Below are 57671 nucleotides of genomic sequence, written 5' to 3' on the forward strand. Positions count from 1 at the left end.
ACTCTATGTAAGGGGCCGAGGCTTATCCGATGATTCCCGGTCCGCGAAGGGATTGCGGGCCCGACTGATGAAGGTTCGATATGAGAAATCCAGTTGATACGGCCATGGCGCTGGTGCCGATGGTTGTCGAGCAGACCAACCGCGGCGAACGGTCGTATGACATCTATTCGCGGCTGCTCAAGGAGCGCATCATTTTCCTGACGGGCCCGGTCGAAGATCACATGGCGACGCTTGTCTGCGCGCAGTTACTTTTCCTCGAGGCGGAAAACCCGAAGAAGGAGATCGCGCTCTACATCAATTCACCCGGGGGCGTCGTGACGGCCGGCATGGCCATTTATGACACTATGCAGTTCATCAAGCCGGCGGTTTCTACACTCTGCATCGGTCAGGCGGCGTCGATGGGTTCGCTGCTCTTGGCCGCTGGCCACAAGGACATGCGCTTCGCGACGCCGAACTCGCGCATCATGGTTCACCAGCCGTCGGGCGGCTTTCAGGGGCAGGCCTCCGACATCGAGCGGCATGCGCGCGACATCCTCAAGATGAAGCGCAGACTGAACGAAGTTTATGTCAGGCATTGCGGTCGTACCTATGAAGAGGTGGAACAGACTCTTGACCGCGATCATTTCATGAGTGCCGACGAGGCTTTAGACTGGGGTTTGATCGACAAGGTGATCACGTCTCGAGAAGCCGCCGAAGGCGGCGAAACGGCTTGAAGTCGAAATTTTGGTCCGCACAGATGCGATTGTGACGCATTTGTAACGGCGAAGGGCTTTATCGGTAGGGTAAAGCCGCTAATATGAGCCGAAATGCTGTGCTGCTTCATGTCCCTCGACCCGATTAAAGGGCGAAAGACATGCGGCAATCGAAGGTGCTACATCGGCCTTTGCGTGTTTGATAAGACGCGCGAGCGCTGCAGGTTTCTAGGTGCAGCGTTATGAGTGGGGAGACTCGTTGCAGCCGAAGGTCGGGCAGTTTGCCTGAACGGTGTGTACTCCCCGGGGACGTCGTGCGGGCGATGAGGGCTCGCGCAAGGCGATTTGAGTAGTCCGTGATATCTTTCCGAAGGTGTCCGGCGTGCTGGAAGGAAGTGAAAATGAGCAAGGTCAGCGGTAGCAACGGCGGTGACTCGAAAAATACCCTCTATTGTTCGTTTTGCGGCAAGAGCCAGCATGAAGTTCGCAAACTGATTGCCGGACCCACCGTATTCATCTGCGATGAATGCGTGGAACTCTGCATGGACATCATCCGCGAAGAGAACAAGACCTCGATGGTCAAGTCTCGCGATGGCGTGCCGACCCCCCAGGAGATCATCAAGGTCCTCGACGAGTATGTCATCGGCCAGCAGCAGGCCAAGCGGATCCTGTCGGTTGCCGTGCACAACCATTACAAGCGCCTTGCGCATGCTGCCAAGAGCAGCGACGTCGAGTTGGCAAAGTCGAACATCATGCTCGTCGGGCCGACCGGTTGCGGCAAGACCTATCTGGCGCAGACGCTGGCCCGGATCATCGACGTTCCCTTCACCATGGCCGACGCCACGACCCTGACCGAAGCCGGCTATGTCGGCGAGGACGTCGAGAACATCATCCTGAAGCTGCTCCAGGCTGCCGACTACAATGTCGAGCGCGCGCAGCGCGGCATCGTCTACATCGACGAGGTCGACAAGATCTCTCGCAAGTCTGACAACCCGTCGATCACCCGCGACGTCTCGGGCGAGGGCGTGCAGCAGGCGTTGCTCAAGATCATGGAAGGCACCGTTGCCTCGGTGCCGCCGCAGGGCGGCCGCAAGCACCCGCAGCAGGAATTCCTGCAGGTGGATACGACCAACATCCTCTTCATCTGCGGCGGTGCCTTTGCTGGTCTCGACAAGATCATTTCCGCCCGCGGTGAAAAGACCTCGATCGGCTTCGGGGCCACCGTTCGTGCGCCGGAAGACCGCCGCGTGGGCGAGGTCCTGCGTGACCTGGAGCCGGAAGATCTGGTCAAGTTCGGCCTCATTCCGGAATTCATCGGCCGTCTGCCGGTGCTGGCGACGCTTGAGGACCTCGACGAGGACGCTCTGATCCAGATCCTGTCGGAGCCGAAGAACGCGCTCGTGAAGCAGTACCAGCGGCTGTTCGAGATGGAAGACGTCGAACTGACCTTCCACGAGGACGCGCTCAGGGAAATCGCCCGGCGGGCGATCGTCCGCAAGACCGGCGCCCGCGGCCTGCGTTCAATCATGGAGAAGATCCTGCTCGACACCATGTTCGAGTTGCCGACGCTCGAGGGCGTTCGCGAGGTCGTCATTTCGGACGAGGTCGTCAAGGGCACGGCGCGGCCGCTCTACATCTATTCGGACCGCTCCGAGGAAAAGACCAACGTCTCGGCTTGACGGCGTTGCTCCTGTCACTGAATAGCCCGCATGTGCGGGCTTCTTCACGAGATTCATGACCGAGCGCCAGGTTGGCCGAACCACGGGCCGAGGTCACCCCGCGGCGAGGCCCATTTCTGATTTTTGGCGTGTTTTCTCCCCATTTTTGAACAATTTCGGGCGCAAAATCATTGTCGTCAAGCAAAACGATTATTGCTAAACCTCCACGACGACGCGATGATGTGACGATTCAATGAAGCCGGTTGCAGTGCACCGGTCCCCGTGTCGTAAGGTCCGCAACAGCATTTCAGCGTAGGGCGGAATTCTCATGGAAGCGAGATTGCACCTGGGCTTGAAAAGGCATCTTCCGCACTCCACTTTCACGTGGACAATGTGATGGCCGGGAGTGCTGCCAAGGCTCCCGGGAACGGGCCCGAAATCGGGACGGAAAGGAAATGACATGACGAACAAAACGTCTCCGGCGACTGAAAGCGCGACCTATCCGGTTCTGCCGCTGCGTGACATCGTGGTATTCCCGCACATGATCGTGCCGCTCTTCGTCGGTCGCGAAAAATCGATCCGCGCGCTCGAAGAAGTCATGGGTACCGACAAGCAGATCATGCTGGCGACCCAGATCAACGCGACGGACGACGACCCGGAACCTTCCGCGATCTACAAGGTGGGAACGGTCGCCAATGTCCTGCAACTGTTGAAACTACCCGACGGTACCGTGAAGGTCCTCGTCGAAGGGCGCGCGCGCGCTGAGATCGATCGCTATACGGAGCGCGACGATTTCTACGAAGCGGTGGCGCATGTGCTCCACGAACCGGAAGAAGATCCGGTCGAGATCGAGGCGCTGAGCCGCTCGGTCGTGTCGGAATTCGAAAGCTACGTGAAGCTGAACAAGAAGATTTCTCCGGAAGTCGTCGGCGTCGCAAGCCAGATCGACGACTACTCGAAGCTCGCCGACACGGTGGCCTCGCACCTCTCGATCAAGATTGTCGAGAAGCAGGAGATGCTGGAGACGACCAGCGTCAAGATGCGGCTCGAAAAGGCACTCGGCTTCATGGAAGGCGAGATCTCCGTGCTGCAGGTCGAGAAGCGCATCCGCTCGCGCGTCAAGCGCCAGATGGAGAAAACGCAGCGCGAATACTATCTCAACGAGCAGATGAAGGCGATCCAGAAGGAACTGGGCGACAGTGAGGACGGCCGCGACGAAATGGCCGAAATCGAAGAGCGCATCTCCAAGACCAAGCTTTCCAAGGAAGCGCGCGAGAAGGCTGACGCGGAGTTGAAGAAACTGCGCCAGATGAGCCCGATGTCCGCGGAAGCGACGGTCGTGCGAAACTATCTGGACTGGCTCTTGGGCCTGCCCTGGGGCAAGAAGTCCAAGATCAAGACCGACCTCAATCACGCCGAGAAGGTGCTAGACACCGATCATTTCGGTCTCGACAAGGTCAAGGAGCGCATCGTCGAATATCTGGCTGTGCAGGCCCGTTCCGCGAAGATCAAGGGCCCTATCCTGTGCCTTGTCGGCCCTCCGGGCGTCGGTAAGACCTCGCTTGCCAAGTCGATCGCCAAGGCCACCGGCCGCGAATATATCCGCATGGCCCTCGGCGGGGTGCGCGACGAAGCCGAAATTCGCGGTCACCGTCGGACTTATATTGGCTCCATGCCCGGCAAGGTCGTGCAGTCGATGAAGAAGGCCAAGAAGTCGAACCCGCTGTTCCTGCTCGACGAGATCGACAAGATGGGCCAGGACTTCCGCGGTGATCCGTCTTCGGCGCTGCTGGAAGTGCTCGATCCGGAACAGAACTCGACCTTCATGGATCACTATCTCGAGGTCGAATACGACCTGTCGAACGTGATGTTCATCACCACGGCGAACACGCTGAACATTCCGCCGCCGTTGATGGACCGCATGGAAGTCATCCGCATCGCCGGCTACACCGAAGAGGAAAAGCTGGAGATCGCCAAGCGGCACCTGCTGCCGAAGGCGATCCGCGATCACGCGCTGCAGCCTAACGAGTTCTCCGTCACGGATGGCGCACTGATGGCGGTTATCCAGACCTATACGCGGGAGGCGGGTGTCCGCAACTTTGAGCGCGAGCTGATGAAGCTTGCGCGCAAGGCGGTGACCGAGATCCTCAAGGGCAGGACCAATAAGGTCGAGGTGACGGCGGCAAACGTCCACGACTATCTTGGCGTGCCGCGCTATCGCCACGGCGAGGCCGAGCGCGACGATCAGGTCGGCGTGGTCACCGGTCTCGCCTGGACCGAGGTCGGCGGCGAGCTTTTGACGATCGAAGGCGTGATGATGCCGGGCAAGGGCCGCATGACGGTCACCGGCAACTTGCGTGAGGTCATGAAGGAATCGATTTCGGCGGCGGCATCCTATGTCCGCTCGCGCGCGATCGATTTCGGCATCGAGCCGCCGCTCTTCGACAAACGCGACATCCACGTCCATGTGCCGGAAGGCGCGACGCCGAAGGATGGTCCGTCGGCAGGTGTCGCTATGGCGACGGCAATCGTCTCGGTCATGACCGGCATCCCGATCTCCAAGGATGTGGCGATGACCGGCGAGATCACGCTGCGTGGTCGCGTCCTGCCAATCGGGGGCCTCAAGGAGAAGCTGTTGGCGGCTCTGCGCGGCGGCATCAAGAAGGTGTTGATCCCTGAAGAGAACGCCAAGGACCTCGCCGAGATCCCGGACAACGTGAAGAACAGCCTTGAAATCATCCCGGTGTCGCGGATGGGAGAGGTGCTTGAACACGCTCTGACCGGGCGCCCTGAGCCGATCGAATGGGATGCGTCGAACGAGGCAGCTTCGATTACTCCGGTCGATTCGCAAGACGAGGCGGGGGCGTCGATCGCCCACTGAAGACGTCGAAGCGGCACGGGAGTGTGTCCCGGGTGGCGCAGTTTGACCAAAAAATCAAAAAAGACCGGCATTTCGCCGGTCTTTTTTGTTGTAAAGCAGCCTGCAAGCCTTGCAATCCAAGGGATTAGGCGCAATTGGGAATGGCAAGACGTGGGTGATGCACATGCCGCCCCGGCTTAAGAACACAGTCGTTTCGAACCAGTATGAAAGGGGTGGAAACATGAACAAAAATGAGCTCGTGTCTGCTGTCGCCGAGAAGGCCGGTCTTTCCAAGGCCGATGCGTCTTCTGCAGTTGATGCAGTTTTTGAGACCATCCAGCGCGAACTGAAGAACGGCGGCGACATCCGCCTCGTCGGCTTCGGCAACTTCTCCGTGACTCGCCGCGAAGCCTCCAAGGGCCGCAACCCGTCCACAGGTGCGGAAGTTGACATCCCGGCTCGCAACGTGCCGAAGTTCACGGCCGGCAAGGGCCTCAAGGACGCTGTCAACTAATCGGGCGGTTCGGGTTCCGACGGAACCCGGCGACCGCCGGTGGGCATTCACGCTTGGTGGCTGCCGATTGCGGGCCCAGACAGGTTCATGTTCCCTTGCCGTTTGCGCCGCTTTGCGAAGCGCGTGCAGGCAGATCGATTTGAGGCCCGGCCCAGCCGGGCCTCTTTTCAACTTCCTCCGCTGTCATCGGACTGTAACAGCGCGGTTGCAATAACCTCCCATCCGGGGCGTCAGGCAACCGGCCGATTCCGGATGCCACAGCGGCGCGAATGCTCGAGCGCCGCGATAAGGAGGGACACATGAAAGCATTTTCCATCACCGCAGCATTGGCCGCAGCCCTTGCCGCATCCACGACATCCGCCGTTCAGGCCGAACAGGTCTTCAATCGCATCGCATCCTTTCCCGTTGCCGACAATCTCCCCGAGGGTGCCGAGCGGAAGGCGCCCACCTCGGCGGAAATCATCACGGCGAGCGAGGACGGCAACACCCTCATCTATTCCGACAGCCCCGGCAAGCGCATCGGCTTCATCGACATTGCCGATGCCAAGGCGCCGAAGGCCGGCGGCATCGTCGCCTTCGATGGTGAGCCGACATCCGTCGCGACAGCCGGCGCAAAAGTGCTCGTCGCCGTCAACACGCGCGAAAGCTTCACCAATCCCTCCGGCCTGCTTGCCGTGGTCGATGTCGCCACGAAGAAGGTGGATGCCACCTGCGATCTCGGCGGCCAGCCGGACTCGGTGGCGGTCAACAAGGACGGGACGCTCGCCGCGGTCGCGATCGAGAATGAGCGCGACGAGGAATTCAATGATGGCCAGATGCCGCAGATGCCGGCGGGCGATCTCGTGATCCTGTCGCTGAAGGACGGGGTTGCGGACTGCGCGACGATCAAACACGTGGCGCTGATCGGCCTCGCGGAGATTGCCGGTGATGATCCGGAACCGGAATTCGTCGCCTTCAACAGCAAGGACGAGATTGCGCTGACGCTGCAGGAGAACAATCATATCGTCATCCTCGACGGCAAGTCCGGCACGGTGAAGACGCATTTCTCCGCCGGAGCCGTCGATCTCAAGAACATCGACACCAAGCGTGACGGCGCAATCTCATTCACGGGTGAGCAGGCCGGCCGCAAGCGCGAGCCGGATGCGGTGAAGTGGCTCGACGACGAGCGGATCGTGGTGGCCAATGAGGGTGACTACGAGGGCGGCGCCCGCGGCTTCACGATCTTCGACACAACGGGCAAGGTGCTCTTTGAATCTGGCCCGAGCTTCGAATATGCGATCGCCTCGATCGGCCACTATCCGGAGAAGCGCTCGTCGGCCAAGGGTGTCGAACCGGAAGGCCTCGAAGCGGCGCATTTCGGCGACGACGACCTCTTCTTCGTGCTTTCGGAACGCGCTTCGATCGCCGGTGTCTACAAGGATACCGGGGCTGAGCCTGAACTTCTCCAACTTCTGCCGTCCGGCATCTCGCCCGAGGGCGTCATTGCCATACCGGGCCGCAATCTGCTGGCGACCGCCAACGAGCTCGACCTCATCGAGGATGGCGGCGCCCGGGCGCATGTCATGATTTACGAGCGCGGGGAAGGCGAAGCCGCCTATCCGCAGATACGCTCCGCGGAAAGGGACGGCCTGCCGATCGGCTTCAGTGCGCTCTCGGGCCTTGCCCCCGCCGCGGACAAGCCGGGCTTCCTGTACGCGGTCAATGATTCCTTCTACTCGTCGCAGCCGACGATCTTCACGATCGACGCCACGCAGAAGCCGGCGGTGATCACCGAAGCACGACCGATCACCCGGGACGGCGCACCCGCCCAGAAGCTCGATATCGAAGCCATCGCCAACGATGGAGAGGGCGGCTTCTGGCTTGCCTCCGAAGGCAATTCAGACAAGCATTACAGCCATGCGATTCTCCATGTGAACAAGAAGGGCGAGATCAAGCAGGAGATCGCGCTTCCGGAGGAACTGCGTGCCAATGAGATTCGCTTCGGCTTCGAAGGGATTGCGGCCCTCGGCAAAAGTGACGACCAGACGCTCTGGATGGCGGTCCAGCGCGAGTGGAAGGATGACGAAGAAGGCTTCGTCAAGCTCGTCTCCTATAAGCCGGCAACCAAGGAGTGGGGTGCCGTGCGCTACCCGCTCAACAAGTCCGAGGAAGGCTGGGTCGGTCTCTCGGAAATCGCCCTCCATGGCGAATACGCCTATGTCATCGAGCGCGACAATCTGATCGGCGAAGCGGCGAAGATCAAGAAGCTCTACCGTGTTCCCCTCGCCGACTTGAAGCCTGCGGCACTCGGCGGCGAATTGCCGGTGGTGAGGAAGGAAGAGGTGCGCGATCTCATTCCGGACTTGAAGGCGCTGAATGGCTATGTGGTCGACAAGGTCGAGGGTTTCGCGATCGATGCGGCCGGCAACGGCTATGTCGTGACGGACAATGATGGCGTCGACGACTCCTCGGGCGAAACCCTGTTCTTCTCCATCGGTGCCATCGACGCGATGTAAGCGTCAGCTCGGGAGAAACGAAAGAGGCCGGGACATGACGTCCCGGCCTCTTCCGATTCGTGAACGCACCTATGGCGCCATGCTCGGATTAAGCGAACATGCCGCGTTCACCGCGCGGCGGCGATCTCCTGATCCTCCGCCGCTTCCTTGCGCTTGCGGATCTCGTCGGTCTTCACGACGAGCTTGCTGACGATCTCGAAGAGTTGGTCGAGTTGATCGTCGTCGAGTGCTGAGAAGATTTCCTCAAGCAACTGCTTGCGCGGATGCTCCGCCGCCTCGAGCACGGCCCGGCCCGTATCGGTGATGGAAACGATCTTGGCGCGGCGGTCTTCCGGGTCGGGCTTGCGCATCACCAGCCGGTCGCGCTCCAGGCCGTCGATCGCCTCGGTGACGGTGCGCGGCGCGAAATTCAGGGCGCAGGCGATGTCGGTCGATCGGCAGGGCCCGAGTTTGCTCAGGAAGAACAGGAACTTGCTTCGGGCAAGCGAGACGCCTTCCTCCGTCATCGACTCGTTCACCAGACGATGAATGCGATGATAGAGCTCGAACAGCTTGTCGGAAACTTCGAATGTGTTCTTCATGACCATCATGGTTGTATGTTGAGGGGCCATGTCAAATGGCAGCAACCCTATTGATAGTGACAATCGCCATGCTTGTCGACAAAAACCCGGTAATTCTTAAGGAGAACACCGGCAGTTGCAAAAGCAACGGCCCCGCCTGCGGGGCCGTTGCCGATATGGGAGGTAAGCCGCTGCGGTCTGCTATGCGGCGTGACGCGACCCGTAGCCATGACCTGCGATTTCGGCCAGTGTGAAGCGGCCGATCAGGTCGTGCAGGCGGCTGGCCTCCTGCGCCAACGTTGCGCTCGCGGCATTGGCCTCTTCGACCATTGCGGCGTTCTGTTGCGTAACCTGGTCCATCTGATTGACGGCGGTGTTTACCTCCGAAAGCCCGGCGGACTGCTCCCGGGCCGAAACGGCGATGGCATCCATATGTTCGTTGATGGTTACGATGAAGCCTTCTATGGTGCGCAAGGCCTCGCCCGTTTCGCGCACGAGCCGGACGCCGCTTTCGACTTCGCTCGCCGAATTGCGGATCAGTTCCTTGATCTCCTTGGCGGCATTGGCCGAACGCTGTGCGAGCTCGCGCACCTCCTGCGCGACCACCGCGAAACCCTTGCCGGCTTCGCCGGCACGCGCGGCTTCGACGCCGGCATTGAGCGCCAGGAGGTTCGTCTGGAAGGCGATCTCGTCGATGACGCCGATGATATTCGAGATCTGGCTGGAGGAATGCTCAATGCGGCCCATGGCATCGATTGCTCCGGAAACGATCGCGCCGGACTTGTGAGCGCTCTCGTTCGCCTGGGCGGCGATCGTCCGGGCTTCGTTGGTGCGCTTGGAGGAGTTCGCGACGTTGACGGTGATCTCGTCGAGTGCGGCGGCCGTTTCTTCGAGCGACGCCGCCTGCTGTTCCGTGCGCCGCGAGAGGTCATCGGCGCTGTGGCTGACTTCACGCGCGCCGCCGTCGATGCTGCTTGAGCTGACTGAAACGGCCGCGAGCGTCTCGGCGAGCTGGGCGACCGCCTGGTTCAGGTCGTGCCTGAGCTGCTCGAAATCGGGCGCAAAGGGCTCGGTGAGCTGGAAGGCCAGATCGCCGGAGGCAAGCCGCTGCAAGCCGTTCGCAAGGCCGGCCGTGGCTTCTCGGAGGCGCTGCTGTGCCGCTGCCTCGGCGTCGCGGGTCGTCCTTTCGCGTTCGGCCTCGGCCTCGGCGCGCTGGATGCGGGCCTCTTCCTCGAGCTTCCGATTGGTGATCGCCGCCTGGCGGAAGACCTCGACAGCGCGCGCCATCTCGCCGATCTCGTCCTTGCGGGTGCCGTAGGGAATGCTGCTTGCCGCATCCCCCTCGGCAAGCTTCGCCATAGAGCGGGTGATGATCTGGATCGGGCGGGCGACGCCACGAACGGCATAGGCGATCGACCCGAGAACGATCGCTGCTGCAAGGCTGATAACGATGGAGTCGATCGTCATGATCAGCTTGTGGGTTGCGACGCTGGCGGCGACGGCAGCTTCGGCCCCGGCAAGGTTCTGATCGAGCAACTCGCTGATTGCCACATCCACCTTCTCGCCTTCCACCCGCATGTCGACCTTGAAGATATGCTGGGCCTTCATGTTCTGGAGGTCGTTCGACTGTTTCACCATTCCGTCGGCGACTACGAGATAGGCCTTGTAGGCCGCGTGCACCTTGTCGAGCGCGGCCCTGTCGGCATCCGACGTCACCAAGGCGGCATAGTCGCCGGCGAGCTTCTCGAAGCCGCTGACGGCCTCACCGATCGCTTTTTCTGCGCCCTTCTTTTCGAAGGGCGTGAGCGAGATCAGGTGCCGGGCAAAGACGGTTCGCGTGTCTGAGAGCTGTGTCTTGAGCGCACGCGCCAGCGAAACGCGCGGTAGCCAGCTTTTGGCGATTTCGCCGTTTCGCTCGTTCATCATGCGAACGCCGTTGATGGAGGCGGCGGCGAGTGTGGCGACGATCACCGCTACAAGGACAAACAGGGCGATCAGCGTATGCGATATCTTCAGTCGGGACATGTCTCACTCCGGAACGATCCGCGGACGGTGCAATGTGTCTTCCGCCGCTTGATCGTCATGACGGAGCGGAAGCCGAAGCAGGAATCATTCCGGTGCTGCCGATGCGGGCTGCGCATCCCGACGAAAGTACCGAGCAACGCGTTACGAAACCGCTAATTGGTCGCAACACGGGCATATGTTGTGCGTTTGGTGGCGGTCGCGTCCGGCTGCCATTGACGAGCGATGGGCGCCGAAGCCATGGTCCGGCCATGCCCTTCCGATTTGTTCACACCGCCGACCTCCATCTTGATTCGCCCTTGCGCAGTCTGGCTCTCCGCAATGCCGAGCTCGCCAATCTCGTGCGAAACGCAACGCGCAATGCGCTGACCCGGATCGTCGATCTCTGCCTCGCGGAGGCCGTGGACGCGCTGTTGATCGCGGGGGATCTTTACGATGGCACCCAGACCTCGATGAACACGGCGCTTTTTCTTGCCGGGGAACTTCGCCGTCTCGATGAGGCGGGCATCCGCACCTTCGTCATCAGGGGCAATCACGACGCGCAATCGCAAGTGACGCGCGAGCTCACCCTGCCGGCCTCGGCCCACATCTTTTCCGGACGCAGCAAGCCGGTGCTCGCCAAGACCCTCGAAGACGGCAGACCCGTGCACATCCACGGCATGAGCTTTGCCGATCCGCACGCAGCGGAGAGCCTGCTGCCGTACTTCCAGGCTCCGGTGGCCGGTGCCATCAACATAGGCATGCTGCACACCAGTCTTGCCGGCTCTGCGGGACATGATCCCTACGCCCCCTGCAGCCTCGCCGATCTTGAGCGGCATGGTTTCGATTACTGGGCCCTCGGCCATATCCACCAGCGGCAGGTGCACGGCCGGAACCCTTGCATCGTCATGCCCGGAATGCCGCAGGGCCGCGACATCAACGAGGCGGGCGTGAAGGGTGTCACGCTCGTCACGATTGATGAGGATGGCGACCCGTTCCTCGACGAACGGCCGATAGGCACGGCTGTTTTCGAGCGTCTCCGCGTCGACCTGACGGGCGTTGCCGACTGGCGCGCTATGCTGGCCGAAGCAGGGCGACAACTGTCGCTGCTGCGAAACGAAGTGCCGGCGGACAACCTTATCGTTCGGGTAGGCCTCAGCGGAACGACGCCGCTCGCCTGGCGCCTGCGGCGCGATGCCGATCTCGTGGAGGCGGAGATCGCCAATCTCGCCGCGGCGCTCGGCGGCTGCTGGATCGAGAAAATCGAAATCCTGTGCCGCGAAGGCCGAAACGATGAAGGCCGCGTCGGAGCGGATCCGGTGGGCGAGCTTGCGGCACTGGTCGAGGGCGACGTTCTGCCCGCCTTCAGCTTTCGTTCCGAAATGAAGTCCGTTGCCGAGGAGCTTCTGCAGCACCTGCCGGCCGAGTTGCGCTCCCTCCTGGCGGCGGACGAACAGAGACTCGAGGAACTGGTGCGCGATGCCGCGTTTGCGGGAAGTGCCGATGTTCTCTCGCACCTTCACGGACGTAGTGCAGGTGCGGGCGAGGGCATCGACTGATGCGGCTTAATCAGCTGCACCTCGTCCGGTACGGCAAGTTTACCGAGCGGAGCCTGGACCTCGGCGGCGCAAAGCCCGGCGAACCGGATTTTCACCTCGTATACGGACCGAACGAGGCGGGCAAATCCACGCTCTTTTCCGGCTTCCTCGATCTTCTCTTCGGCATCGACCGCAAGAGCCCCTACGGTTTCCTGCACCCGTACCAGACGATGCGGATCGGCGGTCTCGTCGAGGCCGGCGGCCGCAGCCACCATGCCTATCGGGTCAAGCGCAACGCCAACAGTCTTGTCGGCCCGGACGAACAGCCTCTGCCGGACAACATCTTTTCCGCCGCGCTCGGTGCGGTCGACCGCGAGACCTATCGCATGATGTTCTCGCTCGACGACGAGAGCATCGAAGAGGGCGGCGAAGCCATCCTGAAGAGCGAGGGCGAACTGGGGGCGCTTCTGTTTTCCGCAAGCTCCGGCCTGCCGGACAGCACCGCGGCGCTCTCGAATCTCAAAGGAGAGGCCGATGCTTTCTTCCGCCCCCAGGGGCGCAAGCATGGTCTGGCTGAGCTGAAGGCGGAGCTCGATGCGCTCAAGGCGGAGCGCAAAGCGATCGATGTGAATGCCCGCGACTATACCGCGCTACGCAAGGCGCTCGCAAAAGCGCGAGACCGGCACGAGGCAGCGGCGGAGACGCGCGCCGAACTGCGCGTCATCCGGGACCAGCTCCGTGCCAAACGCGACGCCCTGCCGCTTCTTGCGCGGCTTCGCACGGCTCGCGACGAGCTCGCATGCCGGGAGCCGTTGCCGGTGCCGCCGGCGGATTGGTGGCACGAGGTGCCGAAGCTGCGCAAACGCGAGGCCGAACTCGCCGCCAGGCTGCAGCAGTTGAACGAGGACCTGGAACGCCGTCGGCAGGAGCTCGAGGCGGTGCCGCGCGACGACCAGGCGCTTGCACTCTCGGAGCGGTTCGAGGCCCTTCGCGAGGCGGCGCTCGAGGCACGCTACCTGACAGCGGCCCGCGACATGCCCTCCCGTCGCGATGAACTGGCACGGACCGTTGCGGAAATCGACGCATGCCTGATCCGTCTTGGAGAGGCGGGCAATAGCGAGCCCGCATCGCTCCTGCTGCCGGCCGCGCACGCGGCGCGGCTCCAGGAACTGGTCCACCGCCACGCCAGCCTTTCGGAAAGGCTGACGGCAACGGGTAAAGAGGCTGAGAGTGCGAGGGTCGATCGGCAGGAAGCGGAGCGCGAGCTCGCCGACGTGAAGGGTAGTGCCGCGGATCCGGCCCCGCTTGCCGATCGCTTGCATGTCCTACGCCAGACCGACTGCCATCTGCGCCGGCAGACGGCGGCACTGGAAGCGGCACGGCTGGAGACGGCACTTGAAGACGTGTTGGACGCCCTGCGGCCTTTCGCCGGCAGCGCCGACGATTTGTCGGCCCTGACGATTCCGGCGCCCGGCGTGATCGAAGCATGGCGGGCGCAAGACGCGGCCCTGTCCGAGCGCCGGCTCCGGCTCGATGACAGGATCGCGGACGAGACCGAGCGGCAGGCCGGAGATGAGGCGCGCCTCGCCGCGCTCGGCGCCGATGGCGCCGTCGTCGACGATGCGGCGGCGGGCGAGCTGCGGAGACGGCGCGATCTTGCCTGGCAGGCCCACCGCAACGGTCTCGACGCTGCGACCGCCTTGGCTTTCGAGACCGCGTTGAAGGCAGACGACGCGGCCTGCGCGCTCCGCCTGGCGCAGGCGGAGCGGGTGGCCGCAATGCGTGGACTGACGCTTGCGATCGCTGAACGGCGTGCCCGCCTGCAAGCGTTGGAAACACAGAAAGAAGCGGTGACCGCGGAGCGGCAATGCCTGAGCGCAGCCGTGGCGTCTGCCGCAGAGGGGTGCGGCTTACCTAACGGCACCATGCTGCCGCAACTGGAGGCCTGGCTCTCGGCGCGCGCGACGGCCCTGGAGCTGCGCGCGGATTTGCGGTCCGCCCGGCAGGCGCATGACGGCGCCACCGAACAGGAGAATGCGGCGCTGTGTGGTTTGGGAACCGAACTGAAACGCTTCGGCGTGGCCGAAAACCTGCCCGAGCGGTTCGACGAGCTGCTTGCCTTCGCGGAACGGCTCCTCTCCGAGGCCCAGGCGGCCTCGGCCGCGCGCGGCGCTGCCATTGCCCGCTTCCGGCGGGCGTCCGAAGCCCTGGAAAGCCGGGAGGCCGCTTTCGCCGCGGCCCAAGCGGCGATCGGCGACTGGCAGCAAGAGTGGGCCGATGCACTGGCGGAGACCTGGCTAGCCCGGAGGCGCAAACGTCCGCTGCCGCACGAGATCGGTCCGGTGCTCGCCGCGCTCCAGGACTTCGACAAGCTTATGCAGAAGAAGGGTGAGCTCGATCATCGCATAGCCAGCATGCGCCGGGACCAAACCGCATTCGCCGAGGCGGTCGCGGATATCGCCGATGCCTTGGGGCATGTCGCCGACGGCGATGTGCTGGCACGTTTTGCCGGCGTCCGCGATCGGATCTCCGCGGCAAAGCGGGGGGAGGACCGGCGCCTTACGGCCTGCGGCGACATTGCCCGCCTGGAGGAGAGCCTCAGCGCGTTGCGCGACGAGGAGCGGCTCGATTACGCGACCAGAAAGGTGGTTCTCGACTTCTTCGGCTGTCCGTCGCTCGACGTGGCCGCCTTTTGCCTGGAGGCTGTGCGCGAGCAGGAGCGGCTCCGGCAAAGATGCGCCGAGCTGGAGGACGACCTGATGACGCGTCTCGCCGCACCCGCGGTTGGCGAAGCCGAGGCTCTGCTTGCGGCGCTCGACCGGGCCGAACTCGGTGTCGAACTGGCACGTCTGGACGAGGCGATCGATGCGGCTGACCGTGACGTCAGCGAGTTACATGCGGAGGTGCGCAGCAAGGAGCGGGCGCTGGCCGAGGTGGAGGGTGGCGACAGGGCTGCCGAATTGGAGCAGCGGCAGCGGACCCTTCTTCTGGAAATCGAGAGCAAGGCGATCGGCTATCTGCGGCTGCGGGCAGGCGTGGCGGCCGCCGAGCACGCCCTCCGGCTGTTCCGCGAGCGCCACCGCAGCGCCATGATGCAGCGCGCCTCGCGCACTTTCGCGCATATTAGCGGCGGCGAGTATTCCGGCCTCTCGACGCAAGCCGACAGGGGGCAGGAGTTTCTCATTGCCAATCCGTCTGACGGCGGATCGAAGCTCGCAGCCGACCTCTCGAAAGGCACCCGTTTCCAGCTCTACCTGGCGCTCCGCATCGCCGGCTACCACGAGGTCGCGGCGGCCCGCGAGACGCTGCCCTTCATCGCCGACGATATCATGGAGACCTTCGATGACAACCGCGCCGGCCGCGCCTTCGAATTGATGGCGGAGATGGCGCGGGTCGGCCAGGTGATCTACCTGACGCACCACGAACATCTTTGCGACATTGCCCGCAAAGCCTGCCCGACGGTCGAGATTCATCGGCTGTGAGGGCAGGGCGGAGGCCGCAGCTTGGATGTGCCCGACCACCCCGCCCAAAAAGGGAGTTCCAAGTGCGGACGATTGGTCATAGCGTGCGGGAACGCAGGACGAAAATGCGCCATTGCACCCAGGAGGGAATTCCGGATGGAGATCTATGAATGTGGATCAAGGCCCTCGCTGCACGGCCCGGCCGAGTATTTTCGAGGAGCCGTGCGTCAGGACCCGGGGATCGAGGCGCCGGCACCCGCACGGGTCCGCATGGTAACGGTGACCTTCGAGCCCGGCGCGCGCACAGCATGGCACACGCATCCGCTCGGACAGACCCTGGTCGTCACCGCCGGCCGTGGCCTCGCACAAAGCTGGGGCGGGCCTCTGCGCGAGATCCGCGCCGGCGACGTCGTCTGGTTTCCGCCGGGCGAGAAACACTGGCACGGCGCCGCCGCCGAGACCGCGATGACCCACATCGCCATCCAGGAAGTGCTCGACGGCAAGGCGGTGGACTGGCTCGAGCATGTGACGGACGAGCAATATCGCGGAGGGTGAGCGGAGCGGCCACCCCATGTGTGCACTGGCAAATGGAGCATCTCGCTTCCACCACTTGCCAAGAAACTAGAGGACGACGACTTTGGCCCCGATCCTCACCCTTTCATAGAGGTCAATGACGTCCTCATTCGACATGCGAAAGCAGCCTGACGATGAGGCGCGGCCGACGCTTTCTGGCTCGTTCGAACCATGGATGCGATAGAGAGTGTTGCCGAGGTAGAGAGCCCGCGCACCGAGCGGATTGTCGGGCCCGCCTACCATATGAGCGGGCAGGTCTGGTCTTCGGGCGCGCATGCCTGCGGGTGGGCGCCAATCCGGCCAGGAACGCTTGGCGGTCACCATCTCAGTTCCATGCCAGCCATAGCCTTCACGGCCGACGCCCACGCTGTAGCGAATGGCCGTTCCGCCCGGCTCAATGTAATAGAGAGCATATGCGGTCGTGTCGATGACCACCGTGCCGGGAGCTTCCGCTGTGCCATAAGCCACCCTATGCCTCGGCACGAAGGCGGTTGTCTCGCGGTAAAGATATTTTTCGCGGTACTGTCGCGGCGGGTGGGCGGGCAGCGACATCAGAAACTCGATGTAGCCCCCTTCGATCCAGACCCGCTTGTTTTTCTTGTCCAACAACGGCGGCGAAGGCTGCTCGGCATACACGTGGCCGGCCACCGCCAATGAAAGTGCGGTCAAGATCAGCGGACCCAAGACACGCCTCGCCAGTGTTCGCAAATCGGGCATGTGAAGCTCTCCATCGACATTGAGGCGCTCAAATCAAACCGTTGGCTACCAGGGCATTCGCTACCTGCTGGAAAAGACGGTCTGGAACCGGTGCCCCGATGGGCGTGTTTTCGAGATCGGCGGCCAGAGCCGCATCGACTGTCAACGGAATGCCCTTTTCCCTGGCCTGATCTCGCATCGATGACCCGGCCGCGCCGGCAGCACGGCAGACGATCAGCGGAACGGGTGTTTCGCCGCGGACATACCGGATCCCGACCACTCCCGACCGCGCGTCGCCGATCAACAGTACGGCATTGGCAAGACCGGTTTTGCTCATGCCGAGCAGGCGCGCGAGTTTGCGGCGCTCCTGCCTCATGAGCGGATCGCCTTCCGTATCCTTGTGCTCACGTTTACTCTCGGACTTCGTCATGCGCATTTCGCGCAGGAATAACCAGCGTTGCAGAAAGACATCGAAAGTGCCCATGACGATGAAGGCGGCGATTGCGATAAAGGCCGTGGTCTTGAGCATGGTGAGGGCGAGTGCGTGCAGGCACAGGAAGCCGCATGTCGGCGCTTGGAACAAGGCCTTGAGACCCGCATAGAAGACCACGGAAAAGGCAACCGAAAGCGCCAGGATCTTGAACAGAGCCTTGCCGAACTCGACGACGCTTTTCAGCGAGGTCAGGCGCTTCAAACCCGTCGCCGGATTGATGCGGCTGAAATCCGGTTCGACGGGTTTTCCGGAGAATACGAATCCTCTGGTGATCGCGACATTGGTGGCCAGAGCCGCGACGATCGTTATTCCGAGGATGGGCAGCACCGTGGTCCAGAGGGCGTCGACAGCGACAGTGCTCAGTCGGTACCAGACACTCGTGAACGGACGCTCGTAGATATGCGACGCCTCGTCGAGCAAGATGTCGATCTTCACCCGCAGACGCGGAGCGACATAGAAGAGATAAAGGGTGCAGAAGAGAATGACGATGCCCGAGACCATGTCCGGGCTGTGAAGGACCTGGCCTTTCTTGCGGGCATCCCGGATCTTCTTCTCAGAAGCCGGAAGGGATTTCTCTTCGCTTGTCTCGCTCATGTCACGTCATCTTTGGACGATGCCAAGAGGCCTATCTCCTGAGCGCGCTTGGCAGGATCCGAAATTGACCGCAATTTCGCAGCTTTCGCCAGAATTTGGTTCTTCTGCTTGGCCGACATGTCGGGCACGTCGAAGGCGCGTGCCTTCTCCGTCTCGCCGGCCATCGCGAGCACGATCAAATAATTGAGGAAGTGCCGTTTTTGCGCGAGCGGTGACCCGACCACGCTGCTCATATGGGTCACGGCCCGTGGTAGATCGTTCGAAAGTGCCTCGGCTAATGCCAGATTGGTTGTTGTGTCCAGATTGGCGGGTTGGAGCGACAGGGCTTTGGAAAAGGCCTCTTCTGCCCCCGCGCCATTGCCGCTGAAGACGAGGGCGGTTCCCAGTCGATTGTAGGCGACGACGGAGTTCAGCGCCTGCGCCGCCGGGGCCAGCGTCCGCGCGGCTGACTGGGCTTCGCCTTTGCGCAATTGCGCGGTACCCAGCCCGAGCAGCGCCTGCGCGTCGTTGGGGTTTATCTGCAGGGCCGTGCGGAAAGCCTCTTCCGCACCCTCCACATCGCCAGCCTTAAGGCGCGCATTGCCGACGCGCACGCGCAGCGACACGTCGCTCGGCGCATTGTCGGCGGCGCGCTCGAAAAGCGCGAGGGCCGTCGCACTTTCCCCTTTGGCCTCGATGCTCTCAGCAATGCTGAGCAACTTCGTCTGCTCGCTCGACGATTTCTCCATTTCTTTTTCGGCAGCCGTCGTCGTGCATGAGGAAAGTGCAAGCAATGCAATGAGAGCGGCAATGCTCCTCTTTTTGCCGACCCCATGCAAGCGGAATTGTAGGAAGGAACGTGGCGTCATTCTTCACCTGTAGTGTTTGTCACCGCGCGGCGCCTGCGGCCCTCCTCGCTGTATCCGTCGAGATAGTTCTTGGCGGCGCGCGCTACCGGAGCAGCCATTGCCGGACCCATCTGGCGGCCCTGGATGAGATCTCCCTGGTTCTGTGCCATGAACTGCAGATTGAGGTTGTTGGCGCAGCCGGACGGCAGGTAGAGCGGCTGATCGGCAGTGTCGGGGGTGATGCAGGCGTCGGGTACCAGAACCTGACTCTCCGCCTCGTCATAGCCCTTGCGTACGATGCCGGCTTTCGCCGGTGCCCCGCGCATCAAAACATAGCTGTAGTTCGGAGAATAGGGCTGTGGATGTGAACCACTGCAGGCGACCGCGGTGAGCGATAGGGCCACTGCCAGCACGAGACGGGCCTCCACCGCACCACTCCTTTCTGGACGATCATTCCACATAAAAGCCGTATCCTTTGTTGACGACGGGCTTGTTCTTGTTTCGCGGCGAGGTAATGGCACCGGAGGGACTGTCCAGCGGCGTTTTCATCTTTCGTTCGGAGGTTGGCGAGACCAGATACGGCGTGATCAGGATGACAAGTTCGGTCTCGTTGCGCTGGAACCGCTTGGACTTGAACAGTTCTCCGAGAATCGGGACGTCGCCGACGACAGGGGTCTTGTTCAGCGTCTGCGATTCCTGCCGCTGGAATAGACCTGCAATTGCAAAGGTCTGGCCGCTGCCGACCTCGACCGTCGTGTCAGCCCGGCGAATTCGCAAGGACGGCACCACAAGTCCGCCGATTGAAACCACACTGTCCTGGGAAACGCTGCTGACTTCCGGGCGCACCTGCAGCGCGATGCGGTTGTTTGGCAGGAGTGTCGGCGTGAACTGGAGCGAGACGCCGAACTGCTTGTATTCTATACCGATCTGGTCGTTACCGACTGGCACCGGCACCGGAATTTCACCTCCGGCGAGGAAGCTGGCGGTTTGGCCGGTGACGGCGGTTATGTTCGGCTCCGCCAAAATCGTCAATATTCCGTTCGCCTGGAGCGCGTCCAACAGCACGTTGACGTTCACATGATCGCCCTTGGCGCCAATAGAGATGCCGGTATCGTCCTCATTGCTGGCGCCTCCAGTCCGGACGATGCCGAAGGAGAATGAGCCGCTGTTGACGAAGACACTCCAATCGATGCCGAAGCGCGTCAGCTCGTTGCGGGCGACTTCGGCAAAGCGTACGCGAATATTGACCTGGTTGGTCCCGGCAATCGTCGTGTTGTTGAGCGCCGGCTTGTCCGGGGTGGAGTAGCTCTCGAGGACATTTTCCATGTCCATCGCTTCGCCAACATTGCGGGTCTGCCCGGTGCCGACATATTGACCGCCGAAAAGGCTTATGTCGACTTTAGTGGTTGGCTGTAGCGCTAGAGCCGATTGCTCCGCGGCGCGCGGGTTTCCGCTGACGCGGACCTGCACGGTGCCGCGTGTGCTTTGATCGGCGCTCAAGGCAATCAGATTCGTGTCGCCTATTTTCGTTGCGTAGATATAGACCACGCCCGGTGAGACGACGCGCACGTCGGCGATTGCCGTATCCGCGAGAAAAACCGACTCGACCGGTTCGTCGAAACGCAGGATCTGACCCTGTCCAACGGTGAGTTCGAGCACCTGGCCGTTGATGGCGTCGACCTTTACCTGCGCATTCACCGGCGGCGCGAGAACGCCGGACGAAAGCATCAACATCAGGATGAATGTAATCAGTTCCCCTGCGGCAATCGCGCGAAAACTTCGCAAGCTCAGCATTCCATTTCCTATTCGTTCCCCTCACCAGCGCCCCCGCGCAGGCAATACCCAACTATGTCTCCTGGCGGCCACCGTGAAGTCATGCGCGCACGCCTCCGAGCTCCGCCGCTCCGGTCACCGGGAGCGCGATATAGCCAAGGCACTGTACGCTGAATTCCGAGGAGATTTCCTGGTAGGACAGAACCGCCACGTTGACATCGTGGCGGGCCAGAAGGTTTCGGACGTGCCGCCGGATGTCGATCGATGTCAGGATCGCGGTGCGAAGCTGAGTATCAGCCAATTCCTGCCGCTTTTTCATTTCGTCCAGGATCGGCGCTGCCCACTGCTCCGGAACGCCACCGGCCGGCCCGGTACCCTTCTCCACCGCGGTTCTCACTTCGTCCTCCAGAGGCCGCGTCAAGAGATAGGCGGAAACGATCCTGTTGCTGTCGGCGAAACGGAAGCAGATTTGCCGGGCGAGGCTCACTCGCACGCTGTCGGTCAGGGCCTGGACCCCCTGTATTTGCGCACCGCGCTCGGCAATAGCCTGGAAAATGATCCGCATGTTGGTGATCGGTACGTCCTCCTCGACCAGCCTTCGCAGCACTTCGGCAAGCTTCTGTGCTGAAACCGCCTCGAGAACTTCGCGGATTAGATCGCCATAGGCTTCTTCCAATCTGCCGAGCATGGCACGCACCTCCTGTGCGTCGATGAACTCCGGTGCATAGCGGCGCAACACGCGTTCGACGAGCGTGACGATGACGTCGGCCGCTTCGCAGTACCCGACGCCCGCCGCGTCCAATGCCGCCGCACGGGTTTTCTCGACCCAGACGAGCCTCAGTCCCAAGAGGTCCGGTTGCGTAACGTAGGGGACCGCCATGATGTCGAGATCGACCGTTTCGTCCCAAACCATGACATGGCCGAGCGGCAACCCGGTCTCGAGGACCGGAACCCCTTCGAAAGCTATGCGAAGCCCGGTCCGTTCCTGCCGTGGATCCGTGTGGAGGCCGATCGCCGGAACGCGAATGCCGAGGTCGTCAAGGATCGCTGCCGCGGATGCTTCGGCCCGTTCGGCGAACAAGGCGGGCGGAAGCGCCTGGGCAAGCTCCTCTCCAAGCGACACCGTGATCCTGTGTGCCGCTCCGCCGAGCTTGCCGGAATTGGCGGGCAGGGTGCCTGCGATATGGTCGACGACGGGACCGCCGGAGGACACCAGCGACGGCGCCTCGCGCAGCACCGATGCCGGTCCTGCTGCAGTCTCCTCAGCGCCTCGCCGGCGTGCGGCGTAGGCGAGGAGGCCGGCCGCGGCGGCGAGAAACCAGAAGACGAGCAACGGAAAACCCGGAACCAGGCCAAATCCGAAGAGGATGGCCGCCGCAAGTGCAAGTGCGCGATCGCTCGCGCCGAGTTGACCGAGGATTTCCGAGCTCAAGTCCTGCGGACGGCTGCCGGACGGGACGCGTGTGACCACGGCACCGGCGGCCACCGCCATCATCAACGCCGGCATCTGTGCTATCAGGCCGTCGCCAACGGTTAGCAGTGAATAGGTATGTGCCGCTTCGCCGATGGTCAGCCCCCGTTGAAAAGATCCGATGGTTAGGCCACCGATGAGGTTGATAGCGATGATGATCAGGCCTGCGACCGCATCTCCTTTGACGAACTTCATGGCACCGTCCATGGCGCCGTAGAATTGACTCTCGCGCTCGAGTTCATCGCGCTTCCGGCGGGCTTCCTGCTGATCGATCTCGCCGCTACGGGCTTCATTGTCGATGCTCATCTGCTTGCCGGGCATGGCGTCGAGGGCAAAGCGCGCTCCGACCTCGGCCACGCGCTCGGCGCCCTTGGTGATCACCACGAACTGGGCGACCGTGATAATCAGGAAGACGACGAGACCTACGAGCACGTCACCCCCGACTACGAAATCTCCAAAGGCCGAGACTATCTGGCCCGCGTCGGCCTGAGTCAGGATAAGACGCGTTGTCGTGATCGAAAGGGCAAGGCGAAACAGCGTGCCGAGCAGAATGATTGATGGCAGAGACGAGAACTGCACCGGGCGCGACACATAGAACGTGCCGATGAGGATAAGCAGGCTGTAGAAGAAGTTGAAGCCGATCAGCGCGTCTACAAGATAGGTCGGCAGCGGGATGATCATCATCGTGATCGCGAGCATCACCAATGCCGCAACCACGACGTCCGACCGTCGAGCGGCGGCTCTGGCGAATTGGTTTACGGTGGCGATCGCGCTCATGTCGCCACCCTTGCCTGAAGATAGTCCCTGAACGCAGCACGCGCTTCATCTTCCCGGCCACGCAACCAATGTGCCTTGCTTCTCAAACGTGAAAGATCAGGATCGGCATCGCCGGAAATTTCATCGATGCGAGTGATGGCGGCGATTGCGCGCGTCGCCGCATCCGTAGCGATGAATGCTTCGGCCAAGGAATGCAGTATCGAGATATCTTCCGGGGCCATTCTTGCCGCAAGCAGCAGGAAGACAAGGCCGCGCTCATGGTGTCCGGCGCGACAGTAGAGCGAACCGAGCGCATGAAGAAATTCGACACTGTCGGCGCGTTGCTGCGTCAAGTGGCTTGCGCCTGCATGAGGCGGCGCTGAAGATCGCGCCTGCTTTCGATTTCTTCGTTCAGCATCGATGCAGTGAGCTTCGCGATATCCTCGTCGAGGTCCAGGCCGGGCAAGACTTCCCGGACGACATAGTTCAGTATCTCCTGGGAGCGGGATAGATCGAAAAGGCCGGCACTCGAAAGCCTTGCCCCTTCCGCTGCCGCGCCCGCACGGGAGCCACTTGCCTGCCTCTTGTTCCTCGCCTGGCGGACTGATTGCAGGAGCGTGGCGTCGAAGGCCTGCGACTGTGCCTCGACAGCCGCATGCGGCCGCATGGAAACCGCGCTTGACTGAGCGCGGCTCCGATGGTCGTGTCGGCGGACCTCCAAGCTCATACCGTCGTCCTCTTCCTCAGTTGTCAGAAGCGAAGCGTGAATTCTTCTCCCTGCCGCGCTGCTGTCAGGCCGCCGTCGCGAATATCCTTGATGTACCAGCCGTCCTCGAGCGCGGCGCCCTTGTAGAGACGCGTTCCGTCGGCGCTGATCGCGTAGGGCGTTTCGCCGAACCAAATGGCTTGCAGATTGAATTTCGGCGAGGTATTCGCAACGGCCTCGCCCACGTTGCTCGTCAAAACGTAGCTGGTGCCGTAAGTCCGATCGAACCAGGTCTGGACATCGTTCCACGACTTGCGGCCCTCTTCATCGACCGCACCGGAGACGGAAAACCGCGTTCCGTCCGCCTGCAGTCGAAGGTCCGGCAATCCTGACTCCAACAGCTTTGCCGCAACGGCTAAGGACACATCCTCGGCCGAGGGCGGGGAGGGAGGTACGGCTCCGGTCGTTACACTTTCCTGATTGAAGCTCGCGACAGACAGCGGTCTTTCGGCGTCAGCCACTCCGGCCTGGACGGCCGCGATGGTGAGAAGCGAGAAAGCCACGACGCCGCCCAGCATCCAGGTCGTGCGCGCGGAGCCGTGGACCTTGTTGCCCGACGAAGCCCGCGCCGGTTCGGAAAGGCTAAGGCGCGCGCTCCCCAGCGAAACCGTCACGGGTGTCTTGACCTGGAGGCCATGGCCGACGGGAACCGCCGTATCGTCGACGACGACATCGGCTCCGATTGCCTCGATCATCACCTCGGAACCGGCGAGCTGCAGACGCACATGGTGCTCACTGACGTCGCGGTCGCTCAGCATGAGATCACAGTCCGCAGCGGAACCGACCAGATAGGATCCCCTGGCCAAGGGCAAAGAGACGCCGCTGTGAACGCCCTTGAGAACGTCGAGCGACAGATCCGTTACAGCATTCCTCAAGACCAAATTGGATTTCATCGAACTCTCACCTCGCTTGCCCTATAGCCAAGACAATAACGCCACGTGCAAGGCGTGACCCGGTCCATTTCAAGTCTTTGCAACGGAGATGAGAGGGGCGGCGCCAAGCCGCCCCTCGGCCTGATGCTAGCCGTTCGGACGCTGCTTCGCTGCGTCGAGGGCGACCTTCTTTTCAGTCGTGACCTTCGTGATTTCAGCAGACTTTTCGATAGCCTTATCAAAGGCTTCCGTCATCGTCTTAATGGAATTGTCCGAAGTTTGCGTACCGCTTACACCGGAAACAGCCATTGTCTTCTCCTTGATAATTCGGCCGGGCCCGGAGTAGCGCCCCGGAGCCGGCATAGAGTTCTTATCGAGTCGACCACCCCTGCATCGGGGCCAGCAATGGTTAAAGTTCAAGTCGTGAAATGACAATTTACAAGGGCATCACATAATATTACAATATGTAATACTTTGTGAGTTTAATCGATTTGAGTGTGGCAGACAATGTCATGATATTGTCATGCAATCAAGATTTACAGTATAAATTCATGGTTTTTCAGGCGGCGCTTGTTTAGTGGTTCGCATTCCTAGTTTTTACTCCACCTGTGAGTTGCACGGACGGACATACTGTTATAGCTTTCGGCCGGACTGAGGCGGGCAGTCGGAACGTATTACATGAAGAGTGTCATGCTTGCGCGGAGATTCTGTATGTTTGCTGTTGCTATATTAGCGGCACCGATTCCGGCCATCGCCGGCGCGCCGCGCTGGTACGACAGCAGCTACAACTATGTCCTGATCAATCAGGATGTTCGGGACGCACTAAACGAGTTCGGTCGCAATCTCTCCATTCCAGTCGTTGTTTCTGACAGGATCCGGGGACAGGTCCGAGGTGACGTCCGCGCTGAGACCGCCAAGGGCTTCCTTGACGAGCTGACCCAGGCCAACGGGCTGATCTGGTACTTCGACGGCTCGATCCTGCACATCAATACCAGTGACGAGTTCTCGACGCAGATCATCAATATCGGCAGGGCAGACGGCCGGTCGGTCATAGACGAGATCGAGCGATTGGACCTTATGGACGAGCGCTTCTCGATTCGCACGACCGACAATGCTCCGGCACTTCGCGTTTCCGGACCGCCTCCATTCATTGCAATGGTCAAGCAGGTCGTCTCATCGGTACAGCCGCCTCCGAGAGCTCAGATGGACGATCCGCGCGTGCGGATCTTCCGCGGTGGCCAGCACAAGGAGGTGGCGGACGATCTGGTCGAGGGTGAGCGCAAGGGGACCAATTCCGAAACGAATGATGTTCAGCAGGAGGGCAACAGATGACTGGATCGGTAGCCGCGACAACGCAGACACCCGCTCAGATGCAGAATGTAGATGCGTCACAGGCACAATTCGAAGAGGCGCTGCAGCAAGCCGTCGCAAGCGGCGGCAGTCAGCTATCACGCGTACATCGGACAGCGAGGCGGGTCGGCTGGTGGAGGCGTTGGGAAAGATTTTCGATCACGCCATCGAAACCCAGATGATCGTCCGCGGCCCCACGCAATTCACCAGCGCGACAATGACGCTTACCAAAGGTCAATGAAGATCTCGTGGCGTTTCTCACCTGTCTGGCGTGTACTGCTGCTCGGGCTCATGGTTCTGATGCTTGAGGCCTGCAGCGTCGATCTTTACACCAATCTTGAGGAGCGCGAGGCGAACGAGATGGTCGCGACGCTGCTGTCGAATGGCATAGCCGCAAGTCGCGTCGTGCAGAAGGACGGCAAGCTCACCGTAACGGTTGACGAGGATCAGTTCTCGCAGGCCGTCGCCGTGCTCAACACTGCCGGATTGCCGAAAGAGAAATTCGCCACCCTCGGCACCGTGTTCAAGCAGGAAGGCCTCGTTGCCTCGCCGGTGCAGGAGCGCGCGCAGATGATCTACGCGCTGAGTGAGGAGCTCTCCCGGACGGTTTCCGAGATCGACGGCGTCCTCTCTGCGCGCGTCCACGTCGTCCTTCCGGACAATGACCCGCTGCAGCGTAATGCGATACCGGCTTCAGCCTCGGTTTTCATTCGCCATGAAGCTGATCTCGACGTCAACCCTCTGATTCCGCGGATAAAGACGCTGGTCGCCAACAGCATATCCGGCCTAACCTACGAAAAAGTCTCGGTGGTGCCGGTAGCGAGCCAGCGGACGAGCGAGCCGGCCCCAGGCGCAGAACTCACCTCCTTCCTTGGTATTTGGATGCTGCCAGCGAGCGTCGCCAAGGCCAAACTCATCTTTGGCTGTCTGGCAGGTGCTCTGCTGGCCGCGATGGTAAGCCTCGGCTATCTTGCGTGGCGCAAGCAGAGCAAGCGGCGAAAGATCTATCCTCTGCAGCCATATGGTCCGGCAAAGTGACGGAGCGCTCAGCGGCAAACGGCGCGACGGGCGCCGAAGCGGAGAGCATCTGGGAAACCTTCCGCAGTTCCCCGGCTCGCCTCATCCACCCGCGCCATATTGTCATCGCCTATGATGAGGCGATCACAATCGAGGCAGCCGTCAGGCTGCAGCAGTCCGATCGGGTGCAAAGACCACTGTTGCGGCTGCTAATGGAGAAATTCGAGCTTCCGGATGTCGGCTCCTGTCCCTCCCCGGAAGAAGACGACCTCAAGCTCCTGGCACTGGCACCGTCGGCTGTAGTGCAGCACAGCTATCTGGCGGGGGCGGTATTTTGGGGTCATGTGCTTGCCGGCGAAATACGAAGTCGCGAAGTCGCCGTGATGAAAGAGCGCATCGGCGAGCGCGCTTTCCGGATCGCGGTCGAAAATCGCGATCTTGCCGCCGGGCATGAGCCTCCTGGCGACCTCGACTCCTTGATCAAGGCAATCGAGGACGACGGCCGCAAATGCTGGGCTGGGTGGCAGGCCTCACTACCGGGTGCCTTGGCGGCGTGGCTTCGTCTGATGGGCGAGGCGGACGAGGCCGAAATTCGTTTCTCGGTGGCAGCCGATATTGCAACGGGCGTGGCGATCGTTCGGCGCCTCTTGTGCGACGAAAACACCGAGTTGTCGGCATCACGGGCGGGGAGGGCTGATGAACGAACTCCCCACTAGGCCGACGACGAAGATTCTCCGAAAGACAGAAGGCGATCACTGGCTCGAAGGGTTCGCATTTCTCGAGGCGGCAAAAACTGAAGCGGATAAGCAGCTCGCGCAGGTGCGCCAGGTTGTCGAAGCGAGCAGGAAGCAGGGCTACGAGGCCGGCAGACTGGAGGGAGAGCGTCAGGCGGCCGCCCTACTCATGAAAACGACTGCCGATGTCAACACCTATGTCGCCGGGCTCGACCGGCAGATCGCCGAACTCAGCCTCGCGATCGTCGAGAAACTGCTTGGCCGTTTCGATCAGGCGGAGCTGGTCGCCAAGCTTGCGCTGCAGGCGCTGCAATCGTTCCAGCATGAGCGCGAGGTGACGATAACCGTATCCCCCGCCCTGCTTGAGCGCGTAGCTGAACTCATCGAGCGGCACAACAAGAATGCAGCGCTCAAGATCTCGGTTCTCCCTGACCCCCGCATCGACGGCAGCAAGTGCGTTCTCGCCAATGCCGTGGCTGTTGTCGATGCTGGACTCGACACGCAACTTTCCGTCATTCGCGACGCCTTGGTCGGTGTTCAGACTGATGCTTCGGGCTCTGCCGCATGATCGAGCAAGCGCTTTCGGATCCTGGCGAGCTCATTCAGCGCCTACGCAGGCGGGCGCTAGCGCCAGACACGCGACCGGTGCACGGACGCGTCCGCAGGATCACGGGAATCATCGTTCATGCGACCGCCCCGATGGTCCGCATCGGTGAGCTTTGCCATCTCCGGGATCCGGTCTCCGGCGCAACGGTCCCAGCGGAGGTCGTCGGTTTCGAAGGCGAGGAGGCGGTGCTGACGCCCATCGGTGAACTTGAAGGCATGTCCACGCGAGCAGAAGTCATCGCCACCGGCAAGACGTTGCAGATTCCTGTTGGCGAGGGCCTCCTTGGTCGAGTCCTCAATCCCTTGGGAGAAGTCCTCGACGACGTTGACGATCGTACCGCTCCGCTTGTTACGGGCAAGTATTACCCGACACATCGGCCGCCGCCCAATGCGCTGCGGCGCGATCTGATCACCGAGCCTCTGCAACTCGGTGTCCGTGCGATCGACGGATTGCTCACCATAGCTCGCGGCCAGCGCGTGGGCATTTTCGGAGAGCCTGGCGTCGGCAAGTCGTCGCTCTTGTCTACCATTGTTCGCGGCACGAAAGCGGATGTCGTCGTAATTGGACTTGTCGGCGAACGCGGCCGCGAGGTGCGGGAGTTCATCGAGGGGCAGCTCGGCGAAGAGGGTCGCAAGCGCTCGGTCGTGGTCGTTGCGACTTCCGATCGCCCGGCGATCGAGCGTGTGAAGGCAGCCTACGGCGCGACCGCCATAGCCGAATACTTTCGCGATCAAGGTCAAGACGTGCTGCTTCTGATGGACAGCGTAACCCGTTTTGCCCGGGCGCAACGCGAGATTGGACTTGCGGCGGGCGAGCCGCCAACCCGCCGCGGCTATCCGCCCTCTCTTTTTGCCGCGCTGCCCCGCTTGTTGGAAAGGGCAGGGCCTGGACGAGGTGGTACGATCACGGCGCTCTACACGGTGCTGACCGAGGGTGACGGGACGCTTGACCCTGTCGCCGAGGAAACCAAAGCCATTCTCGACGGCCATATCATGCTGAGTTCCAGTTTGGCCGAGCGCAACTTCTTTCCCGCGATCGACGTGCTGAAGAGCCGCAGCCGCCTGATGGAAAGCGTCGCAGGCAAGGCACATCGGGAGAACGCCGCTCACATTCGTGCACTGCTTGCACGATACGAGGAAATCGAACTGCTGCTGCGGGTAGGGGAGTACGAGCGCGGCGTTGATGCTGTGTCGGACGAAGCGATCGAAAAACGCGAGGCAATCGAAGCCTTCCTGAGGCAGGACAACAACGAGTTCGCGTCTTTGGAGACCACCGAGGAGCAGCTGAAGAGGATCGCATCGTGACCGGGAAATTCGATTTGCGCCGACTCGTCGAATTGCGGGCATTGAGAATGCGGCGCGCGGAAGTTGAGGCAGAGCGCCAGCATAGCCGCCACCGACAGGCTGCCCGTGCCGTCGAGGCAGCGAAACACGAGAGCCTTGCGCATGAGGCGGGGCGCAGACTGCAGGAGGAGGCTCTCTATTCGCAGTTCGTGCACGGCCCGCTCGATCAGCGCGATCTCGAGAGTTACCGCGGTGCCCTGGACGCCTTGGATCACCGTGCCCGCCGGCTGGAGGAGGAAATTCACGCGGCTCGACAGAGTGAATTGCGGGAGGCAAGGCGGAAGCGAGAGCTTGCGGCCGAGTATCGGGTCAAACAGAAGCTGCATGAGCGCGTCTCGCTGTTAGCCGAGGAAAAGCGCCGCCTGGATGCCAAGCGAGCAAACGTCCTTAGCGAGATCGACGAGGAGGATGCCGTTCGCGCAAACAACCGAAAGCGCTCCAGGTGACCGGATGAGGATGTCTGCAGAGGACCGCGCCCGGGCCGCGGATGTTCGCTCTGTTGCGGAGGACTCTTCCTGGCTGCCGGACATTGCCGCCGCGCATGTCGACGCGTTCAACGCGCTGGCAAGGATCCGCATTGCTTTTCGACTCCCGCTGGCGGCCGTGAACGTTTCCGTCCAACCTACGCAGGACAGCCGAGCTCTAACGGAGCCGGTCGAGCTGCCCTTTCTCATCGGCGCGTCGGCCGGGCGCCTCATGATTCCCTCGGGTGCCCTCGACGAGCTCGCACCAGCGCTCGGGGTTCGTGCGAAAATGGCGACGTTGACGCCCCTGCAGCGCAATATCCTCTTGGAGGAAGCCCTCTCCTTTTATCTTGACGCGTTGGAGAATCTTGTCGGTGAACCGCTGCGCCTCGGTTCGCACGACAGGGCAACGGGCTGCCCGATCGAGCTTTCATGGATGATCGAGCTCGGCGGCTTGCCCCACTATGCCCAACTTCACCTGAGCACCGGCGCGGCGTTCAAGATCGGCAGGGCCTTTGCTCGCCCCACAAGCCCTCTGAACAGGATTACAGCGGAACTGGTTCAACCCATCCGGCTCTGCGCCGGAACACAGCAATTAAGCGCCGGCGAGTTGGAAAGTCTGCAGGTCGGCGACATCGTTATGTGTCAGCAGTCTCAAACGAACGAACCCTTTGCCCTTATCTCAAATCACATGATCGCCTCCCTGCGCCGGAGCGATGCAGGCTACGTGCTGATCTCCGGCTGGCGAAACCTGAAAACAAGTTGGGAACATTCCTTCATGGCAAAACAGGAAACGTCGTCCGACGAGCTCGGACCGCTCGCGGACCTGCCGGTACAACTCGTATTCGAGATCGGACGGGCGGAGTTTCCGCTCAAGGAAGTGGCCAAAATGGGGGAGGGAACGGTGCTTCATGCAAGCCCGAACCTTTCCAGCCCTGTCAACATCATGGCGAATGGTCGCCTGGTCGGGAAGGGCGAGCTGATCAGGATCGGCGAAGGTCTCGGCGTACGCATTGTACGGCTTTCGACCGATGGGTGAGACGACCAATCTCATACCGATCATCATCATTGTATCGACGATCGGCCTCATTCCGCTCGCCGTGGTGACGATGACAGGATTCTTGAAAATCTCCATCGTCCTGTTCCTGATCCGAAACGCGCTTGGCATCCAGCAATCGCCGCCAAATCTCGTGCTTTACGGCGTCGCGCTGATCCTCACAGTGTACGTGACGACGCCTCTGGTCGGCGAGATGTACCGCACGCTCTCCAGCGAGCAGATCGACGTCCAATCAATGGATAGCATGATGCGGGCAGCCGATTCGCTGCGCGTACCGCTGCAGGCGCACCTCACCCGCTACACGGACGAGAACGAGCGCCAGTTCTTCATGCAGGCAACCGAACGCATCTGGTCAGAAAAGGCCAGGGCGCAGGTGAAGACCGATAGCCTTCTCATCCTCGTGCCGGCCTTTGTCAGTTCGGAGCTGACCCGCGCCTTCGAGATCGGCTTCCTGCTCTATCTTCCGTTTCTGGTCATCGATCTCATCGTCTCGACCGTGCTGATGGCGATGGGCATGATGATGGTTTCTCCGACGCTGATCTCGATTCCGCTGAAGATCTTCCTCTTCGTCGCCGTCAACGGCTGGTCACGACTGATGCACGGTCTGATCCTGAGCTACGGATAAGGCCGATGGATCAAACTGCCTTCCTCGCTCAAATGCAGAAAGCGCTACTGACCGTCCTGTTCGCGTCGGCCCCGGCACTCGCGATCGCCATCGTCATCGGGGTCAGTGTCGGCCTGATACAGGCTTTGACGCAGATCCAGGACCAAACCCTCCCACAGGCCGTCAAGCTCGTCGCCGTCATGTTGGCCTTGATCGTTCTCGGGCCGGTGCTCGCGGTGCAGGTCGCCAATTTCGCCAGCAACACGCTCGATATCTTTCCGGCTTTGACGCGGTAGGTGGCGTGTGGATCCTATTGCCACCACATCTGCGATGCTCGATGCCATCTATCCGGTGCTCGCGGGCGCAGCCATCGCCATGGCGCGGGCGCTGGGGATGATCGTCGTCACGCCGGCCTTCGTCCGGCTCGGGCTCACCGGACTAATCCGCTCGGGGGTGGCGATCGCCATCGCTCTGCCGCTGATACCGAGCTTCACGGCGACGCTCGCGGAGGGGCAAAGCCTCTCGACCCTGACGATGACCGGCCTGATCCTGAAGGAAATCATTCTCGGCCTCATCATCGGCGTGGTGCTCGGCATACCCTTCTGGGCGGCCGAAGTCGCCGGCGATCTCGTCGACCTGCAGCGAGGCTCGACGTCGGCGCAGCTCGTCGATCCGCTGCAGGTGACGGAAACCAGCATCGCTGGAACCTTCTTCGTCCTGACGCTGGTCGCCCTGTTCTTCCAGTCGGGCGGCTTTTCCCTGCTCGCCGATACCTATTACAGAAGCTATGAGATCTGGCCGGTCACCAGCTTCTCGCCGAACCTCGGTTCCGGCGCAGCCGAGGCCGTGCTCGCCATTCTGGACCGGGTCATGCAAATCGGCGTTCTGCTGATCGCGCCGATCGTGCTCGCTCTGCTCATTGCCGATCTGATGCTTGCCTACCTCTCACGCATGTCGCCGCAGCTTCACGTCTTCGATCTGTCGCTGGCGATCAAGAACCTGCTCTTTGCGATCCTGATCGTGCTCTACATTAACTATCTCATGCAATACATGGTTGCGGAGTTCGCCATCCTGAAGGAAGCGCCGGCGATGCTGCGCGGCCTCGCTGGCACTGCGCCTCGATAACTGCCCTCACGCGGGGCGCAAGAAATCCAATCCCTGTCATCAAAACGTTAAGCAGGCCCGCCATAGTGGCCCGCGCGCGCTCGCGAGCAACTCACTAGTGTCTTGATTTCCGAGACAATTCTTCGTTTGCCGCGCCTTTTCGCCGAATGTGCATCCTCGCATGCCGCATAGAGCCAAGGAGATCCCGCCCATGTCCTATCGCATCGATATCGAGGGCAAGAACCGCTATGACGCAAATGGCGGTCGCGCCACCGCCGTTTCCGAAGAGCTGCGGCGGTTCTTCGTCGAGCAGATCAACCAAGCCGTGCGCGAGCGAGCCGAGGCAGGAGGGCCGAAGACGATCGATCCTCTTACGGAGAAGGCGATCGTCGTCGAGAAGGGAGACAGTCTATGGGAGATCGCCCAGGAGAATCATGTCAGCCTCGACGATCTCATGGCCGCCAACCGGATCAAGATGACGGCGAAGTCGGCGGCGGTCGACCCCAATGACGTGGTGATCGTGCCGTTCGCCTCGCCGGAACTCGTTGCGCAAGGCCCCGTCGACGACAAGGGCGTGCCCAAGGGAGAGGCCGCCTTCATCGAGGATCTTTATGGCCGCGGCAACAAGCTCGCCTATGCCGACGAGCCTTCGAAAATCGACTTTGCCGCCGAAGGCGAGGACATGCAGCGCGACGTCGGGGCCTATCTGGACAACCTGCCGAAGGCGGAGCGACGGGCCGCAGCCTTGAGGATGATGAGCAGCGACTGGCTGGATGCAGGCCCCGCCGGCAACGCCGTCAAGGCAGCGATCGAGGAACGCGGCCTGACGGTTGGCTCTTCGACGACGCCTTCGCCGCCACAGCTGGAAAAGCCCCTGAGTGAGGCGGAAACGCTCCGGCAGGACCTCGCTACCCGCTATTTGGGCGGCCCCGGCTACAAGGGCGAGATCCAGCGCACACCGGAAGAGACCTATGGCGTACCCACCGAGAAACTGGCCGAGACGATGGCGGATGGCAATCCGCTGGAGCGGGCGGCCTACACGAGTATGTATGGCGGCGCCGACCCCGTGACCGGCGAGAACCGCCGCCCGCTGTGGGAGGAATTGGGCATCAGCCGCGACGAGCTTCGCCGGACCGTGGTGGAGCGGCCCTGGGAAATCGCGTCACACCATCTAGGGCGGCCGATCACTCAAGAGCAGTACAACCAGCTCCAGTCGATCGACGGTCCGCTCGGGCATTTGCTCAACATGGGAGTCGATCCGGAAACCGCCCTATCCATCCAGGCGACCTGGAGCGCCCATTTTCACGGCGGATATGACCCGATCAGCCAGTCGCAACTCAAGCCCGTCTGGGAACGCTGGGGGCTGGAATCGGCTGACGAACTGACGACCTTGTTCGAGGACAGCCCCGCCGCGACCATCAAGCTGGAGGAACTGATCGGCGGCGTCGACCCGGTCACCGGCAAGACCGAGGCGGCTCCCTGGGGCGACAAGTCGGCAGCAGCCTATGGCGCGGCGCAGCTCCGTGAAGCCCAGGAGATACTCGAAATCCAGGTGCTGCCGACGATGAAGGACGTCGCCCCGAGGGAGGATGCCGAGCTTTTCGCGCTGGGCTTCACCACACCGAGCGGCACCAAGCAGATCGAATACGTCAATCCGCTGCAATATGCGCAGTCACCCAGCTTCCGTAACGGGCTCCAGCTCAGGGACGGCAACATCATCGTTTCCAACCTGATGGACCCGATGGGTGGCGTGGGCCTGTTCGGGCTTGTCAAGGGTTACCCGCCGCAGATGGCGCAGAACCTCGACCAGCGGCTCGTGCCTGGCACCAACGAGAAGGTGAAATATCAGGCGCATGGTCTGTTCCAGGTCTTCCCCGAAAACGGTGAGGTCGTGCTGTTGTCCAAGATCCAGCGGCTGCCGAAAGCGCCAAAGGGGCGGCCCGACCCCGATTCCCAATTTGCCAAGGTCATGGGGCGTTGGAGTGAGGCTGGAGGCGGCGTCACCTTCTTCGTCGGCAAGGGCGACGAGACCGAAGGAAGCCGGGGCCGCACCCCCAAGATCGCCGGCGTCAACTGGGCGAATGCGCCCGATGGCACGATCGAGCGCTTCGCCACCGCGCTGGCCGCGCCGTTCAGTCCGAGCGAACGCCGTTCGATGGGCGTGCAGTTCCAGATGGGACGCAACGGGAATGGCGAGTGGGTGCCGAGCGGCATCGGCGCAGTCACCGAATGGAGCACCAGCCGCTACCAGTTCTGGCCGATGGTCACTTGGGATCCGGACGGCGGCGGGCTGACGGGCGGCAGCGTCTTCGGCGGCACCGGCTGGACGCTCGGCCAGTTCGGTCTCCATCATGATCCGAGCCGGCCCACTACGCGGCTTGACCTGCTGGGCGTTGGCAGCGCCGGGGGCTCCGCCAGCGTGACGTATTCAGACCCCTCGGTCTTCGGCGTGGATCTCGGCGGCATGCACGGGAAAGCGGGGCGTGCGGCCGGGCTGGGTTTCACGCACGGCGACGGCAGCAATGTCGCCGTTTCGGTCGATGTCGTCGATGGCGATGTCGACGCCGCCGAGCGCCAGGCGAAATCCTATCACGACCGAATTGCGCGCGGCGAGATAACGCCCCTCGACCTGCCGGCGGGCGTGCGTGTGACCTCGACCGCACAGGAAGCAACGTCGTTCCGGGCGATGGGTTTTGCCTGGCTGGTCAACGTCGGCGGGGGCAAGGGCGGTGGCCTCAATGTCACGACCGAAGTCGGCCGCACTGGCGAGAACAGCTGGACGGTCTCGCGCTATGACGAGCCGATCCGCGACTGGTCGTGGAACGTGGGCATCTACGGTGTCGGCCCGGGCGGTCACCATTGGGATGCGCACATGCGCGGCGAGACGCTCGAGATCACAGCGCCGGCCGGCGCTGACGGCAAGCCCGCGCTGCAGGGAGAGGCGCGTCAGGCGCTCGACCGCTATCTCACCGAAGGCCTGCTGCCCGGTGCCTTGACCACCGAAGGCCGGTTCCAGGGCGACACTGCCGAGACCTACCGCAGTGTGCGCGACAATTTTCTGGCGTCCGGAGGCGCCCTGTCCGAAGCGCAAACCACCTATGACAAGGACCGCACCGAGGAAGCCCGCAACGCCCTCGACCGGGCCAAGACCGAGTACAGCGATCGCCGGGCGGATCTGAACGACTTCCTTCGCCGCCAGCTCAAGCCCGGCGACGAGCTGATGCCGGGGATCAGGATCGCTTCGACGAGCCGGCGCGACACCGAGGGCAATCGTCCATCCTTCGTCATCCCGATGGAGGCCAAGACGATCACCCGCGGTGAGACCCGGACCGAGGACAATACCTATTTCAGCTATGAGCTTTCCCGCCGTCCGCTCTTCGGGGACGACTACTCGAACCAGCACGCCGGACGCACAGGCGCGGATGCAGATCTGTTCCAGCTTTCCAGTACCGGCACGGTCCGTTCGGGAGGCGGCTATCTGAGCCACTGGTTGCCGCGCGAGACGATCGAGCAGCTCGACAACCGGTCGGCCTATCGCCCGCTCTGGGAAGCCTCGGGCCGTGGCGAGACGGAGATCGCTGGCACAATATCGGTCAATTTCACCGACGCCCAGATCGTCCAGCTCGGGCGCTCGCTGGGCGAAGGGCCGCAGGGTGGCGCGCTTTGGCAATCGATGGCGAACCGCGCATCCGGGGTGTTCGCCGACGATTTCCTGGCGCGCAATCCCGAATATATCAACAACAACACCGATCTGCTGGGCCTCAGCCGCGCCGCCGACAGCGCCGCCGAGGCGCGCGGCCTCAAGGACACCGACAGCTTCTATGACCGGCTGACCAGCAACGAGGACCAGGGATCACGTGAACGCCTTGCGGAGAAGTTTGCCGGCGTGACCTCGCCCGAGGCCTTCGTCGCGCTCAGCAAGGAGGAGCAGGAGGTCTTCATCGAGGTGGTCGCGAAATCCGCATCCGCCGACCATTCCGCCTATGAGACGACGGCGCTGATCGCGGCTATCCCCTCCGAAGACCGTCGATCGGACCTGTTTCGCCATCTCGTCGAGGGAATCGCGGAAACGAACCAGCCGCTCGCCGGCAATGTGAACGGCGGACGACGGCTCGACGATAATCGCGACTTGGGCCCGAATGATCGGGGTGCAGACCGCGTCAGCTATTTCGACGACCCGACGATGGAGTTCGTGCGCTTCCTGCAGCAGGACGTGAGCGACCGGGGTATCCGGGAGATGTTCCTGCAGCAAACCGGATTCCGCGCAGCCCTGCCCTCCGAGATCGAGAGCAGGCGCGGCAAATCCGTCCACGATCTCACTCGGGAAGTGTCGCAGAAATATACGATCGAGAAGACCATCTATTTCCCCGGCGGGCCGTCGCCGAGCGACTATGTCGCGCTCACCCATGACGAGGCAAGGGACGTGGTCGGCATCATCGCAGCGGTCGGCGAACAGCAGGGCAGCGATGGCGCCTGGCAGTTCATGAAGGACAATGGCGTCGACCCAGCTGAGGTCTTCCTGAAGCTCGACCAGGATGACGGCCACGACCAGATCCTGCGTCAGGCGTTGATCGACGTGCTGCGGCCGGGAAGTCTGGGCGAAGGCAAGGCTGCGGTGGAGCTGCTCGACCATCAGCAGGGGCTGATCTAGGGTCAGGACCCTAGTCCAGATGCGAAAGCGTACCGGCGTTGCGGACACAAACGTTCGAACGAGCGCTACGACAGCGGCCAGGTCCACACACACTTGCCGACAAGATCAGGAACGGCGATGCCGCTCCTGCGTCGGTAAAACAGATCGACGTGGTCCTCGCAGGATCGGCAATTGGCCCGGCCTCAAAGCGCGTCGTGTTTGATCGAATTCGTACAACGCGCTTCAGTTCCTCCTGCTACGCATCGACCGGATCAACCGGTGGGCAGCGTATAGTCATATTCGCGGGCCCAGCGTTGGAAATCTTCGACCGTATCGATCTGGTGGCGTTGAATTCGGGTATCGCCCGCCGCCGGGTACTGGCTGCCTGGGGGAATATAAACGCCGCGTCCCTGCGGCATCCATGGGGTGGTTTGCCCGCCGGTTATTTCATCCGGATCGTTCTTCAGTGGAAACTCTCCTTTATCGTTCGGCTTTACCTGCAGGGCGTAATCGATCATCCTGTCGCGCTCATCCACATCGAGCTCATAGAGATAGTCGATCATCTGGCTCGGCGAGACGCCCTGCGCTTTGGCGAGCGTTGGGTTTAGCGCCAGGTAGGGAACGCCATTTTCATCGCAATTGGCGAGGCTTTCCGGCTTTTCGACACTTGGCGCGGCACCCATGAGATAGGCGCCGAGCGGGCCTTCCAGGCGATTTGCGTCCTGGACATGCCGATACTGGCTAATGCCGGTGACGAGCCCGGCCGTCAGCAGGAACCCGATGGTCACGACGGGTCCGGCCGCAACGGCACCAGGCATTGCCGCATAGATGCTGGCCGCCGTGCCGGGGAGCCAGGCAGCGGCCATCGGCAGGTCGCCCTTGCTCAGTTCATGACCAACCTGCAGCACCGAGAGGGCAACGCCAGCGCCATTATAGATGCGTGGCAGCCACTCCCAGCCGCGTAATCCCGCAATCTGCGAGAAACCGGCCCGGCCGGTTTTCCACGCGCGCGCACCATCGACGGCAAGGGCCAGATCCTTGGCTGTGCCGCCCGCGAAATACCACCCCCAGGCCTGATCCATAGGCACATCGGACTGGGTGAGAGTTGCGGTTCCCCACAGGTTGAGCAGGGCAGAGCCGGTGTTGACGAAAGGTATGGAAGGGGTATGGGCATTGAGCCCGGTGCGGGCCTCGATCGTCTGGATAGGATAGGTCTTGAGCCAGAGGTCCCGGGCAATGCCCGTCAGTCCGGAAAGGCGCCCGGCTGTGCCGCTCTGCGCGCTGAGGCGATTTTGCAGCGCATCGAGGCGCCGGTCCATCGCGTCGAAACGCGTATCGGCCGAGGGCTGTATGGGAGAAATGCCCGGGATCAGTCCGCCGCCACCCTGCGTCTGGAATTTGAAAACTTCCAGCAGGACGTCGCGTCCGGTACGGGAGAGGAAGCCGGCGTTCGGAGCCGGACGCACATCCGGCTGGGCTTGATCCGCGCTGCTGAAGCGATCTAGCAGTGCAAGCGTCAAAGCCGGGTTCTCGTAGAGAACGGTCTTGGGGTCCTCCAGCGAATGGAGTTGCGTCGCCATCTCGGCATAGGGATCGTCTGCCGGCAATTTGCCGAGTTCCTCAACGAGCCGGTTGAGATCTTCCGCAGGCACATCCTTCATCCTGTCGAGCGCAGCATCCTGCGCCACACGCTGCGATGCCAGCGCCGCGCTCGGGCTCGACTGGGTCAGCAGCGGGATCGAATTGATCTCCGCATCTTTCCCTTCGCCGGTGACGATTTCCTGATCGACCTCATCCTTCAGAGAATTACGCGCATCCTGCAGATACCGAGCGCCTTCCAGCCCCTGTAATTCGGGAGGCATCTCCTGCGTCGATGCCAGCGTCAGGACGATCGCTTCACCATAGTGGTCGGTCTTTTCCACCAGGGATTTTTCCGATTCCAGTAGCGAGTTCACGCCATCCGCATGGGAAAACGTGCTGGATTCTCCGATATTCTGCCGCCCGATCTCGGAGACGTAGACGATCTTTTCGTAAAAATCCTTTCCAGTGGACTCCGCAGTCTCCTGAAGCTTTTCGACCCCCATTCCTGCCTGCCGGAGAATACTGGAGGCTTCCGTCTCGTATTTGTTGCCTGCACCAACGACGCTCGGGTCCATCAACTGGCGCGAAACCTCCTGCGCAAGTGCCGGGCTGTGGCCACTGGCGATCGCTTCCCTCAGGCCACGTCCGATCTGGATCGCCAGGCTTTCGGACGACTGGCGGGATTTTTCTCCGGTTGAATGGATCGCCCGCACGATCGACGAGGCGAGTTCCTGGATCGCTTCTTCGCCCTTCGACGTGTGCATCCGGTCCGCGAGGATCGTCAGCTTGGTCATGGCATCCTGAACCCGGAGGTCATCGGCCATGATCGCGCCCATGCCGTGGTCGACCTGGTTGCGGAAAAGATCGAATACCGCGGAATCGACGGTGGACTGCGACCCCTCGACGCGCTGGACGGCAAGATCGATATCGATGCCCTCGGTCTGGGCAACGAGCTCCGCCAGTTCCGGGATGGAATTCGGTGAATCGAGAGCGGCATCCAGGTCATTTGCGACGTCGTTGACTGCCCTGACGGACCGCATGACAAGGATCTCGTCGGCTGCGACGTTGACGGTCGATATATAGGGATCATTTTCCAGGGGCGTTTCCCGGTTCGGTGTTGCCGCCGCCAGGATCTGGGCGACATTCTGCACCGCCTGGGTCTGGATCAGCTTTTCATTTGCTCCCTTGCCGCCATTTGTCTTGACGGCTTCCTGGGACAGGGCGTCCATCAGCCCCACCATGGCATGCTGCACGTTCTGCCACTCAGCAGATGCGTCCCGCTGTCTCGATGCGGTCGGAGTGCCTTCCGCCTCGGCCATCAGCTCGCGCAGATTTGCGGTTCTCTTCCTCCCCGTGGTCTGATCGGTGAACTCGACCTTCCGTCCGAAGATGTCATTGATCTGCTCACGCGCCCCGGTTTTTGCCTCGTTGATGATCGCTTCGAAACCCGGATGCCCATCTCCGACCGGCGCGATCGCGGCCGCATGGGCGTCGAGCGCTTCGTTCATGGCGGTCTCGTCGAGCGCGTTTGCGAGCCCTTCTTCCAGCAGGCCCGGTGTTAGAAATTCCGCAGCCTCGCGCCGTTTTTCCGCGGCGGTCTGCCGGACTGAAGGCGCCTCGATGGCCATGAGCTTGCGCACATGGGGAGGGACATCGGCCTGGTTTGTGGTCATCTCTTCATAGGAGGCCTGCGCCGAGACGGCTTCGTCCGTCGTTTTGATGGCGGCTTTCACGTTGTTGAAGAGCCTCTGGTCCAGAACTGTGAGTGTGTCGCCTTCTACGATCAGATCTGGGTTGTCCCGCAAATCCGGATTCATCAGTTGCAGCTGATCGAGACTGTAGCCATGCCCCTCACCGATCTCGATGACGGTATCACCGCACTTGATCTTGTGGATGACAACGCCGCCCGGCGTCTGCGTGTCCCGCGGCCTGTTGTCGTCCCGGGTTGGTCGAGAATTTTGTGCTCTGCCGAGTGCAGCCTGGAAGTTGTCTTCTGCGGATTGGCTTGACGAACGCGAAAACTGCTGGCGAGCCAGACGTTGAAGGTTGATCGGGTGGGTCAAAGGGGACCTCCTGTCCTTGGGCGGGCGGGAATTTCCATGCTGTCCTGATCGGGGAGCCGGTAAGCATTGTGACACCGAGATGACGACTTTAGGGCACAACCCACAGTATCAGCAACCCCCATATCTTGCGGGTAAGTCTGGTGAACAATCTATAATCATCGAAGCGATAGACCCGCGTATTGCCAGCAAGCTCCGCCTGCCGGACAATGCACCTTCTGCCAACCAGAACGGGAAGTCTGCTCCAGAGAACATTGCGGCACCGGGGTTCGTCTCCAAGGCGTCTTCGCTGATGGCGGAACTCCTGGGCGGAAGGATTCCGAGGGAAGGCAGGTTGTCGAAGAAGCAGGATGCCCGGTATAACGGATCCTGAGCCGAGAGGAGGCGTCGGGGGGTCCCTGAATTTGATCGGCGCCTGGAGGATTGGAACCGATCGGGCGTCTTGCGCAGTCGGAGGAGGTTCTTCTGCCCTTTTGACGATGGTAAGGGTCGTGCATTCCCGTCGTTGAATAGTTCCCTAGAAGCGAAATGGAGGAACGGTTCTGGACGCAAAACGCTACACGTTTGCCCGACACATAGGACGTGGCTTTGTTGATCAGAAGCTAATACCGAACGCCGAAAAGTACCCGAATGCTACTGGCTGCTACCGTGCCTGCAGTGCATTTTTGCGTGCCGTCACAGAGCCAACGAAAGCATGAAGATACTGCGGTCGAAAATGGGGAATGGTGGGCGATGAGAGACTCGAACTCCCGACATCCTCGGTGTAAACGAGGCGCTCTACCAACTGAGCTAATCGCCCTCGCGTTCTCGGATCCGTGTCCGCCGCGTCGGTGGGCGTGATCTATGCGCAACCGGGAAAAACCGCAAGAGGATTTCGGCTCTTTTTTCTTTTTTTTTGGTGGGACGTTCCGAATCTGGGCGGCGGTCCCTTCCTCCTCCGTCATCCTCGGCCTTGAGCTGCCTTGAACCGAGGATCCAGTTACAAGCCCTTGAACGCGGAATGCACCGCCGAGCGGCTGGTCTGTAGAGCCGCGGTCACGCACGCTGTACTGTGCGGCAGAGGCTGGGCCTGGCAAGATGAAACGTGGAGAGGGGCTGACGTAAGACCGAGCATGACGCACGGGGAGGGGGACGAGCGGCCGAAGATGACGTGGGGAAGGGGCTTCCGCATGTTTGCGGTCGCTGCAGAGCGTGCCGAGGTCGGCGAAGCCCTGGACCCGGACTAGCGGCACCTCAACAGGTGCTCCAGCGGACCGCCTGCGGCTCGCTTCTGGGAGCGAATTACGACCCCTGTGGATCAAAATTCGGCCCGTCACGGATTTGTCTTCAAACACGCTTGACACCCCAATGCGAACCGCTTAGTTAGCCGCTCATCAAGACGGCCGGGCCGCCTTGAGCGGGGTGCGCAAGCGCTCCGGTGAGTACAAGAGGATGCGGGTGTAGCTCAGTCGGTTAGAGTGCCGGCCTGTCACGCCGGAGGTCGCGGGTTCGAGCCCCGTCACTCGCGCCACTCCTGAAACTGGTTCTCGGCATTCTCAAAATGTGCCGATGATGAGATAATGGCCATCAGGCCACGATGCGCGGGTGTAGCTCAGTCGGTTAGAGTGCCGGCCTGTCACGCCGGAGGTCGCGGGTTCGAGCCCCGTCACTCGCGCCATTTCTCCATCATTCCCACTTCGGCCCCCCCCCTCATCTGTTGCGCTGCGGCAATCTGTCCCGGCCTGCGGACTGTGATGCTTCGGCCCGTCACCGTGCCTCGGGGCTCGCCTGCGTCAACGGTGAGACAAAGCGCTGCAAAGCTGTGCCGCGAACCGGTTTAAATCCCCGTTCGAGGCTTGCGCCCAGGCGCATGCTGCGCTAACCACTCTGGCGTTGCAACATGATTTTCGGCCTGCGGCTATATGTGTTCAAAGTGCGTCTCCCAGCGCGCTCCGCAGGCAGGGACGGATAAAAATGACTGAACTTCTCGGTTCCTATGTTCCGATCGCGATTTTCCTTGGAATCGCGCTTGTGATCGGCCTCGCTCTCCTTGTCGCTCCCTTTGCCGTCGCCTTCAAAGCGCCGGATTCGGAAAAGCTGTCGGCCTATGAGTGCGGCTTCAACGCGTTCGACGACGCCCGCATGAAGTTCGACATCCGCTTCTATCTCGTGTCGATCCTCTTCATCATCTTCGATCTCGAGGTCGCGTTCCTCTTTCCCTGGGCGGTCTCTTTCAAGGAGGTGGGCTGGTTCGGCTTCTGGTCGATGATGGCCTTCCTCCTGGTCCTGACGGTCGGCTTTATCTATGAATGGAAGAAGGGAGCGCTGGAATGGAACTAGCATCCGGCACCACGCTCGTTGCGCCGCAGCCGAAGGGAATTCTCGACCCCGCGACCGGCAAGCCGATCGGCAGCAATGACGCGTTCTTTGGTGAGATCAACAACGAGCTGGCCGATAAGGGTTTCCTCGTAACCTCGACCGACGAACTGATCAACTGGGCGCGCACCGGTTCGCTGATGTGGATGACCTTCGGTCTCGCCTGTTGCGCCGTTGAGATGATGCAGATGTCGATGCCGCGTTACGACGCCGAGCGCTTCGGCTTTGCGCCGCGCGCGTCGCCGCGTCAGTCGGACGTCATGATCGTCGCCGGCACGCTCACCAACAAGATGGCGCCGGCTCTGCGCAAGGTCTACGACCAGATGCCCGAGCCGCGTTACGTCATCTCCATGGGCTCCTGTGCCAATGGCGGCGGTTACTATCATTATTCCTATTCGGTCGTGCGCGGCTGTGATCGCGTCGTGCCCGTCGACATCTACGTGCCAGGCTGTCCTCCCACGGCAGAAGCGCTGCTCTACGGCGTGCTTCTGCTGCAGAAGAAGATCCGCCGCACCGGTACGATCGAGCGCTAAGGGCAGGGGGTCTAGCAATCATGAGTGAAGCCCTTAACGAGCTTGCGTCCTATCTTCGCGAGACGCGTGGCGCGCTGATCGCCGATTCGGTGATCGAATACGGCGAGCTGACGCTGACGGCCGAGGCCGAGAACCTGATCGCGCTGCTGACCTTCCTGCGCGACGACGTGCAGTGCGGTTTCGTCAGTTTTATCGACATCTGCGGCGTCGACTATCCGCAGCGACCGGAGCGCTTCGACGTCGTCTACCATCTTCTGTCGCCGCGTCAGAACCTTCGCGTTCGCGTCAAGGTAGCGACGGCCGAGGACGAGCCGGTTCCCTCCGCGACGGCCGTCTATCCAGGCGCCGACTGGTTCGAGCGCGAAGCCTATGACATGTACGGCATCCTCTTCACCGGCCATCCGGATCTCAGGCGCATCCTGACCGATTATGGTTTCGAGGGCTATCCGTTGCGCAAGGACTTCCCGCTGACGGGTTTTGTCCAGGTGCGTTATGACGACGAGGTCAAGCGGGTGGTCTACGAGCCCGTCGAGCTGAGGCAGGAATTCCGCAATTTCGATTTTCTTTCGCCCTGGGAAGGCACGGATTATGTCTTGCCCGGCGACGAGAAGGCGAAGGCACGGTGAAATAAGTCGGCCCGGGGCGATCCCGATGGGGCGCCTTCGGCCTGGAGCAATCGGTATGACCGAACATAACGTCCGCAACTTCAACATCAACTTCGGTCCGCAGCATCCGGCCGCCCACGGCGTCCTTCGCCTGGTGCTGGAGCTCGACGGCGAAATCGTCGAGCGTGTCGACCCGCATATCGGCCTCCTGCACCGCGGCACCGAAAAGCTGATCGAGGCCAAGACCTACCTGCAGGCCGTGCCCTATTTCGATCGGCTCGACTACGTCGCGCCGATGAACCAGGAACACGCCTTCGCGCTGGCCGTCGAAAGGCTGACCGGTACGGAAGTGCCGATCCGCGGGCAGCTCATCCGCGTGCTCTATTCGGAAATCGGCCGCATCCTGTCGCACCTCCTCAACGTCACGACCCAGGCGATGGACGTCGGAGCGCTGACGCCGCCGCTCTGGGGCTTCGAGGAGCGCGAGAAGCTGATGGTCTTCTACGAGCGGGCGAGCGGCGCGCGCATGCACTCCGCCTATTTCCGGCCCGGTGGCGTTCACCAGGACCTTCCGCACCAGCTCGTCGAGGATATCGGCAACTGGATCGATCCATTCCTAAAGACCGTCGACGACATCGATGAGCTCCTGACCGGCAACCGTATTTTCAAGCAGCGCAACGTCGATATCGGCGTCGTGAAGCTGGAGGATGCCTGGGCCTGGGGCTTCTCCGGCGTGATGGTGCGCGGCTCGGGCGCCGCCTGGGATCTGCGGCGCGCGCAGCCCTACGAATGCTATTCGGATCTCGAATTCGACATTCCGATCGGCAAGAACGGCGACTGCTTCGACCGCTATCTCATCCGCATGATCGAGATGCGCCAGTCGGCCCGCATCATGCGTCAGTGCGTGGACCGTCTGCTCGGCGATGCGAAAATCGGCCCGGTTTCTTCGTTCGACGGCAAGATCGTGCCCCCGAAGCGCGGCGAGATGAAGCGTTCGATGGAAGCGCTGATTCACCACTTCAAGCTCTACACCGAAGGCTACCACGTGCCGGCCGGCGACGTTTACGCTGCGGTCGAGGCGCCGAAGGGCGAATTCGGCGTCTATCTGGTCTCGGACGGCACCAACAAGCCCTACCGCTGCAAGATCCGCGCGCCGGGCTATGCGCATCTCCAGGCCATGGATTTCCTCTGTCGCGGGCACCAGCTCGCGGACGTCTCGGCCGTGCTGGGCTCCATCGATATCGTGTTCGGCGAGGTGGACCGCTGATGCGCCTGGCGCTCTTTGCCGCACTCGGATGTCTCGCGCTCGCGACGACCGCCTTCGCTGAGGAGGTCGGCAGCGCGAGCGGTTCGGGACTGCGCGGCGGTTCCATGGCCGTGCTTCTCGAAAAGGGTTACGAGATCAGGGCCGCCGTCGCCAACGGCACACGCTATATCGTGTTTCTGCAGAAAGACCAGTCAGCCTATGCCTGCGAATTCGTCTCGCTGACGAGATCGCGGTGCGGTTCGATCAACTGATAAGGTGTCCACTAGAATGTCCGTTCGTCGACTAGCCGAAGACACAGTCCAGCCAGCGACCTTTGCATTCAGCAAGGAAAACGCCGCCTGGGCCAAGGCAACGATCAAAAAATATCCGAAGGGCCGCGAACAGTCGGCAGTCATCCCCTTGCTGATGCGCGCCCAGGAGCAGGACGGCTGGGTGACCAGGGCCGCCATCGAGTCGATCGCCGACATGCTCGGCATGGCCTATATCCGCGTCCTCGAAGTGGCGACCTTCTATACCCAGTTCCAGTTGAAGCCCGTCGGAACGCGCGCGCATGTGCAGGTCTGCGGCACGACGCCCTGCATGCTGCGCGGCGCGGAAGATCTGATCAAAATCTGCAAGAAGAAGATTGCCTCCGAGCCGTTTACCCTCAACGAGGGCGGTACGCTCTCCTGGGAGGAGGTCGAATGCCAGGGCGCCTGCGTCAACGCGCCGATGGTGATGATCTTCAAGGATAGCTACGAAGACCTGACGCCCGAGCGGCTCGAGGAAATCATCGATTCCTTCGACGCGGGCAGGGGCGCCGAGGTCCAGCCCGGACCTCAGATCGACCGGATCTTTTCTGCGCCGATCGGCGGTCCGACGACCTTGCAGCCGCTTCCGGAAGAGAAGAAGGCCGGCCGTGTACGCAAGGCCCCGGACGAAGAGGCAATCAGCGTACCGCCGGCGAATGCAGCCAAGCCGAAGCCTGCCTCCGAGATTACCAATCCGGCGCTGAAGACCCCGGCGACCGCCAAAAAGGCGGCGGCGAAGATCGCGAAGACCGAGGGCGAGTCCACGGTCGACAAATCCAAGCCTCAGAAGAAGCGGTAAAGAGGTCTACCCATGCTCAGAGATGAAGATCGCATCTTTACCAATATCTACGGCCTCAAGGACAAGTCGCTGAAGGGCGCGATGGCCCGCGGTCATTGGGACGGGACCAAGGAGCTCCTGGAGAAGGGGCGTGACTGGATCATCAACGAGGTGAAGGCCTCCGGTCTGCGTGGCCGCGGCGGCGCGGGCTTCCCGACGGGTCTCAAGTGGTCCTTCATGCCGAAGGAAAGCGACGGCCGTCCGCACTATCTCGTCGTCAATGCCGACGAGTCCGAACCCGGCACCTGCAAGGACCGCGACATCATGCGCCACGATCCGCACACGCTGATCGAGGGTTGCGTGGTTGCGAGCTTCGCCATGGGTGCACACGCAGCCTATATCTACGTGCGCGGCGAGTTCATCCGCGAGCGCGAAGCACTGCAGGCGGCAATCGACGAGTGCTATGAATACGGCCTCATCGGCAAGAACAACAAACTCGGCTACGACATTGACATCTTTGTCCATCACGGTGCCGGCGCCTATATCTGTGGCGAGGAGACGGCACTGCTCGAAAGCCTTGAGGGCAAGAAGGGCCAGCCGCGCCTGAAGCCGCCGTTCCCGGCGAACATGGGTCTCTATGGCTGCCCGACGACGGTCAACAACGTCGAGTCGATCGCCGTCACGCCCACCATCCTGCGCCGTGGCGCCGGCTGGTATACGAGCTTCGGACGCCCGAACAACCACGGCACCAAGCTCTACTCGGTTTCGGGTCACGTGAACCGCCCCTGCACGGTCGAGGACGCGATGTCGATCCCGTTCCACGAACTGATCGACAAGCATTGCGGCGGCATCCGCGGCGGCTGGGATAACCTGCTGGCCGTCATCCCCGGCGGCTCGTCCGTTCCCTGCGTGCCCGGCGCGCAGATGAAGGACGCAATCATGGACTATGACGGCCTGCGCGAACTCGGCTCCGGCCTCGGCACCGCGGCCGTCATCGTCATGGACAAGTCGACCGACATCATCAAGGCGATCTGGCGGCTCTCCGCCTTCTACAAGCATGAGAGCTGCGGCCAATGCACGCCGTGCCGCGAGGGCACGGGCTGGATGATGCGCGTCATGGAACGAATGGTTCAGGGCCGCGCGCAGAAGCGTGAAATCGACATGCTCTTCGACGTCACGAAGCAGGTCGAGGGCCACACGATCTGTGCGCTTGGCGATGCGGCCGCCTGGCCGATCCAGGGCCTCATCAAACATTTCCGTCCGGAGATGGAAAAGCGGATCGACGAATACACGCGCAATGCGACGTCGCACGGCGCGGTTTTGGAAGCGGCGGAGTAAGAGCGATGGCCGGGGAACGCAAGGAAGCACAGGGCAGGGATACGGCAACGGTTATTCCATTCGCGCGGTCCATGGGTGCCGACCCGGCTGATCCGTTCGGCATGTCCGAATGGATGAAGAGCATGACGCAGATGCCGCTGAATCCGCTGATGACGCATCCGGCGGCAGCGGTTGCCGCCGCCACGGCTCTGGGGTTCGGCCTTTCCAGCCATATTGCCGGAATGATGTTCGGCGCGATGCAGGGCGCTGCGAGCGCGTTTCAAGGCGGCGCCCGCGGGCGTGAGCCCATGCACGCCGCAGAGCCGGGTGCCGCGGCGCCGGCCGAGCCCACACAAGAGCGGACGACCACATCTGTAATTACCTCGCCCGAGCCTGCCAAGGCGCCGCCGGTGCCCGCTACGGCGCCGAAATTGCCCGCCGAAGCGTCGCCAGCCGCAGCGGTTCCCGCTGCCGCGCGAAAGCCGAAGGCGCCCAAGAAGCAGGCCACACCGGCGCCGAAAAGCAGAGCCGGAGACGATCTCAAGCGCATTTCGGGGCTCGGCCCGAAGCTGGAGCAGGTGCTGAACGGCAAGGGTATTCGCCGGCTAGCCGACATCGCGGCCCTGAGCGCGGAAGATGCGGCGCGACTCGACGCCGAAATCGGCCTGGATGGCCGCATCGCGCGCGACGACTGGGTCGGCCAGGCGAAGGCACTGATGCAGGGAAAATGAGGCGTTGGCCGCTCGGTTTTCGCCGTAAGCGGCAGGGTCGTGACGGACAGGCCGTCAAGAAATTGTCCGCCGCCATGGAAGGGCAGGCGGACGGAAGACAGGATTGAGTACGAAGATGGCAAAGCTGAAAGTCGACGGAAAAGAGATCGAGGTCCCGGATCATTTCACGCTGCTTCAGGCGTGCGAAGAGGCCGGCGCCGAGGTTCCGCGCTTCTGTTTCCATGAGCGGCTTTCGGTTGCCGGCAACTGCCGCATGTGTCTCATCGAGGTAAAAGGCGGACCGCCGAAACCGGCGGCATCCTGCGCGATGGGCGTGCGCGACCTGCGCCCCGGTCCGAACGGCGAGGTGCCGGAGGTCTTCACGACGACGCCGATGGTCAAGAAGGCACGCGAAGGCGTGATGGAGTTCCTGCTGATCAACCATCCGCTCGATTGTCCGATCTGCGACCAGGGCGGCGAGTGCGACCTGCAGGACCAGGCGATGGCCTTCGGCATCGACAATTCGCGCTACCACGAGAACAAGCGCGCCGTTGAGGACAAATATATCGGTCCGCTCGTCAAGACGGTGATGAACCGCTGCATTCACTGCACCCGCTGCGTCCGTTTCACGACGGAGGTTGCTGGTATCGCGGAACTCGGCCTCATCGGCCGCGGCGAAGATGCGGAGATCACCACCTATCTCGAGCAGGCGATGACCTCCGAGCTGCAGGGCAACGTCGTCGATCTTTGTCCGGTCGGCGCGCTGACCTCGAAGCCCTTTGCCTTCACCGCGCGTCCGTGGGAGCTCAACAAGACCGAATCGATCGACGTCATGGACGCGCTCGGCTCGGCAATCCGCGTGGATACGCGCGGTCGGGAAGTCATGCGCATCATGCCGCGCGTAAACGAGGACATCAACGAGGAGTGGATCTCCGACAAGACCCGCTTCATCTGGGATGGCTTGCGGACGCAACGCCTCGACCGGCCCTATGTCAAAATTGACGGTCGCCTGCAGCCGGCAAGCTGGGGCGAGGCCTTCGACGCCATCAAGGCCGCGGTTGCCAGGACGTCGGGCGAGAAGATCGGTGCCATTGCCGGCGATCTCGCCGCCGTCGAAGAAATGTACGCGCTGAAGGAGCTTATCGCCTCGCTCGGCTCGGAGAACCTTGACTGCCGTCAGGACGGCGCGGCGCTCGATCCGTCGCTCGGCCGCGCAAGCTATCTCTTCAATCCGACGATCCAGGGCATCGAAAGCGCCGACGCGCTTCTCATCATCGGCTCCAATCCGCGCTTCGAAGCTTCGGTTCTCAATGCCCGCATTCGCAAGCGCCATCGCATGGGCAATTTCCCGATCGCCGTCATTGGCGAACCGGGTGAACTGCGCTACGAATACGACTATCTCGGCGCCGGCACCGACACGCTTGCCGATCTCCTCTCGGGCAAGGCGAAGTTCTTCACGGCGCTGAAGAGGGCCGAGCGGCCGCTGATCATTGTGGGCCAGGGGGCACTTGCTGGAGAGGGCGGAGCCGCCGTTCTTGCCAATGCCGCCAAGCTTGCCGTCGCGGTTGGCGCGGTCAGCGATGCGTGGAACGGTTTCGCGGTCCTCCATACGGCAGCCTCGCGCGTCGGTGGCTTGGACCTCGGTTTCGTGCCAGGCCGGGGCGGCATGTCGGCAGCCGAAATGATAACGGGCGCCGAAGTCTTGTTCCTGCTTGGTGCGGACGAGATAGATCTCTCCACGCGCAAAGGCGGCTTCACCGTCTATATCGGTTCCCACGGCGACAATGGCGCGCACGCCGCCGACGTCATCCTTCCGGGCGCGGCCTACACGGAAAAGTCGGGGATCTGGGTCAACACCGAAGGCCGGGTGCAGATGGGCAATCGCGCCGGTTTCGCGCCGGGCGATGCTCGCGAAGACTGGGCGATCATCCGCGCGCTCTCGGATGTGCTAGGCCGCAAGCTGCCCTTCGATTCGCTTGGCGCACTGCGCGCAGCGCTCTATGTGGCCTATCCGCATTTCGCGGAGATCGACGGCATTGCCGTCGCCGGCAGCGACGAAATTGCCGCACTCGCGCAAAAAGCCGGTGAGATGGCGAAATCCGCGTTTGCGTCTCCAGTCAAAGACTTCTATTTGACGAACCCGATAGCGCGCGCATCCGCCGTCATGGCCGAATGCTCGGCTTTGGCGCGCAACAATTTCAAAGCTGCCGCGGAATGAGCGCGAGGGAATAGAGCATCATGGACGCTTTCATTTCGACCTATGTCTGGCCCGCGGCCATCATCATCGGCCAGTCGCTCCTGCTCCTGGTCGCGCTGCTGGTCTTCATCGCCTACGTCCTGCTCGCGGACCGCAAGATCTGGGCCGCCGTGCAGCTTCGCCGCGGCCCGAACGTCGTCGGTCCCTGGGGACTGTTCCAATCCTTCGCCGATCTTCTGAAGTTCGTCTTCAAGGAGCCGATCATTCCGGCCGGCGCCAACAAGGCGATCTTCCTGCTGGCGCCGCTCGTCTCGGTGACGTTGGCGCTTGCCGCCTGGGCCGTCATTCCGCTCAATGCGGGCTGGGTAATCGCGGACATCAATGTCGGCATCCTCTTCGTCTTCGCCATATCTTCTCTCGAGGTTTATGGCATCATCATGGGCGGCTGGGCCTCGAACTCGAAATATCCCTTCCTGGGCGCGCTGCGCTCGGCCGCGCAGATGGTGTCCTATGAGGTCTCGATCGGCTTCGTCATCATCACCGTTCTGCTCACCGTCGGCTCGCTCAACCTGACGGACATCGTCATCTCGCAGACCGACGGCCTTGGAACGATGATCGGCCTGCCGGCCTCCTTCCTCGATTGGAACTGGCTGTCGCTGTTCCCGATGTTCGTCGTGTTCTTCATTTCGGCGCTCGCCGAGACGAACCGTCCGCCCTTCGACCTGCCCGAAGCCGAGTCCGAGCTCGTCGCCGGCTTCATGGTCGAATACGGCTCGACCCCGTACATGATGTTCATGCTCGGCGAATACGCGGCCATCTGCCTGATGTGCGCGCTGACGACGATCCTGTTCCTCGGTGGCTGGCTGCCCCCGGTTGACATCTGGCTTCTGAACTGGGTTCCGGGCATCGTCTGGTTCGTGCTGAAGGCCTCGTTCGTCTTCTTCATGTTCGCGATGGTGAAGGCCTTCGTGCCGCGCTACCGCTACGACCAGCTGATGCGCCTCGGCTGGAAAGTCTTCCTGCCGCTGTCGCTCGCCATGGTGGTCATCGTCGCATTCGTTCTGAAGCTGACGGGGTGGGCGTAATGGCCGACCGAGCTTCGCTGCATACCGCCGGCGCCTCCCGGGCCGGCAAGTTTGGAGGTTAAGATGGCCGGTCTCTCCCAAGCGGTCAATTCGCTGTTCCTCAAGGAATTCGTCGCGGCGTTCATGCTGTCCATGCGCTATTTCTTCCGGCCGAAGGCGACGGTGAACTACCCTTTCGAAAAGGGTCCGGTCAGTCCGCGCTTCCGCGGCGAACATGCATTGCGCCGCTATCCGAACGGCGAGGAACGCTGCATCGCCTGCAAGCTGTGCGAGGCGATCTGTCCCGCCCAGGCCATCACCATCGAGGCGGGTCCGCGCCGTAACGACGGGACGCGCCGCACGGTGCGTTACGACATTGACATGGTGAAGTGCATCTATTGCGGCTTCTGCCAGGAGGCTTGCCCGGTCGATGCGATCGTCGAAGGACCGAACTTCGAATTCGCCACCGAGACGCGCGAGGAACTCTACTACGACAAGGAAAAGCTCCTCGCCAATGGCGACCGGTGGGAGCGGGAAATCGCGCACAACATCGCAATGGACTCGCCCTATCGCTGAGGCCGTCCGCATAACGAAGTATACGTCGCTCCTTGAAGCGACGCGTGCATAACGGGTTTGGGCAATGGCCGGACGCAGGTCCGGCTTTGCCTCATGGAGTGAGGGCGGAGCCTTCACGCCGAGCAAGACGAAAAAGGCACCGATCATGGGTCTGCAGGTTCTTTTTTTCTATCTCTTCGCCTTCATCGCAGTGGCGTCGGCATTCATGGTCATTGCGGCCAAGAATCCGGTCTATTCGGTTCTGTTCCTGATCCTGACCTTCTTCAACGCGGCAGGTCTCTTCCTGCTGACCGGCGCCGAGTTCCTGGCGATGATCCTGCTGGTGGTCTATGTTGGCGCGGTCGCGGTGCTCTTCCTCTTCGTGGTGATGATGCTCGATATCGACTTTGCCGAATTGCGCGCCGGCGTGCTCGAATACGCGCCGATCGGCGCGCTGATCGGGTTGATCCTCGCGGCGGAACTGATCATCGTCGTCGGCGGTTCGACCTTCTCGCCCGAGATCGCCAAGGCGGTCTCCATGCCGATCCCGCCGGTCGGCGAGCGCAGCAATACGGCGGCGCTCGGTGACGTTCTCTACACCCACTACGTCTATTTCTTCCAGATCGCGGGGCTCGTCCTGCTCGTCGCCATGATCGGCGCCATCGTGCTGACCCTGCGACATCGTCAGAACATCAAGCGCCAAAGCATTCCGCGCCAGGTTGCCCGCACGCCCGAGACCGCTGTCGAAGTGGTCACGGTCAAGCCGGGGCAGGGCATCTAATTCGGACGCGAGGTCGAGGACTACATCATGGAAATCGGAATTTCCCATTATCTGACCGTCAGCGCCATTCTGTTCACGCTCGGCGTATTCGGCATCTTCCTCAACCGGAAGAACGTCATCGTCATCTTGATGTCGGTGGAACTCATTCTGCTCGCGGTCAACCTCAACATGGTGGCTTTCTCGTCGTTCCTGAACGACATCACCGGCCAGGTCTTCGCGCTGTTCATTCTGACCGTCGCGGCCGCCGAAGCCGCCATCGGACTTGCAATTCTCGTCGTCTTCTATCGTAACCGCGGCTCCATCGCCGTCGAAGACGTCAACATGATGAAGGGCTGACAGGGCCATGGACACCATAATCAAGGCTATCGTCTTTCTGCCTCTGATCGGCTTTCTGATCGCCGGACTGCTCGGCACGCAGATCGGCGCCAAGGCATCCGAATATGTAACCACCGGCCTGATGCTCGTTGCATTGGCGCTCTCCTGGCTCGTCTTCTTCAATGTCGCGCTCGGCGAAGAGGAAATGATCCGGGTTTCGGTGCTGCGCTGGATCCAATCCGGCAGCTTCGATGTCGACTGGGCTTTCCGCGTCGACACGCTGACCGCGGTCATGTTCGTGGTCGTCAATACGGTCTCGACGCTGGTGCATATCTATTCGATCGGTTACATGCACCATGATCCGCATCGTCCGCGCTTCTTCGGCTATCTGTCGCTCTTCACCTTCGCGATGCTGATGCTGGTGACGGCCGACAACCTTCTGCAGATGTTCTTCGGTTGGGAAGGCGTTGGCCTGGCGTCCTACCTTTTGATCGGCTTCTGGTACAAGAAGCCTTCGGCCAATGCCGCCGCGATGAAGGCCTTCATCGTCAACCGCGTCGGGGACTTCGGCTTCGCGCTGGGCATTTTCGCCGTCTTCGTTCTCTTCGGCTCGGTTAATCTCGAAACGATCTTTGCGGCCGCTCAGAGCTACCTGCCGGCCGAGGGCGCCGGGGCAGGAGATGCGGTCATCAACCTCTTCGGCATGCAGCTTGACAAGGCGGACGCTCTGACCGCCGCCTGCGTCCTGCTTTTCATGGGCGCAATGGGCAAGTCGGCGCAGTTCCTGCTGCACACCTGGCTGCCGGACGCCATGGAGGGCCCGACGCCGGTGTCGGCGCTCATCCACGCCGCCACCATGGTGACCGCCGGCGTCTTCCTCGTCGCCCGCATGTCGCCGCTCTTCGAGCTGTCGCCGGCTGCGCTGACGGTCGTCACCGTCATCGGCGCCATCACCGCTTTCTTCGCGGCGACCGTCGGCCTCGTCCAGAACGATATCAAGCGCGTCATCGCCTATTCTACCTGTTCGCAGCTCGGCTACATGTTCGTGGCCCTCGGCGTTGGCGCCTATGGCGCTGCCATCTTCCACCTGTTCACGCACGCGTTCTTCAAGGCGCTCCTGTTCCTCGGGGCCGGCTCCGTTATCCACGCTGTCGATGGCGAGCAGGACATGCGTCATATGGGCGGCTTGCGCCCGCACATCCCGGTCACCTATTGGATGATGTTTGTTGGCACGATCGCGCTGACCGGCGTCGGCATTCCCGGTACGCTATTCGGGACGGCCGGTTTCTTCTCGAAGGACGCGATCATCGAATCGACCTTTGCCTCGCACAGCGCCGTTTCCGGCTTCGCCTTCGTGCTTCTGGTCGTCGCGGCGCTCTTCACCAGCTTCTACTCCTGGCGCCTGACCTTCATGACGTTCCATGGCAGGCCGCGCGCGTCGGCCGACGTCATGCATCACGTGCATGAATCGCCGCAGGTCATGCTGGTGCCGCTCTATGTCCTGGCCGTCGGTGCCCTCGTTGCCGGCTTTCTCTTCCACGATTATTTCTTCGGCCATCACTATGCCGAGTTCTGGCAGGGCGCGCTTTTCACGCTGCCGGAAAACGAGATCCTCGAGGAATACCACCACGTGCCGCTGTGGGTGAAGTGGAGCCCGTTCGTCGCCATGGCCCTCGGCCTCGTGACCGCCTGGTACATGTATATCCGCTCGCCGGAGACGCCAAAGTACCTCGCTGCCCAGCATCGTGGTCTCTATCAGTTCCTCCTGAACAAGTGGTACTTCGACGAGCTCTACGACTTCCTCTTCGTCCGCACCGCCAAGCGGCTCGGCACTTTCCTCTGGAAGCAGGGTGATGGTCGCGTGATCGACGGCTTCGGCCCGAACGGCGTGGCGGCGCGCGTTCTCGACGTGACGGATCGCGTCGTCCGGCTGCAGACCGGCTACCTTTATCACTACGCGTTCGCGATGCTGATCGGCATTGCAGCGCTCGTCACATGGATGATGCTCGGGAGTTCCTTCTGATGACCGATTGGCCCGTACTTTCCGCGGTCACCTTTCTGCCGCTCGTCGGCGTGCTGCTTCTCCTGTTGATGCGGGAAGACAGCGCCTACGGCCGCCGCAACATCCTGAATGTATCGCTGCTGACGACGATCTTCACGTTCCTCCTGTCGCTCTACGTCTGGTACCAGTTCGACAGTGCGAATCCCGGCTTCCAGATGATCGAAAAACAGGAGTGGCTCGGAACCGGCATCTCCTATCACCTCGGGATCGACGGTATCTCGGTGCTGTTCGTGCCGCTGACGGCCTTCCTGATGCCGTTCTGCGTGCTCGCAAGCTGGGTGACGATCGAGAAGCGGCTGAAGGAGTACATGATTGCGTTCCTGATCCTGGAAACGCTGATGCTCGGCGTCTTCGTGTCGCTCGACATAGTGCTCTTCTACGTGTTCTTCGAGGCCGGACTGATCCCGATGTTCATCATCATCGGCGTCTGGGGGGGCAGGGACCGCGTCTACGCGAGCTACAAGTTCTTCCTCTACACGCTGCTCGGCTCGGTCCTGATGCTGCTTGCCATCATGGCCATGTACTGGCAGGCCGGCACCACCGACATCACCGAGCTGCTGCGGTATGATTTCCCACGGCAGATGCAGACCTGGCTGTGGCTCGCCTTCTTTGCATCCTTCGCCGTGAAGATGCCGATGTGGCCGGTCCACACCTGGCTTCCGGACGCGCACGTCCAGGCGCCGACGGCGGGATCGGTCATCCTGGCGGGCATCCTGCTGAAGCTCGGCGGCTATGGCTTCCTGCGCTTCTCGCTGCCGATGTTCCCGCTGGCGTCCGATTTCTTCGCGCCGCTCGTCTACACGCTTTCGGTCATCGCGATCATCTACACTTCGCTGGTGGCGATGATGCAGGCCGACATCAAGAAGCTGATCGCCTATTCGTCGGTCGCGCATATGGGCTATGTGACCATGGGCACCTTCGCGGCCAACGTCCAAGGGGTCCAGGGCGCCATCTTCCAGATGCTGTCGCACGGCATCGTCTCCGGCGCGCTCTTCCTTTGCGTCGGGGTCGTCTATGACCGACTGCACACGCGCGAGATCGCCGCCTATGGCGGCCTCGTCAACAACATGCCGAAATATGCCGTGGCCTTCATGGTCTTTACCATGGCCAATGTGGGCCTCCCGGGCACCTCGGGCTTCGTCGGCGAAGTTCTGACGCTGGTCGGCGTCTTCCGCGCCAACACGTGGGTCGCGCTCTTTGCGACCAGCGGCGTCATCCTGTCGGCGGCCTATGCGCTCTGGCTCTATCGCCGCGTGATCTTCGGTGCGCTGGAAAAGGAAAGCCTCAAGGCGCTGCTCGACCTGTCCGGGCGCGAGAAGCTGATCCTCTATCCGCTGGTAATCCTGACGATCTTCTTCGGGGTCTATCCGGCACCGGTCTTCGATGCGACCGCGGCTTCGGTGGACCTGCTCGTCAACAACTACGCCGCGGCCCTGCAGGCAGCGCAAGACGTCGCGCTTTCGGCGCAATGACCACAGGACGTGATTGGACATGACTGCTGAAACCCTTATTGCAAGCCTGCAACTCTCGATGCCCGAGCTGATCCTTGCGATCGGCGCGATGGTGCTGTTGATGGTCGGCGTCTTCTCGAGCGAAAGGTCGACGGCGACCGTGACTGGGCTCGCGGTTGCGGTGCTGATCTTCGCCGGGCTGTGGCTGGTTCTGAAGACGGGCCAAGGCGCGGCCTACGG

48 protein-coding genes and 3 tRNA genes (1 of these 51 only partly in view) are annotated in these 57671 nt (G+C 61.9%); 37 read left to right on the forward strand and 14 right to left on the reverse strand.

Annotated features, from left to right (window positions below):
• Nucleotides 1–80: 80 nt before the first annotated feature.
• The 5 genes from clpP to AC4P1R_RS04330 all read left to right on the forward strand — a co-directional run bounded on the left by clpP (nt 81) and on the right by AC4P1R_RS04330 (nt 8219).
• The gene (gene clpP, locus AC4P1R_RS04310; RefSeq protein ID WP_069460708.1) at nt 81–713 is read left to right on the forward strand and encodes an ATP-dependent Clp endopeptidase proteolytic subunit ClpP; all 633 of its coding nucleotides are present in this window, start codon (nt 81–83) and stop codon (nt 711–713) included.
• Between the two features lie 380 nt (nt 714–1093).
• Nucleotides 1094–2371 carry an ATP-dependent Clp protease ATP-binding subunit ClpX gene (clpX, locus tag AC4P1R_RS04315; RefSeq protein ID WP_018239383.1) on the forward strand — a complete coding sequence of 426 codons (1278 nt, stop codon included), beginning with the start codon at nt 1094–1096 and terminating at the stop codon, nt 2369–2371.
• 439 nt (nt 2372–2810) lie between these two features.
• Nucleotides 2811–5231 carry an endopeptidase La gene (gene lon, locus AC4P1R_RS04320; protein ID WP_069460709.1) on the forward strand — a complete coding sequence of 807 codons (2421 nt, stop codon included), beginning with the start codon at nt 2811–2813 and terminating at the stop codon, nt 5229–5231.
• A gap of 220 nt (nt 5232–5451) precedes the next feature.
• Nucleotides 5452–5724, forward strand: a complete 273-nt coding sequence (hupB, locus tag AC4P1R_RS04325) for a DNA-binding protein HupB (RefSeq protein ID WP_069460710.1) — start codon at nt 5452–5454, stop codon at nt 5722–5724.
• A gap of 299 nt (nt 5725–6023) precedes the next feature.
• On the forward strand, nt 6024–8219 hold the full coding sequence (locus tag AC4P1R_RS04330; protein WP_069460711.1) for an esterase-like activity of phytase family protein: 2196 nt from the start codon (nt 6024–6026) through the stop codon (nt 8217–8219).
• A gap of 107 nt (nt 8220–8326) precedes the next feature.
• Here AC4P1R_RS04330 and AC4P1R_RS04335 read toward each other — a convergent pair whose 3' ends face one another.
• Together AC4P1R_RS04335 and AC4P1R_RS04340 are read right to left on the reverse strand one after the other, a co-directional pair.
• The gene (locus AC4P1R_RS04335) at nt 8327–8800 is read right to left on the reverse strand and encodes a MarR family winged helix-turn-helix transcriptional regulator (RefSeq protein ID WP_069460858.1); all 474 of its coding nucleotides are present in this window, start codon (nt 8798–8800) and stop codon (nt 8327–8329) included.
• Between the two features lie 180 nt (nt 8801–8980).
• Nucleotides 8981–10804 (reverse strand): HAMP domain-containing methyl-accepting chemotaxis protein, encoded by a 1824-nt coding sequence (locus AC4P1R_RS04340; protein ID WP_069460712.1) that lies wholly within the window; start codon nt 10802–10804, stop codon nt 8981–8983.
• Nucleotides 10805–11052: 248 nt separating this feature from the next.
• Here AC4P1R_RS04340 and AC4P1R_RS04345 point away from each other — a divergent pair, with 248 nt between their 5' ends.
• The 3 genes from AC4P1R_RS04345 to AC4P1R_RS04355 all read left to right on the forward strand — a co-directional run bounded on the left by AC4P1R_RS04345 (nt 11053) and on the right by AC4P1R_RS04355 (nt 16334).
• Complete coding sequence (locus AC4P1R_RS04345) at nt 11053–12339, forward strand: metallophosphoesterase family protein (RefSeq protein ID WP_069460713.1); 1287 nt, start codon at nt 11053–11055, stop codon at nt 12337–12339.
• On the forward strand, nt 12339–15800 hold the full coding sequence (locus AC4P1R_RS04350) for an ATP-binding protein (RefSeq protein ID WP_151611095.1): 3462 nt from the start codon (nt 12339–12341) through the stop codon (nt 15798–15800). Before AC4P1R_RS04345 ends, AC4P1R_RS04350 begins: the two co-directional genes overlap by 1 nt.
• Nucleotides 15801–15935: 135 nt before the next feature.
• Complete coding sequence (locus tag AC4P1R_RS04355) at nt 15936–16334, forward strand: (R)-mandelonitrile lyase (protein ID WP_069460715.1); 399 nt, start codon at nt 15936–15938, stop codon at nt 16332–16334.
• A gap of 66 nt (nt 16335–16400) precedes the next feature.
• On the opposite strand, the gene AC4P1R_RS04360 is transcribed toward AC4P1R_RS04355, so the two are convergent.
• The 10 genes from AC4P1R_RS04360 to AC4P1R_RS04405 form a co-directional block, all read right to left on the reverse strand.
• Nucleotides 16401–17069: a L,D-transpeptidase gene (locus tag AC4P1R_RS04360; protein ID WP_069460716.1), complete on the reverse strand. Its 669-nt coding sequence runs from the start codon at nt 17067–17069 to the stop codon at nt 16401–16403.
• 28 nt (nt 17070–17097) lie between these two features.
• On the reverse strand, nt 17098–18135 hold the full coding sequence (locus AC4P1R_RS04365) for an EscU/YscU/HrcU family type III secretion system export apparatus switch protein (RefSeq protein WP_151611096.1): 1038 nt from the start codon (nt 18133–18135) through the stop codon (nt 17098–17100).
• Nucleotides 18132–18983: a tetratricopeptide repeat protein gene (locus tag AC4P1R_RS04370; protein ID WP_151611097.1), complete on the reverse strand. Its 852-nt coding sequence runs from the start codon at nt 18981–18983 to the stop codon at nt 18132–18134. Before AC4P1R_RS04370 ends, AC4P1R_RS04365 begins: the two co-directional genes overlap by 4 nt.
• Nucleotides 18980–19390: a hypothetical protein gene (locus AC4P1R_RS04375; RefSeq protein WP_492177456.1), complete on the reverse strand. Its 411-nt coding sequence runs from the start codon at nt 19388–19390 to the stop codon at nt 18980–18982. Before AC4P1R_RS04375 ends, AC4P1R_RS04370 begins: the two co-directional genes overlap by 4 nt.
• Before the next feature lie 22 nt (nt 19391–19412).
• A complete protein-coding gene (locus tag AC4P1R_RS04380) occupies nt 19413–20756 on the reverse strand; it encodes a type II and III secretion system protein family protein (protein ID WP_273359801.1) in 1344 nt (447 codons plus the stop codon).
• Nucleotides 20757–20835: 79 nt separating this feature from the next.
• The gene (sctV, locus tag AC4P1R_RS04385) at nt 20836–22983 is read right to left on the reverse strand and encodes a type III secretion system export apparatus subunit SctV (RefSeq protein WP_492177457.1); all 2148 of its coding nucleotides are present in this window, start codon (nt 22981–22983) and stop codon (nt 20836–20838) included.
• Nucleotides 22980–23204, reverse strand: a complete 225-nt coding sequence (locus AC4P1R_RS04390) for a hypothetical protein (RefSeq protein ID WP_225190716.1) — start codon at nt 23202–23204, stop codon at nt 22980–22982. The genes sctV and AC4P1R_RS04390 overlap by 4 nt, the downstream gene beginning before the upstream one ends.
• A gap of 107 nt (nt 23205–23311) precedes the next feature.
• On the reverse strand, nt 23312–23689 hold the full coding sequence (locus AC4P1R_RS04395; RefSeq protein WP_069460723.1) for a hypothetical protein: 378 nt from the start codon (nt 23687–23689) through the stop codon (nt 23312–23314).
• 23 nt (nt 23690–23712) lie between these two features.
• Nucleotides 23713–24621 (reverse strand): SctD/MshK family protein, encoded by a 909-nt coding sequence (locus AC4P1R_RS04400; RefSeq protein WP_069460724.1) that lies wholly within the window; start codon nt 24619–24621, stop codon nt 23713–23715.
• Between the two features lie 126 nt (nt 24622–24747).
• Entirely contained in the window at nt 24748–24909 is a 162-nt protein-coding gene (locus AC4P1R_RS04405; protein WP_165614753.1) for a hypothetical protein, read from the reverse strand.
• 402 nt (nt 24910–25311) lie between these two features.
• On the opposite strand from AC4P1R_RS04405, the gene AC4P1R_RS04410 reads away from it, so the two are divergent.
• The 11 genes from AC4P1R_RS04410 (at nt 25312) to AC4P1R_RS04460 (ending at nt 37531) form a co-directional block, all read left to right on the forward strand.
• A complete protein-coding gene (locus AC4P1R_RS04410; protein ID WP_083265428.1) occupies nt 25312–25932 on the forward strand; it encodes a type III secretion protein in 621 nt (206 codons plus the stop codon).
• A 255-nt stretch (nt 25933–26187) separates the two neighbouring features.
• On the forward strand, nt 26188–26988 hold the full coding sequence (gene sctJ / locus AC4P1R_RS04415; RefSeq protein WP_492177458.1) for a type III secretion system inner membrane ring lipoprotein SctJ: 801 nt from the start codon (nt 26188–26190) through the stop codon (nt 26986–26988).
• Nucleotides 26985–27683 carry a SctK family type III secretion system sorting platform protein gene (locus AC4P1R_RS04420; protein WP_069460729.1) on the forward strand — a complete coding sequence of 233 codons (699 nt, stop codon included), beginning with the start codon at nt 26985–26987 and terminating at the stop codon, nt 27681–27683. Before sctJ ends, AC4P1R_RS04420 begins: the two co-directional genes overlap by 4 nt.
• Entirely contained in the window at nt 27664–28269 is a 606-nt protein-coding gene (sctL, locus tag AC4P1R_RS04425; RefSeq protein WP_225190712.1) for a type III secretion system stator protein SctL, read from the forward strand. Before AC4P1R_RS04420 ends, sctL begins: the two co-directional genes overlap by 20 nt.
• A complete protein-coding gene (locus AC4P1R_RS04430; RefSeq protein ID WP_492177459.1) occupies nt 28266–29612 on the forward strand; it encodes a FliI/YscN family ATPase in 1347 nt (448 codons plus the stop codon). Before sctL ends, AC4P1R_RS04430 begins: the two co-directional genes overlap by 4 nt.
• The gene (locus AC4P1R_RS04435; RefSeq protein WP_069460732.1) at nt 29609–30097 is read left to right on the forward strand and encodes a YscO family type III secretion system apparatus protein; all 489 of its coding nucleotides are present in this window, start codon (nt 29609–29611) and stop codon (nt 30095–30097) included. The genes AC4P1R_RS04430 and AC4P1R_RS04435 overlap by 4 nt, the downstream gene beginning before the upstream one ends.
• Nucleotides 30060–31154 carry a type III secretion system cytoplasmic ring protein SctQ gene (gene sctQ, locus AC4P1R_RS04440; RefSeq protein WP_492177460.1) on the forward strand — a complete coding sequence of 365 codons (1095 nt, stop codon included), beginning with the start codon at nt 30060–30062 and terminating at the stop codon, nt 31152–31154. Before AC4P1R_RS04435 ends, sctQ begins: the two co-directional genes overlap by 38 nt.
• Nucleotides 31147–31797 carry a type III secretion system export apparatus subunit SctR gene (sctR, locus tag AC4P1R_RS04445; RefSeq protein ID WP_083265429.1) on the forward strand — a complete coding sequence of 217 codons (651 nt, stop codon included), beginning with the start codon at nt 31147–31149 and terminating at the stop codon, nt 31795–31797. The genes sctQ and sctR overlap by 8 nt, the downstream gene beginning before the upstream one ends.
• A gap of 5 nt (nt 31798–31802) precedes the next feature.
• Nucleotides 31803–32072 (forward strand): EscS/YscS/HrcS family type III secretion system export apparatus protein, encoded by a 270-nt coding sequence (locus tag AC4P1R_RS04450; protein WP_069460735.1) that lies wholly within the window; start codon nt 31803–31805, stop codon nt 32070–32072.
• A gap of 34 nt (nt 32073–32106) precedes the next feature.
• Entirely contained in the window at nt 32107–32901 is a 795-nt protein-coding gene (gene sctT, locus AC4P1R_RS04455) for a type III secretion system export apparatus subunit SctT (protein WP_069460736.1), read from the forward strand.
• A gap of 190 nt (nt 32902–33091) precedes the next feature.
• Nucleotides 33092–37531, forward strand: coding sequence for a LysM peptidoglycan-binding domain-containing protein (locus AC4P1R_RS04460; RefSeq protein WP_273359838.1), 4440 nt, complete (start codon nt 33092–33094; stop codon nt 37529–37531).
• Between the two features lie 251 nt (nt 37532–37782).
• Here AC4P1R_RS04460 and AC4P1R_RS04465 read toward each other — a convergent pair whose 3' ends face one another.
• Nucleotides 37783–41154: a hypothetical protein gene (locus AC4P1R_RS04465; RefSeq protein WP_273359841.1), complete on the reverse strand. Its 3372-nt coding sequence runs from the start codon at nt 41152–41154 to the stop codon at nt 37783–37785.
• Nucleotides 41155–41874: 720 nt separating this feature from the next.
• Nucleotides 41875–41950: transfer RNA gene (locus AC4P1R_RS04470), tRNA-Val, on the reverse strand.
• Between the two features lie 634 nt (nt 41951–42584).
• Between AC4P1R_RS04470 and AC4P1R_RS04475 the strand changes: the two genes are divergently transcribed.
• The 18 genes from AC4P1R_RS04475 to nuoN all read left to right on the forward strand — a co-directional run.
• A tRNA-Asp gene (locus AC4P1R_RS04475) sits at nt 42585–42661 on the forward strand.
• A gap of 70 nt (nt 42662–42731) precedes the next feature.
• Nucleotides 42732–42808, forward strand: a tRNA-Asp gene (locus AC4P1R_RS04480).
• A 296-nt stretch (nt 42809–43104) separates the two neighbouring features.
• The gene (locus AC4P1R_RS04485) at nt 43105–43470 is read left to right on the forward strand and encodes an NADH-quinone oxidoreductase subunit A (protein ID WP_069460740.1); all 366 of its coding nucleotides are present in this window, start codon (nt 43105–43107) and stop codon (nt 43468–43470) included.
• Entirely contained in the window at nt 43461–44039 is a 579-nt protein-coding gene (locus AC4P1R_RS04490) for a NuoB/complex I 20 kDa subunit family protein (protein ID WP_003531828.1), read from the forward strand. Before AC4P1R_RS04485 ends, AC4P1R_RS04490 begins: the two co-directional genes overlap by 10 nt.
• A gap of 20 nt (nt 44040–44059) precedes the next feature.
• A complete protein-coding gene (locus tag AC4P1R_RS04495) occupies nt 44060–44665 on the forward strand; it encodes an NADH-quinone oxidoreductase subunit C (protein ID WP_069460741.1) in 606 nt (201 codons plus the stop codon).
• A gap of 55 nt (nt 44666–44720) precedes the next feature.
• Entirely contained in the window at nt 44721–45911 is a 1191-nt protein-coding gene (locus AC4P1R_RS04500) for an NADH-quinone oxidoreductase subunit D (RefSeq protein WP_069460742.1), read from the forward strand.
• Nucleotides 45911–46162, forward strand: a complete 252-nt coding sequence (locus tag AC4P1R_RS04505; protein WP_069460743.1) for a hypothetical protein — start codon at nt 45911–45913, stop codon at nt 46160–46162. Before AC4P1R_RS04500 ends, AC4P1R_RS04505 begins: the two co-directional genes overlap by 1 nt.
• Before the next feature lie 16 nt (nt 46163–46178).
• Nucleotides 46179–47000 carry an NADH-quinone oxidoreductase subunit NuoE gene (nuoE, locus tag AC4P1R_RS04510; RefSeq protein ID WP_069460744.1) on the forward strand — a complete coding sequence of 274 codons (822 nt, stop codon included), beginning with the start codon at nt 46179–46181 and terminating at the stop codon, nt 46998–47000.
• A 12-nt stretch (nt 47001–47012) separates the two neighbouring features.
• Entirely contained in the window at nt 47013–48317 is a 1305-nt protein-coding gene (gene nuoF, locus AC4P1R_RS04515; RefSeq protein ID WP_069460745.1) for an NADH-quinone oxidoreductase subunit NuoF, read from the forward strand.
• 5 nt (nt 48318–48322) lie between these two features.
• Nucleotides 48323–49027, forward strand: a complete 705-nt coding sequence (locus tag AC4P1R_RS04520) for a helix-hairpin-helix domain-containing protein (protein WP_069460746.1) — start codon at nt 48323–48325, stop codon at nt 49025–49027.
• A gap of 115 nt (nt 49028–49142) precedes the next feature.
• On the forward strand, nt 49143–51224 hold the full coding sequence (nuoG, locus tag AC4P1R_RS04525; protein ID WP_069460747.1) for an NADH-quinone oxidoreductase subunit NuoG: 2082 nt from the start codon (nt 49143–49145) through the stop codon (nt 51222–51224).
• Nucleotides 51225–51244: 20 nt separating this feature from the next.
• A complete protein-coding gene (gene nuoH / locus AC4P1R_RS04530; RefSeq protein WP_069460748.1) occupies nt 51245–52288 on the forward strand; it encodes an NADH-quinone oxidoreductase subunit NuoH in 1044 nt (347 codons plus the stop codon).
• Between the two features lie 63 nt (nt 52289–52351).
• Nucleotides 52352–52843, forward strand: a complete 492-nt coding sequence (gene nuoI, locus AC4P1R_RS04535) for an NADH-quinone oxidoreductase subunit NuoI (RefSeq protein ID WP_069460749.1) — start codon at nt 52352–52354, stop codon at nt 52841–52843.
• Nucleotides 52844–52988: 145 nt separating this feature from the next.
• Entirely contained in the window at nt 52989–53603 is a 615-nt protein-coding gene (locus AC4P1R_RS04540; RefSeq protein WP_069460859.1) for an NADH-quinone oxidoreductase subunit J, read from the forward strand.
• Between the two features lie 27 nt (nt 53604–53630).
• Nucleotides 53631–53939, forward strand: coding sequence for an NADH-quinone oxidoreductase subunit NuoK (nuoK, locus tag AC4P1R_RS04545; protein ID WP_034854080.1), 309 nt, complete (start codon nt 53631–53633; stop codon nt 53937–53939).
• Between the two features lie 7 nt (nt 53940–53946).
• Nucleotides 53947–55941: an NADH-quinone oxidoreductase subunit L gene (nuoL, locus tag AC4P1R_RS04550; RefSeq protein WP_069460750.1), complete on the forward strand. Its 1995-nt coding sequence runs from the start codon at nt 53947–53949 to the stop codon at nt 55939–55941.
• Complete coding sequence (locus AC4P1R_RS04555; RefSeq protein ID WP_069460751.1) at nt 55941–57452, forward strand: NADH-quinone oxidoreductase subunit M; 1512 nt, start codon at nt 55941–55943, stop codon at nt 57450–57452. Before nuoL ends, AC4P1R_RS04555 begins: the two co-directional genes overlap by 1 nt.
• A gap of 19 nt (nt 57453–57471) precedes the next feature.
• Nucleotides 57472–57671: the start of an NADH-quinone oxidoreductase subunit NuoN gene (gene nuoN / locus AC4P1R_RS04560; RefSeq protein WP_069460752.1), read on the forward strand. The gene runs 1243 nt beyond the window's last position; only the first 200 of its 1443 coding nucleotides appear in the window; its start codon is at nt 57472–57474; the stop codon falls past the right edge of the window.

It is taken from the genome of Sinorhizobium sp. Y406 (assembly GCF_058732025.1).

Coding starts and splice junctions, on each gene's coding strand:
- AC4P1R_RS04505 (WP_069460743.1), top strand. CDS start 45,911: ATGCGCCTGGCGCTCTTTGCCGCACTCGGATGTCTCGCGCTCGCGACG.
- nuoF (WP_069460745.1), top strand. CDS start 47,013: ATGCTCAGAGATGAAGATCGCATCTTTACCAATATCTACGGCCTCAAG.
- sctV (WP_492177457.1), bottom strand. CDS start 22,983: ATGAGCGCGATCGCCACCGTAAACCAATTCGCCAGAGCCGCCGCTCGA.
- AC4P1R_RS04335 (WP_069460858.1), bottom strand. CDS start 8,800: ATGAAGAACACATTCGAAGTTTCCGACAAGCTGTTCGAGCTCTATCAT.
- AC4P1R_RS04405 (WP_165614753.1), bottom strand. CDS start 24,909: ATGGCTGTTTCCGGTGTAAGCGGTACGCAAACTTCGGACAATTCCATT.
- sctJ (WP_492177458.1), top strand. CDS start 26,188: ATGAAGATCTCGTGGCGTTTCTCACCTGTCTGGCGTGTACTGCTGCTC.
- sctQ (WP_492177460.1), top strand. CDS start 30,060: ATGCCGTTCGCGCAAACAACCGAAAGCGCTCCAGGTGACCGGATGAGG.
- nuoI (WP_069460749.1), top strand. CDS start 52,352: ATGGCCGGTCTCTCCCAAGCGGTCAATTCGCTGTTCCTCAAGGAATTC.
- lon (WP_069460709.1), top strand. CDS start 2,811: ATGACGAACAAAACGTCTCCGGCGACTGAAAGCGCGACCTATCCGGTT.
- AC4P1R_RS04360 (WP_069460716.1), bottom strand. CDS start 17,069: ATGCCCGATTTGCGAACACTGGCGAGGCGTGTCTTGGGTCCGCTGATC.
- sctL (WP_225190712.1), top strand. CDS start 27,664: ATGAACGAACTCCCCACTAGGCCGACGACGAAGATTCTCCGAAAGACA.
- clpP (WP_069460708.1), top strand. CDS start 81: ATGAGAAATCCAGTTGATACGGCCATGGCGCTGGTGCCGATGGTTGTC.
- AC4P1R_RS04490 (WP_003531828.1), top strand. CDS start 43,461: ATGGAACTAGCATCCGGCACCACGCTCGTTGCGCCGCAGCCGAAGGGA.
- AC4P1R_RS04340 (WP_069460712.1), bottom strand. CDS start 10,804: ATGTCCCGACTGAAGATATCGCATACGCTGATCGCCCTGTTTGTCCTT.
- AC4P1R_RS04355 (WP_069460715.1), top strand. CDS start 15,936: ATGGAGATCTATGAATGTGGATCAAGGCCCTCGCTGCACGGCCCGGCC.
- AC4P1R_RS04380 (WP_273359801.1), bottom strand. CDS start 20,756: ATGCTGAGCTTGCGAAGTTTTCGCGCGATTGCCGCAGGGGAACTGATT.
- nuoG (WP_069460747.1), top strand. CDS start 49,143: ATGGCAAAGCTGAAAGTCGACGGAAAAGAGATCGAGGTCCCGGATCAT.
- AC4P1R_RS04330 (WP_069460711.1), top strand. CDS start 6,024: ATGAAAGCATTTTCCATCACCGCAGCATTGGCCGCAGCCCTTGCCGCA.
- AC4P1R_RS04540 (WP_069460859.1), top strand. CDS start 52,989: ATGGGTCTGCAGGTTCTTTTTTTCTATCTCTTCGCCTTCATCGCAGTG.
- nuoK (WP_034854080.1), top strand. CDS start 53,631: ATGGAAATCGGAATTTCCCATTATCTGACCGTCAGCGCCATTCTGTTC.
- AC4P1R_RS04400 (WP_069460724.1), bottom strand. CDS start 24,621: ATGAAATCCAATTTGGTCTTGAGGAATGCTGTAACGGATCTGTCGCTC.
- AC4P1R_RS04365 (WP_151611096.1), bottom strand. CDS start 18,135: ATGAGCGAGACAAGCGAAGAGAAATCCCTTCCGGCTTCTGAGAAGAAG.
- AC4P1R_RS04460 (WP_273359838.1), top strand. CDS start 33,092: ATGTCCTATCGCATCGATATCGAGGGCAAGAACCGCTATGACGCAAAT.
- AC4P1R_RS04370 (WP_151611097.1), bottom strand. CDS start 18,983: ATGACGCCACGTTCCTTCCTACAATTCCGCTTGCATGGGGTCGGCAAA.
- sctR (WP_083265429.1), top strand. CDS start 31,147: ATGGGTGAGACGACCAATCTCATACCGATCATCATCATTGTATCGACG.
- AC4P1R_RS04485 (WP_069460740.1), top strand. CDS start 43,105: ATGACTGAACTTCTCGGTTCCTATGTTCCGATCGCGATTTTCCTTGGA.
- AC4P1R_RS04520 (WP_069460746.1), top strand. CDS start 48,323: ATGGCCGGGGAACGCAAGGAAGCACAGGGCAGGGATACGGCAACGGTT.
- AC4P1R_RS04345 (WP_069460713.1), top strand. CDS start 11,053: ATGCCCTTCCGATTTGTTCACACCGCCGACCTCCATCTTGATTCGCCC.
- sctT (WP_069460736.1), top strand. CDS start 32,107: ATGCTCGATGCCATCTATCCGGTGCTCGCGGGCGCAGCCATCGCCATG.
- AC4P1R_RS04430 (WP_492177459.1), top strand. CDS start 28,266: ATGATCGAGCAAGCGCTTTCGGATCCTGGCGAGCTCATTCAGCGCCTA.
- AC4P1R_RS04395 (WP_069460723.1), bottom strand. CDS start 23,689: ATGAGCTTGGAGGTCCGCCGACACGACCATCGGAGCCGCGCTCAGTCA.
- nuoH (WP_069460748.1), top strand. CDS start 51,245: ATGGACGCTTTCATTTCGACCTATGTCTGGCCCGCGGCCATCATCATC.
- nuoE (WP_069460744.1), top strand. CDS start 46,179: ATGTCCGTTCGTCGACTAGCCGAAGACACAGTCCAGCCAGCGACCTTT.
- AC4P1R_RS04410 (WP_083265428.1), top strand. CDS start 25,312: ATGTTTGCTGTTGCTATATTAGCGGCACCGATTCCGGCCATCGCCGGC.
- AC4P1R_RS04350 (WP_151611095.1), top strand. CDS start 12,339: ATGCGGCTTAATCAGCTGCACCTCGTCCGGTACGGCAAGTTTACCGAG.
- AC4P1R_RS04495 (WP_069460741.1), top strand. CDS start 44,060: ATGAGTGAAGCCCTTAACGAGCTTGCGTCCTATCTTCGCGAGACGCGT.
- clpX (WP_018239383.1), top strand. CDS start 1,094: ATGAGCAAGGTCAGCGGTAGCAACGGCGGTGACTCGAAAAATACCCTC.
- AC4P1R_RS04390 (WP_225190716.1), bottom strand. CDS start 23,204: ATGGCCCCGGAAGATATCTCGATACTGCATTCCTTGGCCGAAGCATTC.
- AC4P1R_RS04555 (WP_069460751.1), top strand. CDS start 55,941: ATGACCGATTGGCCCGTACTTTCCGCGGTCACCTTTCTGCCGCTCGTC.
- AC4P1R_RS04450 (WP_069460735.1), top strand. CDS start 31,803: ATGGATCAAACTGCCTTCCTCGCTCAAATGCAGAAAGCGCTACTGACC.
- AC4P1R_RS04500 (WP_069460742.1), top strand. CDS start 44,721: ATGACCGAACATAACGTCCGCAACTTCAACATCAACTTCGGTCCGCAG.
- nuoL (WP_069460750.1), top strand. CDS start 53,947: ATGGACACCATAATCAAGGCTATCGTCTTTCTGCCTCTGATCGGCTTT.
- hupB (WP_069460710.1), top strand. CDS start 5,452: ATGAACAAAAATGAGCTCGTGTCTGCTGTCGCCGAGAAGGCCGGTCTT.